At 69.1% G+C, this 57671-nt stretch carries 51 protein-coding genes and 1 pseudogene (1 of these 52 running past the window's edge); 27 read left to right on the forward strand and 25 right to left on the reverse strand.

The window, feature by feature from the left end:
* Positions 1-415, forward strand: a 415-nt coding sequence (locus tag I8N67_RS18575) for an NUDIX domain-containing protein (RefSeq protein ID WP_200304251.1), incomplete at its 5' end; no start/stop codon positions are given.
* Positions 416-1076: 661 nt separating this feature from the next.
* On the opposite strand, the gene I8N67_RS18580 is transcribed toward I8N67_RS18575, so the two are convergent.
* The 10 genes from I8N67_RS18580 to trhA form a co-directional block, all read right to left on the reverse strand.
* On the reverse strand, positions 1077-1493 hold the full coding sequence (locus tag I8N67_RS18580) for a hypothetical protein (RefSeq protein WP_200304252.1): 417 nt from the start codon (positions 1491-1493) through the stop codon (positions 1077-1079).
* Positions 1494-2111: 618 nt separating this feature from the next.
* Positions 2112-2903 carry a TIGR04255 family protein gene (locus tag I8N67_RS18585; RefSeq protein ID WP_200304253.1) on the reverse strand — a complete coding sequence of 264 codons (792 nt, stop codon included), beginning with the start codon at positions 2901-2903 and terminating at the stop codon, positions 2112-2114.
* Between the two features lie 962 nt (positions 2904-3865).
* A complete protein-coding gene (locus I8N67_RS18590; RefSeq protein ID WP_200304254.1) occupies positions 3866-4507 on the reverse strand; it encodes a hypothetical protein in 642 nt (213 codons plus the stop codon).
* 207 nt (positions 4508-4714) lie between these two features.
* Complete coding sequence (locus tag I8N67_RS18595) at positions 4715-4975, reverse strand: hypothetical protein (RefSeq protein WP_200304255.1); 261 nt, start codon at positions 4973-4975, stop codon at positions 4715-4717.
* A 327-nt stretch (positions 4976-5302) separates the two neighbouring features.
* The gene (locus I8N67_RS18600) at positions 5303-5983 is read right to left on the reverse strand and encodes a class I SAM-dependent methyltransferase (RefSeq protein ID WP_200304256.1); all 681 of its coding nucleotides are present in this window, start codon (positions 5981-5983) and stop codon (positions 5303-5305) included.
* 193 nt (positions 5984-6176) lie between these two features.
* A complete protein-coding gene (locus I8N67_RS18605) occupies positions 6177-6533 on the reverse strand; it encodes a hypothetical protein (protein ID WP_200304257.1) in 357 nt (118 codons plus the stop codon).
* Positions 6534-6606: 73 nt separating this feature from the next.
* Positions 6607-7332, reverse strand: coding sequence for a Mut7-C RNAse domain-containing protein (locus I8N67_RS18610; protein ID WP_200304258.1), 726 nt, complete (start codon positions 7330-7332; stop codon positions 6607-6609).
* A gap of 33 nt (positions 7333-7365) precedes the next feature.
* Complete coding sequence (locus I8N67_RS18615; protein ID WP_200304259.1) at positions 7366-8031, reverse strand: TetR/AcrR family transcriptional regulator; 666 nt, start codon at positions 8029-8031, stop codon at positions 7366-7368.
* A 4-nt stretch (positions 8032-8035) separates the two neighbouring features.
* A complete protein-coding gene (locus tag I8N67_RS18620; protein WP_200304260.1) occupies positions 8036-9676 on the reverse strand; it encodes a DHA2 family efflux MFS transporter permease subunit in 1641 nt (546 codons plus the stop codon).
* 139 nt (positions 9677-9815) lie between these two features.
* Positions 9816-10574, reverse strand: coding sequence for a PAQR family membrane homeostasis protein TrhA (gene trhA / locus I8N67_RS18625; protein WP_200304261.1), 759 nt, complete (start codon positions 10572-10574; stop codon positions 9816-9818).
* 352 nt (positions 10575-10926) lie between these two features.
* Between trhA and I8N67_RS18630 the strand changes: the two genes are divergently transcribed.
* The 7 genes from I8N67_RS18630 (at position 10927) to I8N67_RS18660 (ending at position 19468) form a co-directional block, all read left to right on the forward strand.
* Entirely contained in the window at positions 10927-12753 is a 1827-nt protein-coding gene (locus tag I8N67_RS18630) for a phosphoenolpyruvate carboxykinase (GTP) (protein ID WP_200304262.1), read from the forward strand.
* 709 nt (positions 12754-13462) lie between these two features.
* Complete coding sequence (locus tag I8N67_RS18635; protein WP_307835277.1) at positions 13463-14422, forward strand: serine/threonine-protein kinase; 960 nt, start codon at positions 13463-13465, stop codon at positions 14420-14422.
* The gene (locus I8N67_RS18640; RefSeq protein WP_200304264.1) at positions 14419-15000 is read left to right on the forward strand and encodes a hypothetical protein; all 582 of its coding nucleotides are present in this window, start codon (positions 14419-14421) and stop codon (positions 14998-15000) included. Before I8N67_RS18635 ends, I8N67_RS18640 begins: the two co-directional genes overlap by 4 nt.
* A gap of 148 nt (positions 15001-15148) precedes the next feature.
* Complete coding sequence (locus I8N67_RS18645; RefSeq protein ID WP_200304265.1) at positions 15149-16306, forward strand: hypothetical protein; 1158 nt, start codon at positions 15149-15151, stop codon at positions 16304-16306.
* A gap of 68 nt (positions 16307-16374) precedes the next feature.
* The gene (locus tag I8N67_RS18650; protein WP_200304266.1) at positions 16375-17136 is read left to right on the forward strand and encodes a vWA domain-containing protein; all 762 of its coding nucleotides are present in this window, start codon (positions 16375-16377) and stop codon (positions 17134-17136) included.
* A gap of 1 nt (position 17137) precedes the next feature.
* Positions 17138-17926, forward strand: coding sequence for a PP2C family serine/threonine-protein phosphatase (locus tag I8N67_RS18655; RefSeq protein ID WP_200304267.1), 789 nt, complete (start codon positions 17138-17140; stop codon positions 17924-17926).
* A gap of 381 nt (positions 17927-18307) precedes the next feature.
* Complete coding sequence (locus I8N67_RS18660) at positions 18308-19468, forward strand: hypothetical protein (RefSeq protein WP_200304268.1); 1161 nt, start codon at positions 18308-18310, stop codon at positions 19466-19468.
* A gap of 41 nt (positions 19469-19509) precedes the next feature.
* Here the strand turns inward: I8N67_RS18660 and I8N67_RS18665 are convergent, their stop codons facing one another.
* The 4 genes and pseudogenes from I8N67_RS18665 to I8N67_RS18680 all read right to left on the reverse strand — a co-directional run bounded on the left by I8N67_RS18665 (position 19510) and on the right by I8N67_RS18680 (position 22731).
* Positions 19510-20112: a hypothetical protein gene (locus I8N67_RS18665; protein WP_200304269.1), complete on the reverse strand. Its 603-nt coding sequence runs from the start codon at positions 20110-20112 to the stop codon at positions 19510-19512.
* A gap of 153 nt (positions 20113-20265) precedes the next feature.
* A pseudogene (locus I8N67_RS18670) lies at positions 20266-20604 on the reverse strand (hypothetical protein); the annotation flags it as partial.
* A 374-nt stretch (positions 20605-20978) separates the two neighbouring features.
* Positions 20979-21401: an SCO4983 family protein gene (locus I8N67_RS18675; protein ID WP_200304270.1), complete on the reverse strand. Its 423-nt coding sequence runs from the start codon at positions 21399-21401 to the stop codon at positions 20979-20981.
* A gap of 118 nt (positions 21402-21519) precedes the next feature.
* Positions 21520-22731 carry a pyridoxal phosphate-dependent aminotransferase gene (locus tag I8N67_RS18680; protein ID WP_200304271.1) on the reverse strand — a complete coding sequence of 404 codons (1212 nt, stop codon included), beginning with the start codon at positions 22729-22731 and terminating at the stop codon, positions 21520-21522.
* A 203-nt stretch (positions 22732-22934) separates the two neighbouring features.
* On the opposite strand from I8N67_RS18680, the gene I8N67_RS18685 reads away from it, so the two are divergent.
* Positions 22935-23783 (forward strand): hypothetical protein, encoded by an 849-nt coding sequence (locus I8N67_RS18685; RefSeq protein WP_200304272.1) that lies wholly within the window; start codon positions 22935-22937, stop codon positions 23781-23783.
* 226 nt (positions 23784-24009) lie between these two features.
* Complete coding sequence (locus tag I8N67_RS18690) at positions 24010-24933, forward strand: trypsin-like serine peptidase (RefSeq protein ID WP_200304273.1); 924 nt, start codon at positions 24010-24012, stop codon at positions 24931-24933.
* Between the two features lie 9 nt (positions 24934-24942).
* Here I8N67_RS18690 and I8N67_RS18695 read toward each other — a convergent pair whose 3' ends face one another.
* The gene (locus I8N67_RS18695; RefSeq protein WP_200304274.1) at positions 24943-26565 is read right to left on the reverse strand and encodes an N-acyl-D-amino-acid deacylase family protein; all 1623 of its coding nucleotides are present in this window, start codon (positions 26563-26565) and stop codon (positions 24943-24945) included.
* Between the two features lie 49 nt (positions 26566-26614).
* Complete coding sequence (locus tag I8N67_RS18700) at positions 26615-27934, reverse strand: alanine racemase (RefSeq protein ID WP_200304275.1); 1320 nt, start codon at positions 27932-27934, stop codon at positions 26615-26617.
* Positions 27935-28084: 150 nt separating this feature from the next.
* Here I8N67_RS18700 and I8N67_RS18705 point away from each other — a divergent pair, with 150 nt between their 5' ends.
* The 5 genes from I8N67_RS18705 (at position 28085) to I8N67_RS18725 (ending at position 33161) form a co-directional block, all read left to right on the forward strand.
* Positions 28085-29161, forward strand: a complete 1077-nt coding sequence (locus I8N67_RS18705; protein WP_372443740.1) for a sugar kinase — start codon at positions 28085-28087, stop codon at positions 29159-29161.
* Positions 29158-29919: an IclR family transcriptional regulator gene (locus tag I8N67_RS18710; protein WP_200304276.1), complete on the forward strand. Its 762-nt coding sequence runs from the start codon at positions 29158-29160 to the stop codon at positions 29917-29919. Before I8N67_RS18705 ends, I8N67_RS18710 begins: the two co-directional genes overlap by 4 nt.
* The gene (locus I8N67_RS18715) at positions 29916-30362 is read left to right on the forward strand and encodes a RidA family protein (RefSeq protein WP_200304277.1); all 447 of its coding nucleotides are present in this window, start codon (positions 29916-29918) and stop codon (positions 30360-30362) included. The genes I8N67_RS18710 and I8N67_RS18715 overlap by 4 nt, the downstream gene beginning before the upstream one ends.
* Positions 30363-30523: 161 nt before the next feature.
* The gene (locus I8N67_RS18720; protein ID WP_200304278.1) at positions 30524-32014 is read left to right on the forward strand and encodes a GntP family permease; all 1491 of its coding nucleotides are present in this window, start codon (positions 30524-30526) and stop codon (positions 32012-32014) included.
* A 376-nt stretch (positions 32015-32390) separates the two neighbouring features.
* Positions 32391-33161, forward strand: a complete 771-nt coding sequence (locus I8N67_RS18725) for a hypothetical protein (protein ID WP_307835278.1) — start codon at positions 32391-32393, stop codon at positions 33159-33161.
* A 116-nt stretch (positions 33162-33277) separates the two neighbouring features.
* Here I8N67_RS18725 and I8N67_RS18730 read toward each other — a convergent pair whose 3' ends face one another.
* Complete coding sequence (locus I8N67_RS18730; protein WP_200304280.1) at positions 33278-34657, reverse strand: M14 family metallopeptidase; 1380 nt, start codon at positions 34655-34657, stop codon at positions 33278-33280.
* A gap of 705 nt (positions 34658-35362) precedes the next feature.
* On the opposite strand from I8N67_RS18730, the gene I8N67_RS18735 reads away from it, so the two are divergent.
* The 5 genes from I8N67_RS18735 to I8N67_RS18755 all read left to right on the forward strand — a co-directional run bounded on the left by I8N67_RS18735 (position 35363) and on the right by I8N67_RS18755 (position 40147).
* Positions 35363-35773, forward strand: coding sequence for an ATP-binding protein (locus I8N67_RS18735; RefSeq protein WP_200304320.1), 411 nt, complete (start codon positions 35363-35365; stop codon positions 35771-35773).
* Positions 35774-35972: 199 nt separating this feature from the next.
* Positions 35973-37289: an Nramp family divalent metal transporter gene (locus I8N67_RS18740; RefSeq protein ID WP_200304281.1), complete on the forward strand. Its 1317-nt coding sequence runs from the start codon at positions 35973-35975 to the stop codon at positions 37287-37289.
* 517 nt (positions 37290-37806) lie between these two features.
* Positions 37807-38295, forward strand: a complete 489-nt coding sequence (locus tag I8N67_RS18745; protein WP_234045910.1) for a peptidase inhibitor family I36 protein — start codon at positions 37807-37809, stop codon at positions 38293-38295.
* A gap of 112 nt (positions 38296-38407) precedes the next feature.
* Positions 38408-39361, forward strand: a complete 954-nt coding sequence (locus I8N67_RS18750) for a hypothetical protein (RefSeq protein ID WP_200304282.1) — start codon at positions 38408-38410, stop codon at positions 39359-39361.
* A 291-nt stretch (positions 39362-39652) separates the two neighbouring features.
* Positions 39653-40147, forward strand: a complete 495-nt coding sequence (locus tag I8N67_RS18755) for a hypothetical protein (protein WP_200304283.1) — start codon at positions 39653-39655, stop codon at positions 40145-40147.
* 17 nt (positions 40148-40164) lie between these two features.
* Here the strand turns inward: I8N67_RS18755 and I8N67_RS18760 are convergent, their stop codons facing one another.
* Both I8N67_RS18760 and I8N67_RS18765 read right to left on the reverse strand, forming a co-directional pair.
* Positions 40165-40356: a hypothetical protein gene (locus I8N67_RS18760; protein WP_200304284.1), complete on the reverse strand. Its 192-nt coding sequence runs from the start codon at positions 40354-40356 to the stop codon at positions 40165-40167.
* A 10-nt stretch (positions 40357-40366) separates the two neighbouring features.
* A complete protein-coding gene (locus tag I8N67_RS18765) occupies positions 40367-41218 on the reverse strand; it encodes a helix-turn-helix domain-containing protein (RefSeq protein ID WP_200304285.1) in 852 nt (283 codons plus the stop codon).
* A gap of 140 nt (positions 41219-41358) precedes the next feature.
* Between I8N67_RS18765 and I8N67_RS18770 the strand changes: the two genes are divergently transcribed.
* On the forward strand, positions 41359-41820 hold the full coding sequence (locus I8N67_RS18770; protein ID WP_200304286.1) for an ATP-binding protein: 462 nt from the start codon (positions 41359-41361) through the stop codon (positions 41818-41820).
* Positions 41821-41991: 171 nt separating this feature from the next.
* On the opposite strand, the gene I8N67_RS18775 is transcribed toward I8N67_RS18770, so the two are convergent.
* The 6 genes from I8N67_RS18775 to I8N67_RS18800 all read right to left on the reverse strand — a co-directional run bounded on the left by I8N67_RS18775 (position 41992) and on the right by I8N67_RS18800 (position 50432).
* A complete protein-coding gene (locus tag I8N67_RS18775; RefSeq protein ID WP_200304287.1) occupies positions 41992-42465 on the reverse strand; it encodes a hypothetical protein in 474 nt (157 codons plus the stop codon).
* The gene (locus tag I8N67_RS18780; RefSeq protein ID WP_200304288.1) at positions 42462-47255 is read right to left on the reverse strand and encodes a putative T7SS-secreted protein; all 4794 of its coding nucleotides are present in this window, start codon (positions 47253-47255) and stop codon (positions 42462-42464) included. The genes I8N67_RS18775 and I8N67_RS18780 overlap by 4 nt, the downstream gene beginning before the upstream one ends.
* Positions 47255-47971 carry a hypothetical protein gene (locus I8N67_RS18785; protein WP_200304289.1) on the reverse strand — a complete coding sequence of 239 codons (717 nt, stop codon included), beginning with the start codon at positions 47969-47971 and terminating at the stop codon, positions 47255-47257. The genes I8N67_RS18780 and I8N67_RS18785 overlap by 1 nt, the downstream gene beginning before the upstream one ends.
* Positions 47968-48558 carry a hypothetical protein gene (locus I8N67_RS18790; RefSeq protein WP_200304290.1) on the reverse strand — a complete coding sequence of 197 codons (591 nt, stop codon included), beginning with the start codon at positions 48556-48558 and terminating at the stop codon, positions 47968-47970. The genes I8N67_RS18785 and I8N67_RS18790 overlap by 4 nt, the downstream gene beginning before the upstream one ends.
* A 189-nt stretch (positions 48559-48747) precedes the next feature.
* A complete protein-coding gene (locus I8N67_RS18795) occupies positions 48748-49749 on the reverse strand; it encodes a CU044_5270 family protein (protein ID WP_200304291.1) in 1002 nt (333 codons plus the stop codon).
* Entirely contained in the window at positions 49746-50432 is a 687-nt protein-coding gene (locus I8N67_RS18800) for an RNA polymerase sigma factor (RefSeq protein WP_200304292.1), read from the reverse strand. Before I8N67_RS18800 ends, I8N67_RS18795 begins: the two co-directional genes overlap by 4 nt.
* A gap of 365 nt (positions 50433-50797) precedes the next feature.
* Between I8N67_RS18800 and I8N67_RS18805 the strand changes: the two genes are divergently transcribed.
* The 6 genes from I8N67_RS18805 to I8N67_RS18830 all read left to right on the forward strand — a co-directional run.
* Complete coding sequence (locus I8N67_RS18805) at positions 50798-51736, forward strand: hypothetical protein (protein ID WP_307835279.1); 939 nt, start codon at positions 50798-50800, stop codon at positions 51734-51736.
* Between the two features lie 136 nt (positions 51737-51872).
* Complete coding sequence (cpaB, locus tag I8N67_RS18810; protein WP_200304293.1) at positions 51873-52589, forward strand: Flp pilus assembly protein CpaB; 717 nt, start codon at positions 51873-51875, stop codon at positions 52587-52589.
* Between the two features lie 208 nt (positions 52590-52797).
* Positions 52798-54417, forward strand: coding sequence for a CpaE/TadZ family protein (locus I8N67_RS18815; RefSeq protein WP_200304294.1), 1620 nt, complete (start codon positions 52798-52800; stop codon positions 54415-54417).
* A gap of 530 nt (positions 54418-54947) precedes the next feature.
* Entirely contained in the window at positions 54948-55379 is a 432-nt protein-coding gene (locus I8N67_RS18820; protein WP_307835280.1) for a TadE family protein, read from the forward strand.
* A 54-nt stretch (positions 55380-55433) separates the two neighbouring features.
* Complete coding sequence (locus I8N67_RS18825; RefSeq protein ID WP_200304295.1) at positions 55434-56774, forward strand: TadA family conjugal transfer-associated ATPase; 1341 nt, start codon at positions 55434-55436, stop codon at positions 56772-56774.
* A 31-nt stretch (positions 56775-56805) separates the two neighbouring features.
* Positions 56806-57671 carry the 5' portion of a type II secretion system F family protein gene (locus I8N67_RS18830; protein ID WP_372443743.1) on the forward strand. Its footprint extends 100 nt past the window's final position, so only the first 866 of its 966 coding nucleotides appear in the window; it begins with the start codon at positions 56806-56808; its stop codon lies beyond the right edge, outside the window.

The following is a 57671-nucleotide window of genomic DNA, read 5'->3' on the forward strand; positions in this document are numbered from 1 at the left end:
GGTCGCGGCCTCAGCTGTCGTCACGGACGAGCTGGGCCGCATCCTGCTCCAACGCCGACGGGACAACGACCTATGGGCACTGCCCGGCGGCGGCATGGACCTCACGGACTCACTACCCGGCACGGCCGTACGCGAGGTCAAGGAAGAGACCGGCCTGAATGTCGAGATCACCGGCCTGGTCGGCACCTACACCGACCCCAAACACATCATCGCCTACACCGACGGCGAAGTCCGCAGACAGTTCAACATCTGCTTCACCGCCCGCATCATCGGCGGCCACCTCGAAATCTCCGACGAGTCCACGGAACTACGCTTCGTACCGCCCGCAGAGCTGGACGAACTCCCCATGCACCACACCCAACAGCTCCGACTTCAACACTTCCTGGAGCATCGTGAGCGGCCCTATCTCGGTTGAGAGCGGGGAGGGTCATCGGAAGCGCCTACGGACGAGAGAACGGCACCGCCGGCGGAACCGTATCCGGTCCACGCCGTCTCGCTTGTTTCCAGGCCCAGCGCGATGGGGTCGCCAACTTAACTGCACTCGTGCGGAAGGGATTTCGTCGAGGCTGCCTTCGAGGCAGCGCAACGGGCACTGCCAACGCTGCAATGCGTGCTGCACAGGCCCCAGCGGACCGACTGAGTTACAAACTTTCTCTACTGGTTCAAGGCGGCTCGCTCCGCTCCCCGCGCGCGGCCCGGCCCCGGCCGGGCCTGCGCTCCAGTCTCCGCCCCGCTCCAACCCGGCCGACGCCCGTGCCGCGCGCACAGCAAACAGCCGCCTGATGCGAGAGAAGGGGTACATCGCGGCTGGGCAGCCGCCAGGCGTCGCTACGCCGCCTATGCGACTCCTGCAACCAGGTACCCCAGCGGAACGAGCAGGTCAAAAGACCACTCAGCTGCCACCAACAGCGCCCAAGTCGGAGCGAGGTTGCGGCCGTGACGAATCCGAAATGCGTGGCTGAGGCCGGCACGGGGTTGCTGGAGACACACGTGACGAGTGTGCGTTCGACCCACCCGCCGCCCTGGCTGACTTTCGGTGGCTCAGGTCAGAACAACGGTTGAAAGACTGATTGCGCTCAATAAACGCGCACTGACGCCTCCGCCAGCGCGTCACCAACCCGCGCCCTCAATGCCTTGTCATCGGGCCTAGGCTTCTCGCCTCTAATGAGCGCGTGGGCAAAGCCAGCCGGAGGATCATCTACGGGATCATAAATAATCCCGACACCATGAGATCGAGGAACAGCGGCAAGAAAAGAAAAGACCATCTGCCCAGGCTTCTTTATTACAGACTCAGGGCCCAGGCCGTTCTCATCTAGCAAGGATTTCCGGTGGACCGATATACCGTCACTGTCGAACTGGAAAGCAGCACGACTCGGCTTCCTATCTCCACTGATGAGGTCCGCAGTGAGGAAATTTGGAACATCCGGAACCCGGCGATAGATGACTTCCTCGTCCAGAATAGACGCGTCATCCCACGTGGACGAACTCTCCAAGGCCAGTATCCCCCCTCCCGCTCAGGCCACTTCAGACAAACAGTCTCTTCCACGCGGGATTGCTGGCCCAGACCCTGAGCGAAAGGTCCTTAAGTGCGCGTCGAGTGTCGACGGCGATCCCCTTTTCCCCTAGGTGACCGTCGATCCTAAGGTCACCGTCAACGTTGACTGCGTAGACATAGGGAGCCTCGCCAGGGGTAAATTCGATTTCCAGACGCTCTTTACCTGCGCGCCACTCAGCCAAAACACCACCCTCGGATGTAGGCGTCAGGAATGGGTAAACACTGCGACTGTCTGTCAAGTGGTCGAGGATGCGATAGACCTGGTGCGTTACACCTTGAGAGACAGAGTCAGCGTGTCCTCCATCCCAGCCCACCTCAAGCGAACGAAGTTCCTGGAGCTTAGAGCTGATGTACATCTGCAGCTCTAGTTTTGTAGATGCGCCGAGCGGCTGCAAGAAGTGGGAAGCGCTTTCACCAGCGAGATGAGAAGCAAATTTCCGGATAACCCACATCCCAGCAGGCGCAGAACGCCTAGAGGGTCGCGCAAAATCCTGCGGTAAGTCGAGAGACGATGTGCATCGCCCAACACCGGCAGCCGAAACACTCCAGACATTCATTACTTCTCCCCCCATTCGCGTCGCATGCGCTCGCTAGTCACCTTTCCAAAGACGCTAGTTACCACATCATGCGCCTCTTCAAGGGCACCCCAGAAGTCGGATCCAGATTCGACGTCCGCTTCTGCACTCAGTGTGAGGTTTGAGCTGTCGGGGATTTCCTCCTCGGCACTCTCCCCTACCGCCGAGTCGACCCCCACCAGCACCCCGATGTTAGGGTGATCTTCGTAATCACAGTAATGCACCCTGAACCCGGAATAGTCAGGCTTACCAAAGGGGAAAGAGCTTTCCCTATTCCATCCGGTCAGCACGCCGGCCATGGCCTCGTGTGCTGCGATCCCCAGCAAGTTATTGCTGTACTCAACCGAAATGCGCTTGACCTCTGGGATCTCGCCGACCGCTTCATGAGATAGCTTACTAAATCGCTCCAGCTTCTCACTTAGCTCAGACTTCAAGGTATCAAAACCTGGATATCCGTCACTTTCGGGCTCGAAAATCCAGGCCAGAATGAAGCGGTCATGCTGGAATCGGATCCGTCGATCACCGCTCTCTGTGGCGAATACACACAGCGGCATGGGCCACGAAAGCCCGGACTGCACAAACTGCACAGAGTCCGGCTCTTGCGGGCCCCACGACGGAAGCGGAGTCAACTCCTGAAGCTCGGGGTATTGGTGACGCCACTCAACGCGCAGCGGCGCCAGATCAAGCGTTCGAAGCTTCGCAAGTGGCTGCAGGAAAACACTCAGAACCACCGACCGCACTGGCGGTCGAGCAAAGCTCAGCTTCTTCGCCATCGCGACACCCCCTTGTCCAGGTTACCCACATCAACTACGCAACTAACAGCGTTTGTACTCAGCCCGTTACTGAGGGAGGTTAACTATGTCCACTGTTGCACAGTTTGACATAGTATGCAGTGGACTAGTCCACAAACCTCGGTCGCCGCGACCCTACTAAGCAAGCCTGTGTCACCGCTGGCGGTTGTTGAAGAGAGAAATGATCTCGCAACATGTAGCACCTGCGTGTACTTGTCGGGAAGACGTCAGCTTGGCCGACTTCGTACACGCAGCGTCACAGCACTGCAGGTCGAGAGAGCAAAGGGACAGCCCCCTTCACACACCAGAGCTCCGCACCAGCGTCAAACTCAGGTGGGACGAGGCACACGCCCGTTTGATTATTCGGCGCACTCGCCATCGTGGCTGGCTGTCGTCGGCTGAGGCTCAGGCCCTCACGTCGTGGCTACGCGCCCTGGATACCCCGCTTCAGGAGTTCGTCATCGACAGCGTGAAGCCGCTCACGCCATCCCCGTGCAGCCTTGGGGCTACGACCCATGCCACGCGCCGCAGCACCCTCAGCCCGCTGAGCGGCCAAGGCCCGGCCCTCCCGCAGCTGCTCGACAGAGAGGCCAGCCAGATCGGCGTACCAGTTGCCGTAGAGCTTCCAACGACTCATAGTCCTAGGGTGCCGAGAGCCACGACCCGGCCGCACACCAATTTCGGGCACCTGTGCTACATCCTCAAGATCTGAGGCTGTAGCACCTGCGGTGGCCTGTTGCCCGACCGCACCACAAGCGCACCAGATCGAGCGGGGAACAGCGGGGAATCACGGTGAAAGCACCCGAGCCTGACGAGGCCGCAGCCTAGCCGTTCGCCCAGGTCAGCGATGCAACGGGCCCCGAATGATCGCAGCTTCCCAAGCTGAGAGCGCGAGGCCATTGCTCGTTGCCCATCCTGGGGACCCATGGCCGCCGGAACTCACATCACCCGACTACGGGGGGAGGCAGCGTGCCGGCGCTGTTGCGCTCGGCGCGGCGCCGAAACCGGTCCTCCTCCTGGGCCTCCGCGATGGCCTCCCACTCGTCCCGCTTGGCCTGCATGGATTCCCGAGCCTCCCAGAAGGCGTGGTTCGGTTCGGGCAGTACCTCTTCCCTCTGCCACGCTCCTACGCACTCCACAGCATGGGCAATCACCCCGCGCAGCACTCCAGAACAGGAGCGGCCGTGGAAGGCATACACCAGCCCACTGTCCCACTCCTCCAGCAGGTTCATAGTCTCGTTGAGGCGGTGGCGCAGCTTCTTGTCCCGGATGACTCCGCTGGCCAACCGGGCTGGCGCAATGAAGTCTTGCAGTTTCTCATCCCACGCCTGTCGTGCCGCCGTGACGGCGGCGGTCGCCCCGGCGTCCATCCCCGGCTCCCATTCGCCTGGGATCTCCCGGACATGCTTCTGGAGATCACCAAAGGTCTCGGCCAATGTGGTTACGGCTTGGTCCTGCTTGGCCTGGAGGCGGGCCAAGCGGGCATCGGCCAGTGCCTTAGCCTGCGCCCGGTGTGTACCGAGGTATGACAATCCCGCACCCACCAGGGCGCCAACGAGTCCGGAGACGGGTGAGATCCAGTCCATGGCCGCCAGTCTGCTGGATGGTCTATTGCTCTGGCAGCGTGTCTCCCACAAACGAGGAGCAGTACCGGGTGAGTGTCTAACCGCGTGACAACGCCCACGAACAGCAGCGAACGCCTGCGAACCGTCAGAGCAGGTGAGAGGCGCACCAGCACAAGGCAGCGCCCCCGCCCAAGTTGCTTCGGGACGAAGAGGGCGTGGGTTCACGTATCAGCGTAGAGGCTTCCTGCGCAGCTTGGGGAGGGACTTGGCGGGACCGAACTGCCAGTCGAGACGGCTGCCAGGATTCTTTTCGATCTTCAGCATGACCGACTGGGAAGCGGAGAACTTGAGGACGAGTCCGGCGCGGAACCTTCCATCTGCTTGCCTGTCCCAGACAAGATCACTGTTTGTCCTGGCCCACACCGCCGCGTCCACGAACCGGGAGAGCAAGGGTGGTAGCTCGGCGTCCTTCTTCTTGTCCTCGTCCATCAACTCTTCCCCCACGCTTCTGAAAAATCGGCACCTTGACGATCTCAACGTTCGTACGTCTCTCGGCCTCCAGCTCACGCTTCCTGGTCTCGGCCGCCGCGCTCGCACTCTAGGACACGACGGACCGGACCCGCTGACGATTCGGGCAGTTCCGCTCCACCGTGGACTTATCCACGGTGCCGACGAGTTGGGCTGCCCTCCTGGTCGGCGAGCAGGAGCCTGATTGAACCGCCCCGGGTTCGGTAGAGATCTCAGATTGTGGTTGTGACCTGGGCCTTGGGGCCGCCCTTGCGGGTGCGCTCGGCCTGCCGCGAGCCGAGGAGTCTCTCAGCGCAGCCGGCGCGCGCGCAGCACCAGGTCGTCGGTATGGTGCGCGCCTGCGCCGCCGTCGGGTGCCAGGCGTGGCCGTTGTTCGTCCACTTCTACCTCCCAGTCGTCGTTGAGTAGATCGGCGACCATCGAGGGCCAGACGTAGTCAGCCGGGTCGAAGCCGCCCTCGTCCGCTTGCTGGGTGTCCATCCCCGCGTGGTGTACGAGCAGCAGCACGCCACTGGGCGCGACGGCCGCGAGCAGCGCTCGCTCGGCAGCGGCGTCGGGGGTGCGCAGCAAGGCCGGGTACTGGGCGGAAACCAGGTCGAAGGAGGCCGGTGGAAGCGCCGCTTCGGTGAGTTCGGCGTGCACCCAGTGCACGGTGAGGCCGGCGTCCCGCGCGTGCCCGGCCGCTCGCTCCAGCGCCACGCCCGAGACCTCGAGCGCGGTCACGTCCCAGCCGCCGCGCGCGAGCCAGACGGCGTCCGCGCCCTCGCCGCAGCCGACGTCGAGGACCCGCCCGGGTGTGAGCCCGGCGACCTCGGCCACGAGCGCACCGTTGGGCCGGCCGCTCCACAACTGTTGTCGGTCGGCGTACCGGTTGTCCCACTCCTCCCGCACCGCGGGGTCTCCGACGTATCCGTCGGCGGGCGAGGGGATGTCGGACGCGGGTGATCCTGCTGCGATGTTGTCGGTCACGGGCCCACCGTCGCCCACCGCGTCCCGGTCTGCCACTCCTGTTGCCGGTCCGGCAAAACGACGTCCAAAAGGAGTCCAAAGAGCGTCCAAAGGGCGTCGCGAAGTTGGTCGCTTCAGCGCCGTAGTTGACCCGGTTGAACACATGGCCGCGACTCCGCAGGACGACTGACCCGAGCGGAGTTCGGTCCGCCGCTCAGTAGCCGGGCGGGATTCGGTCCTGCGGTCCGTCGGTCACCTCTCCCGCGCCGTCGTCCATCTGTGCCCGCTTGGCCACGGCCGGGTCGGTCGAGTCCGAGACCAGCTCCGCGATGCGCAGGATGCACTCCCACTCCGTCAGCTTGCCTTTGATCACCACCAGGTACGACTCCTGGTCGGCGAAGCGGTACACATGGCGCCGCTTCTCGATGATGCTCTTGCTCGGCACATACGTGTGGAGGGCAGCACGGAGTGCCTCCAGTGCCTGGTCCTTCGTTTCCTGCCCACGGCAGATGAACTCGGTCCTGTACGCCTCGCCGTAGGAGTACTGCGCGATCACGACCCAGTTGCCCATGCCTGTCCCCCTCGACGCCGCCGCCAGTCAGCCACAGCTCAGCCTCCGGAGCAAGAGTGATGCAGCTCCCGACTCACCCCGTACGCATCCTCAACGCCTCCCGCACGATCGTCTCCAACTGCTCGTGGTGCGCGCCCTTCCAATACGCCCGCCCGCAGTCACGGCACTGTGCGAACACGTCGTACGACCGCTCTGTCCCGCCCTCCAACCGGTCGGCGACCTCCTCCTTCGTCGCCGCCTTCAGTAGCCCGTTGCACGCAGTGCACCGACTCCACGGCCGCAACTCAGGTGCGAAGCGGCTGAGTACGTCGCGGAGTTGTTCCTCCGGCTGGGTGCTGTACACGTACGCCCCCGCCCACAGCTCCCGCCGCCGCAGCAACCCCCGGTCGCGGCTGAGCATCACCCGCTGCTGGGCGGCGGACTGCGCGGCCAGCGCCGGGTCTCCGATGTCCGTCGACTCGTACGCCGTGTCCACGCCCAACAGCCGCAAGCGCCGCGCGAGCGTGCCGAGGTGGACGTCGAGGAGGAAGCGGAGCGGGGCGCCCGGGACGAGCTGGGGGCGGGTGACCGGGCGTACGGTCACCGACTCGCCGGCCGTCGGGACGTGTGAGACCGGTACCTCATGGCCGTCGACCACCAGCGCGCCCACCTCCGTGAGCGGCACGCCCAGGGACTCCACGACATGGCCGAGCGTGGAGACCCCGTCGGTGGTGAGGGGGGTCGCGCCGGTGCGCCGGCCGGGTGGGACGAACACGGTCAGTTCGGGGGCGACTTCGACGTGGATCTCGGGGCCGTTCACCTGGTCAGGATGGCATGGGGGAGGCGCCCGGGGTCAGGAGGTTTCCTTGGGGAGGCCGTGTTGGATGGTGGTCAGGGTGCGGTCGACGAGGTTGGCGAAGTCGTCCTGGTGGTCGTTCTCGGCCCAGTAGAGGGAGGTCTCCATCAGGCCGCCGATCAGGGACATCGCGTAGACCCGTACCTCCAGGCTGTTCGGGTCGCGGCCGGTGCGTTCGCCGATGGCGGTGCAGAGCATGCGGCCGGTGACCGACATGCTCTCCATCATCCGGGAGCGCACCGCCGGGACCTGGACCATCAGGTGGGTGCGTAGCTTTGCCACCGCCAGGTCCTCTTCGATGCCTGTGCGGACGGCCTCGCGCATCACATGGCGGATGCTGTCCGGCCAGGGTTCGTCCGCGGGGCGTGCGCGCAGTTCCTCCAGGAGGATCGGGTCGTACTCGTCGGTGAGGACGATGTCCTCCTTGGTCGGGAAGTAGCGGAAGACGGTCGACGGTGACACCTCCGCCCGGTCGGCGATCTGCTCGATCGTCGTCGCGTCGTAGCCCTGCTCCTCGACCAGGGCGTAGGTCGCGGCGCGGATCGCCTCGCGGGTCTTGATCTTCTTCCGCTCCCGGAGCCCGAGCGGGGGGCGGTCGGCGGGCGTGGAGGGGGTGGCGGGGGTGGAAGGGGTCGTGGGGGTGGTGGGGCGTGCGGCCGTCATTCCGTCATTGTCGGGCATCGGTCTTCGACGTGGCCAGGTCAGGGCCGGTGGCGGTGGCGATGGTCCGGTCGATCCCGCCGCTGCCTCCGTTCCCCCCGTTCCCGCCGTTCCCGCCGTTTCCGTCGTTGCCGTCGCTCGCCGGCGTCGGCGTGTTCGGCAGGAAGGCTGCCGCCAGCAGCGCGGCGAGCAGGGCCGCGCCGCCGCCCACCAGCAGGACCACACCCATGCCGTGGACGTACGAGGCGTTCGCGGATGTCAGGAGAGCCGGCGAGCCCGCCTGTTCGGCGATCGTGTGGGCCGCTACCACCGAGTCGCCGGCCGTGTCGGCCGCCGACGCGGGCAGTCCGGCGGTGTCGAGGCGGTCCCGGAAGACGCCCGCGAGCAGGCTGCCGAGCAGGGCGATGCCGATCGCGCCGCCCACCTGGCGCAGCGTCATCAGCAGGCCCGAGCCGCTGCCGGCGCGGTCGGTGGGCAGGGTGCCGAGGGCGCCGGACATCGCGGGCACGATCGAGAGCCCGAACCCGGCCCCGGCGAACGACAGCCACAGCGCCGTGAAGCCGTAGCCGGAGTCGACCGTCGTACGGCTGCCGAGGAGCGCGGCGAAGGCCAGTACCACCAGTCCCGCGCTGACCACGGCACGGGAACCGAAGCGGGCGACGACCGGCTGCGCGGCCCGCGCTGCCACGAGCAGGCCGCCCATCAGCGGCAGCAGACGTACGCCCGTGCCCAGGGCGTCATGGCCGAGGACGGCCTGGAGGTACGGCGGCAGGACGAACATCAGGCCGGACAGGACGAACATGACGAGGGTCGCGGCGAGTGCGTTGAAGAGGAAGCCGCGGTGGGCGAGCAGCCCCATGTCCAGCATGGGGCGTACGGCCCGCCGTTCGCGCAGTACCAGTGCGGTGATCAGTACGACGGACGCCGCGAGCATGGCCAGGATCAGCGGGTCGGCCCAGCCCCGGGTGGGGGCCTCGATGATCGCGTAGATGAGTGAGCCGAGGCCGGTCGCGGCGAGCGCGGTGGAGAGGGTGTCGACGCGCGGGGAGGCGGGGTCCCTGGTCTCGGGGAGCAGGAAGACGCAGGCGGCGATGCCGATCGCCGCCATCGGGATGTTGATGAGGAACACCGAGCCCCACCAGTAGTGATTCAGGAGCCAGCCGCCGATGATCGGGCCGAGCGGCAGGCCGAGCGTGGAGCCCGCCGAGACGATGCCGACGGCCTTGGTGCGCTCGTCGGGGGCGAAGAGCGAGGGCAGTACGGAAAGGGCAAGTGGGGTTACCAGCGCGGCCCCGACACCCATCACCGCTCGGGCGACGACGACCGCGTTCACGTCCTGGGCCAGAGAGCCCACCAATGACCCGGCCAGGAAAATGCCTAGCCCGACGATCAGCATCCGCCGTCGCCCGAACCGGTCGCCGAGCAGTCCGGCCGGGAGCATCAGCGCCGCGAAGACGACGATGTACGCGTCCGCCATCCATTGCTGCTGACCCGTGGTCGCGCCGAGCTGTTCGGCCATCGTGGGCAGTGCCACGTTGAGGATCGTCATGTCGAAGCCGAGCACCAGCATGCTCGCGACCAGGGCGCCTAGGGCCCACCAGCGGCGAGGGTCGGGCAGGGCGGGGGAGTGTGGAGTGACGGTAGCCATGAAATGAGAGTAGCTGTCAAAATCTAGGAACTGTCAATAGGTGGTGGCTCTTGGTCGACTCTGTCCGGGCATACGGAAATCCGGGCGTACGAAAATGGCCACGGCTCGGGAGCCGTGGCCAGGAAGGAGGAGGGGCGTGCTATCCGTGCTGGTACGCCACCATGGAGATCCCCACGTAGTGCACGACGAAGGCCGCGAGGGTGAAGGAGTGGAAGACCTCGTGGAAGCCGAACCAGCGCGGTGACGGGTCGGGGCGTTTGAGGCCGTAGATGACGCCGCCGGCGCTGTAGAGGAGGCCGCCGACGATCACCAGGACGAGGACGGCGATGCCGCCCGTGCGCATGAAGTCGGGCAGGAAGAAGACGGCCGCCCAGCCCATCGCGATGTAGCAGGGGGTGTAGAGCCAGCGCGGGGCGCCGACCCAGAAGACCCGGAAGGCGATGCCGGCGACCGCCGCGCCCCAGATGCCCCACAGCAGCCACTGGCCCTTGGCGCCGGGCAGCAGCAGCATGGTCAGGGGGGTGTAGGAGCCCGCGATGATCAGGAAGATGTTGGCGTGATCCAGGCGGCGCAGGATGCCGTCCATGCGGGGGCTCCACGTGCCCCGGTGGTACAGCGCGCTCACGCCGAAGAGCAGGCAGGCCGTGAGGGCGAAGATCCCGCAGGCGATGCGCCCTCTGGTGGAGTCCGCGAGGGCGGTGAGCACCAGGCCCGCGACGAGCACGGCCGGGAACATGCCGAGATGCAGCCAGCCCCGGAGCTTGGGCTTGATCTCGTCAGTGATCTGGTTGATCTCATCGCTGATCTGGTGGGCGATCTGATGCGGCAGAGAGCGCGCGTCGGAGTCGCGGCCGTCGTTCGGCTTCTCCGTGTGCGCGTCGGGGGCGGACGCTGTCATACCTCGCATCGTACCTACGGAACCGTAAGTTACGGGACCGAGCGGGCTGTTCGTGCTCCCCGAAGTGGCCATCGTCTCACGCGGGGCGCAGCATCGGGAGTACGCGGGTGAATTCATGGATACCCGGGGTGAAGGGGCGGTGACGCACGGAAACCTCTCGAGTGAAGGTCGTGGAGTGGCGATGCTCACGATGCTCACGTGTGAGGCCCTCTGGACAGATGGGCGCTCCCGTCGGATGATCAAATGAGTGCGGTCGGCACCGGATGAGCGCCCAGGGTTCCCCTCGTGAAGCATCCGGGTCGCAGCCCCCACGGGGCCTCCAACAAAAAATCCCTCATTTTTAGGAGCAATCGTGGCGCGCGACATCGCGGCTCCCCCCTCAACCGTCCCCACCACGCACCGAGAACTCGTGGCGTGGGTGAACGAGATCGCCGAACTGACGCAGCCGGACAACGTGGTCTGGTGTGACGGGTCCGAGGCCGAGTACGAGCGCCTGTGCGGGGAGCTCGTCGAGAAGGGCACCTTCAAGAAGCTCGACCCCATCAAGCGCCCGAACTCCTACTACGCGGCCTCCGACCCGACCGATGTCGCCCGGGTCGAGGACCGCACCTTCATCTGTTCGGAGAAGGAAGAGGACGCCGGCCCGACCAACCACTGGAAGGCCCCCGCCGAGATGCGGGAGATCTTCCAGGGGGAGAAGGGCCTGTTCCGCGGCTCGATGAGCGGCCGGACCATGTACGTGGTGCCCTTCTGCATGGGCCCGCTCGGCTCGCCGCTCTCCGCCATCGGCGTCGAGATCACAGACTCCGCGTACGTCGCCGTCTCCATGCGCACCATGACCCGCATGGGGCAGCCGGTGCTGGAGGAGCTCGGCTCCGAGGGCTTCTTCGTGAAGGCCGTGCACACCCTCGGCGCCCCGCTGGAGCCCGGCCAGGCCGACGTGCCGTGGCCCTGCAACAGCACCAAGTACATCTCCCACTTCCCCGAGGGCCGCGAGATCTGGTCGTACGGCTCCGGGTACGGCGGCAACGCGCTGCTCGGCAAGAAGTGCTACGCCCTGCGCATCGCGTCGGTCATGGCGCGTGACGAGGGCTGGCTCGCCGAGCACATGCTGATCCTCAAACTCACCCCGCCGCAGGGCGAGTCGAAGTACGTGGCCGCCGCGTTCCCGTCCGCCTGCGGCAAGACGAACCTGGCGATGCTGGAGCCGACGGTTCGTGGCTGGACCGTCGAGACGATCGGCGACGACATCGCCTGGATGCGGTTCGGGGAGGACGGGCGGCTCTACGCCATCAATCCCGAGGCCGGGTTCTTCGGTGTCGCGCCCGGTACCGGTGAGCACACCAACGCCAACGCGATGAAGACGCTGTGGGGCAACTCCGTCTTCACCAACGTGGCGCTGACGGACGACAACGACATCTGGTGGGAGGGGATGACGGAGGAGACTCCGGCGCACCTGACCGACTGGAAGGGCAACGACTGGACGCCGGCCGCCGAGGCGCCGGCCGCCCACCCGAACGCCCGCTTCACCGTGCCTGCCTCCCAGTGCCCGATCATCGCGCCCGAGTGGGAGGACCCCAAGGGCGTGCCGATCTCGGCGATCCTCTTCGGTGGGCGTCGCGCCACGGCCGTACCGCTGGTGACCGAGTCCTTCGACTGGAACCACGGGGTGTTCCTCGGCGCGAACGTGGCGAGTGAGAAGACGGCCGCGGCGGAGGGCAAGGTCGGCGAGCTGCGCCGCGATCCCTTCGCGATGCTTCCCTTCTGTGGCTACAACATGGGTGACTACATGGGGCACTGGGTCGATGTCGCCAAGGGCAGGGACCAGGCCGAGCTGCCGAAGATCTACTACGTCAACTGGTTCCGGAAGAACGACGAGGGCAAGTTCGTCTGGCCCGGCTTCGGTGAGAACAGCCGGGTTCTGAAGTGGATCGTGGATCGGCTCGACGGCAAGGCGGAGGGTGTGGAGACGCCGATCGGCATCCTTCCGACGGTCGACGCGCTCGACACGGAAGGGCTTGAGCTGTCCTCCTCCGACCTGGACTTCCTGCTCACGGTCGACAAGGAGGTGTGGCGGGAGGAGGCGGCGCTGGTGCCCGAGCACCTCAATACCTTCGGTGATCACACGCCGAAGGAGCTGTGGGACGAGTACCGGGCGCTGGTGGAGCGGCTGGGCTGACGCCCCCCTTTGCTCCGCGGCCGGCCGCGGATTTCTTTTGGGCGGGGGGAGCTTGGGGGGTCGGGTGTGATTTCGGGTGCGGGTGGGTGGGGGGGTGCTCGCGCCGTTCCCCGCGCCCCTTTAAAGCGGGGGGTGCTGGTGTGTTGACGGGTGCGGGTGGGTGGGGGCTTGTCGCGCAGTTCCCCGCGCCCCTGAAAACGTGCGGTTCGCGTGCGTTGGTGGGTGTGCGGGTTGTGTGGAGGTGCTCGCGCAGTTCCCCGCGCCCCTTAAAGCACGGGGGTTCGGTCGGTTGTTTGGGTGTCGGGCCGGTGGGGGCTTGTCGCGCAGTTCCCCGCGCCCCTGAAAACGTGCGGTTCGCGTGCGTTGGTGGGTGCGCGTTGTGTGTGGTTGGTCGCGCAGTTCCCCGCGCCCCTGAAAGGCGTGGGGGTGCGGGTGTTTTGGTGCGTGCGGGTTGTTGGGGGGTTGCTCGCGCCGTTCCCCGCGCCGCTAAAGGCGAAAAGCGTGGGGCCTAGCCCCTGCTTTTCAGGGGCGCGGGGAACTGCGCGAGCGACCACGACGCATCCGCACCCGCCAACGCACTTCAAGTCCTCCCAGCTCGACCGCGGGAGCGAAAAGCACTGCCGCGCGCCGGATTTCGGGGGACACTCGGGGCATCCGCACCGAACCCCGAAATGAGGTGAGCGGGGTGCGTACACCTGTAAGTGACCCCATGAAGATCGGGCCGTACAAGATAGTGGGCCGCCTCGGGTCGGGAGGGATGGGCTGGGTTTATCTGGGCCGCTCCCCGGCGGGGCGCGAGGTCGCGGTGAAAGTGGCCCGTGCCGAGCTGGCCGCGGAACCCGAGTTCCGGGAACGCTTCGCGAGGGAGGTGGCTGCCGCCAGGGTGGTGAGCGGCGCCTACACCGCCGCGGTGGTGGACGCGGATCCGGAGGCCGAACTCCCGTGGCTGGCCACGATGTACGTCCCCGGCCCCTCCCTCGCGGAGGCGGTCCGCGCGGACGGCCCGCTGCCCGAGACCCAGGTACGCCCCCTCGGCGCGGGGCTCGTCGAGGCGCTGCAGGCCATCCACGCCGCCCATGTCGTCCACCGCGACCTCAAGCCGGCGAACGTCCTGCTCGCCCACGACGGCCCCCGCGTCATCGACTTCGGCATCTCCCGCGTGGACGGCGCCCCCGGCCTCACCCGCGTCGGAGTGGTGGTCGGCACCCCGCCGTTCATGTCGCCCGAGCAGATCAGGGGGGCCCGGGTCGGCCCGGCGAGCGACGTGTTCTCGCTGGGCGGGGTCCTGGTGTACGCGCTCACCGGCCGCCCGCCGCACGGCAGCGGGGAAGGCGTGCGCGTGGAGGTCACGAGCGGGGAGCCCCGGCTCGACGGCGTACCGGCGGGACTGCGGCCCCTCGTCGCCCGCTGTCTGGCGAAGCGGCCCGAGGACCGGCCCCGGCTCGCGGACCTCCTGGCCGAGTTGATGGGGGACGCCGACGGGGCGGAGGTCTGGCCGCCGCCGCAGGTGGCCCGGACCATCGAGGTGCGGTACGAGGAACTGAAGGAACGCCACCTGCGCCGTACGACGAGTGAGTCCGTGCCCTCCTGTCTGCTGCTGCACGCGCAGGCGCTGCTCGACGCCGGGCTGACCGACGCCATGGTGGCCGAGGCGGTGGTCCGTCCGTGACACTGCCTGACTCCTATCCGGGCCGGGAGTCCTACCCCGGCCGGGATTCCTTCCCCGGGCGCGACTCGTACGCCGGGCGCGACTCGTACGCCGGGCGGGAGTCGTACGCCGGGCGGGACTCCAATCCCTCGACTCCGGGGCGCAACGCCGAGATCTACGACCTCGGCAGCCACTGGCGGCAGTTGGTGCAGAACTGGGTCGCGCGGCACAATTACCACACGGCTCACGACACCGTCTCCGTATCCCTGCAATTCGATCTCCAGGAAGCGGGGCGGATGGTCACGGTGAGATTCATGACCACCAAGAAACTCCTCGTCGCCTTCGCCACGGACGGCAACTTCCTGCGGCAGGACCAACTGGCCATCGCCGCCGCCGCTTCGAACGCATGGAATACCGAACAACTGAACCCCATGCTTTCCGTGTGGGACGTACGCGGGCCGCGGCCCTGTCTTGCCGGTGTCTGTGATCTCCCGCTGACATGCCGGATCACCCAGGCGGATTTCGACGCCCTGGCCAATGACTGGGTGGAACGGGCGAGACAGATGTTCAGTCGTTGCCATCAGGTGTTCAAGTTGTAGAAGTGACCGTCATATAAACGGAAGTCGCCGTAAGTCCACCGGCGGAATTCTCCAAACCCTTCCGGCCGCCCGGCCGCCTGCTCCACTATTGGAGGGGCTTTTTCAGGGCCACGGGGGCGTGCCTTTCAGGCCACGGGGGGTTGGTGCGATGGGTGCGATCGGGCGTTCGCCGTTCGTCGGTGTGCTGGTGGGACTGGTGGTCGCCCTGGTGCAGGTGACGGTGCCGGGCGGGACTGCGGTCGCGGCGGCAACCTCGACCGCCTCGACCGCCTCGTGCGACGACCGGCTCACCGAGCAACTGGAGTGCTGGGCCGAGGTGATCAAGGACGGCCCCGTCGTGATCACCTTGGACGCGCCACTGCCGTACGAGGAGGTCGGCGAGCGGCAGCGTCACGACATCGAGACGCTGCGCGCCGACCGCCACCCGCTCGTGGTCCAGGTGCGGAAGGGCAAGAACACCGGCGAGGGCGGTACGGCCCTGCTGGTCCTGGCAGAGGAACGGCTCGTACACCCTGGGGCCAGGATCGACCGGCTGTCACCCGGCCCGTTCGGCAAGTTGAAGGCGGCGGGTCTCTGCGCGGGCCAGGACCAGCTGTGCGAGCTGGTCAAGCGTGACGACGACGGGCCGGCGACCCTGACCGGCAAGGAACTGGTCGACGCGGGCTTCGCCGCCGACCAGTCCACGCACGTCGACGCCATCGCCCCCGTACCGGGCGCCAAGAACCCGCCCCGGTCCGGTCCCTCCACCTCCCCGTCCGAGAAGTCCCCGTCCGAGAAGGCCCGGTCGCAGGAGCCGGCCGGCGAGACCGTCGGCCAGGGGAACTCCGGGTACAGCGGCGCCACCTGGACGGTCCTGTGGATGGGCCTCCTCCTCGCCCTGCTGCTCCTCGCCTTCGTCATCGTGATCCGCCGCTCCCGGGGCCCGGTCGCCGTGGGGCGCCGGGCACTGCCCGGGCGTACCGGCGGCGGTACGCCCACGCGGGCGGCGCCCGCCCACGCGGCGCGCGGCGGGGACGAGAGCACCACCCGGCTGCGGGTCGCGGCCGCGCCCGCGCCACGGCACGGGCGGCAGGTCGGGGCGCGACCGGCCCACGCGCGGACCGCCGTCGTACGCACCGAACTCCACCCGCAGGGCTATGTCGAGCTCGACCGGGTGCTGCGCCGGGCGGTGTGGGCCGAGCCCGGACGGCCGCCGCCGGTGCCCGGTGGACTCGTCGACGTCGCCGACGCGCGGGAGCGCGACTGCGACGTCCTGTACGCCTTCCCGCCGACGGCCGCCCGGCACGCGAAGGGCACGCCCAGGTAGGGGCAATGGCCGGGGCCCACCGGACGACAGCACGAACCGGAACGTCAGAAGCACCAGGGGGACCAGCGATGCACAGCGAATACCCGCCCACCCTGCCGGCGGAGTACGCCGACATCGAGTTCGAGAACAACGCCCAGCGCATGCCGCTCGTGCTGTGCCTCGACACGTCCAGCTCGATGGCCGGCCAGCCGATCCAGGCCCTCAACAACGCGCTCGCCGAGTGGACCCGGGAACTCCACGACGACGTGAGCCTCAGCTACAGCGTGGAGGTCGCCGTCGTCACCTTCGGCGGTCAGGGCGTCGGCGCCTGGCGCGGGCCCCAACTCCTCGACCCGCGCGCCCGGATGAGCCCCTTCATACCCGCGCACGCCTTCCAGGCACCGCAGCTCATGGCCGCCGGGGTCACGCTGATGACCGAGGCGCTGGAGCTGGCGATGCACATCGTCGCCGCCCGGAAGTCGGAGCTGCGGGCCTCCGGGCTGCAGTACTACCGGCCGCAGATCTGCCTCGTCACGGACGGCCTGCCCACCGACCCGACCGGCCATCTCACCGACTCCTGGCACCGGCTGGTTCCCGTCCTCGCCGAGGAGCAGCGCGCACGCCGCTTCCGGTTGTACGCCATCGGGGTCGGCGGGATCACGGACATGGGGGAGCAGGTGCTGCGGGCGTTCGCCCCGAAGTTCAACGCCCGGTTGCAGGGGTTCCCGTTCCGGGAGCTGCTCCAGATGATGTCCGCCAGCGCCAACGCCGAGCAGAAGGGGGCGGGGGACGAGGTGTTCGAGAAGATCTTCAGCCAGTTCAAGACGCAACGCCCGGCCTGGGAGGCGTGAGTTGACCGCCGCCCAGCCCTGGCGGATCCACGGCCTCAGCGTCGAGGGCTACCGGCACCGGCGCCAGGGTCTGCCCTGCCAGGACGCCTGCGCCTACGCCACCACGTCCTCCGTCGCCGTGCTCGCCGTCGCCGACGGGGCCGGCAGCCGGCCCCGCTCGGAGGAGGGCGCCCGGCTCGCGGTGAAGCTCGCGGCGGAGCACTTCGCGCGGCGGGCCAAGGCGGCCGTGGAGGTGCAACCGGGCGAGGCCGTCCACGAGTTGCTGCGGGACGCCCTGCGCGACGTCAGCGAGGACTTCCTCGACCGGACCGGCGCCGACGCGCAGGACTTCGCCACGACGCTCACGGTGGTGGTGCTCGCGCCCGGCTGGATCGGGCACCTGACCGTGGGGGACGGCTTCGTCGTCGTACGGGCGGGGACGGAGGACGGGGAGCGGCAGTTCCATCTGCTGCCGCAGGCCGCGGCGGCCAGTGAGTACAGCAACGAGACGGTGTTCCTGACCTCGCCGGACGTGGCGCGCTGGACGCACACCGAGTGTGTGTCGGACGACGGGGTCGACGGGGTGCTGCTCTCCACGGACGGCCTCGCGCAGGCCATGCTCAACCGCCCGGCCGGCGGTGCCCAGTCCCCGAACACCTCCTTCGCCGACGCCGTCTTCCGCTCCCTCGACACCGCCACCGAGGACTCCCCGGACACCAACCTGGCCGCCCTCCTCCGCTCGGACCGCCTCACCGCGCTGAACGCGGACGACAAGACGCTGCTGCGAGCGGTACGCACGCATGTGAGATGAGCCGGCCCGGGAGCGGTGACGGCCGGCGAGTGTGGGGGAGGGCGCGATGGCGGACGTGGTCGGCCGGGGCTGGTGGGGGCGGCCATCGCGGGTCGGGACCGGTGGTGGGCGGGGGCAGCGGCTCGGGAGCCATGGCGGTCGGCGAGTGCGGTGGGTCGCGGCCGGCGGCGGTTCGCGGCGGCGGGCGGCGGCGGGCGGTCGCCGGTGACTGTCCGCCGCCACCCGCCACCCGCCCCCCGACCACCCGCCACCCACCGACCACCCGCCACCCACCGCCCACTCGCCACCCACCGACCACTCGCCACCCGCCGTGATCGGCCACGACCGGTGGCTTGCGACGACGCGTGACGATCGGCCCGACGAACACTCGGAGGTACGGCCATGAGCGGCCGGACGGTCTTTCTCGACGGCAGGCGGGTCACTCTGGCCGAGCTGCCCCTGAAGGGCGGCGGGCAGGCGGCCGTGTTCCCGGTGGAGGGGGACGCGGGGATCGTCGTGAAGATCTACCGGGATCAGCCAGGGTCGGACCAGGAGCGGCGGCTGGCCCGGATGCTCACCATGTCACCGCTGGCCGCCCGGCCGACGGACGCCAGCCAGCCGCCCGAGCTGGCCTGGCCGACCGCGATCGCCCGGGACACGAACGGGCGGTTCATCGGCTACGCCATGCGCCGCTTCGGCGAGCCCCAGCACGTCCAGCTGGTCGGTCTGTTCACCCGTGTCCAGCGGCTCAAGCTCTTCCCGGACCGGGCCGACTGGCGGTTCCTGCTGGGCGTCGCCTGGAACCTCGCCTTCATGACGGCCCGGATGCACTACGACAACCTCGTCATCGGCGACTTCTCCAGCAGCAATGTCGTCGTCGACGCCAACGGCTTCGTCACGTTCCTCGACTGCGACTCCATCGCCTTCACCGACCCGGTCACCGGCGAACTCTTCCCGTGCCTGATGCACACCACCGACTACTCGTCCCCCGAGCGCCAGGCCGGCGGCCCCGCCACCCGGCAGAGCGACGACTTCGCCCTCGCCGTCCTCGTCTACCAGCTGCTCACCGCCGGCAACCACCCCTTCGGCGGGGTCCCGCACCAGAGCGCCTCCGAGTCGACGGTCAAGGACAACATCGCCGCGAGCTGCAGTTACGTCGTCCGACCCGAGCGGGTCACCATCCCGCGCGGCACCATCGACCCGTCCGTGCTGCCGCACGAACTCCTCACCCTCGCCAAGGCCGCCTTCGGCCCGGGCGTCCAGGACCCCGCCGCCCGGCCGCGGGCCGAGGCCTGGCTGCGCGCCCTCGACAAGGAACGCGGCCAGGTGCGCGCCTGCACGGTACGGCCCCTGCACACCTTCGGCTCCCACCTGCCGACCTGCCCCTGGTGCACCCGGGCCGCCGTCACCGGCCACGACGTCTTCAACGGCCCCCGGCCCACCTCGCTCCCGATCCCACCACCCCCACCGGACCAGCCCCCGTCCCCGTACGCCGCGCTGAAGGTGCTCGCCGTGGTGATCGGGGTGGTGCTGCTCATCGTGATCCTGACGAGCGTGGGCTGAGCGGGAGGAGGGGCAGCCGGATTCGAGGTCGTCGCCCCCTCTCAGCCGGACCGGTCCTCCAGATACCGCGTGTGCGACTCCTGCCGGCGGGCCTCCGCGTCCCGCAGGGCCGCCGCGATGGACCCCAACTCATCCTGAAGCACCGTGAGTTGACGCTCCAGGTGGCGCTCGGGCGGTTCCGTGCCCGGGGTCAGCCGGGTCCACCAGCGGGTGCGTACGAAGGTGTCGACGGCCTCGGGGACGTCCTGGCGGACGGCCCGGGAGAGGGCGTGGACGCCTTCGGGGTCCCGGGTGAGTACCTCGGAGACCCAGCCGGGGTCGAGGAGGGCGGCGAGCAGTTCGGTCAGCTCGGTGAGGCGGCCGGCGGCGGCGGGCGGGAGGTCGATACCGGCCAGGTACTCGCGGAGGGTCCCGAAGTCGGTGCGCAACTCGTCGAGCTGGGCGGACGGGTCCGGGAAGTCCGGCAGCGAGGGCCGCTCAGGCGGGGCGATCAGGGCACCCGCCCCGTAGAGCCCGACGACCACGACCGGCCAGTACGGGCCCGCGACCCCCGCGAAGGTCAGCCCGAGCCCGGCCACTCCGAGGGCGCCACCGGTGAGGTTCTTACGGGACTCGACGTACGCCAGCAACCTATTGGTAGCCACGGATCTCCTCGAAGGCGCCGTCCAGGGAGCCCTGCTGGGCGTCGAAGAGGCGGCCGCCGGTCAGGTCGGCGATGTGTTCCAGTTCGTCCTGGTCGGAGTCGCCGAAGAGGATCGGGAAGACGGGGATCTGCCGCTGGGCGGCGGGCAGCCGACCGTGTAGAAGGGGCGGGGCAGTGGTTCGCGTACGTCGTACTTCTCGGCCAGCTCATCGGCGGGTGCCTTGCTGGACGGGAACGCGAAGTCGTAGCCCTTCAGGTCCAGTCCGTCCATGGCCCATGAGCCCGACGTCTCCGTCTTCACGGTGTAGCCCTCGGTGGCACGGGCCTTCACCACCTCGGGATCGGCGAAGAACTCCGCCTTCTCCGACCCGATCACTCCTCGCACGGTCTTCGTTGCCGTGCCCGTGTCCCCGGTGTCCCGGCCTGCCACGACGGCTGCCACCACGCCGCCGATCAGCAGGACCGCGAGGACGATTCCTGCGATTCGTCTCACAGGGGGAGGGTGCTCTGCGGAACCCAACGTTCCTGGTCACCGGCGGTAACGGGGGTGAAGGGGTGGTCCCGGAACGCAACGGTGCTTGTTTTCGGGCGCGGGTGCGTTTTCGGGTGCGGGTGGGTGGGGGTGTTCGCGCAGTTCCCCGCGCCCCTAACAGGGTGCGTTTTTGGGTGCGGGTTCGGTGGGGGTTCTTCGCGCAGTTCCTCGCGCCCCTGAGAGGGTGCGTTTTTGGGTGCGGGTTCGGTGGGGGCTGGTCGCGCGGTTCCTCGCGCCCCTGGAGGTGGAAAGCGTGGGGCGCAGCCCCCGCTTTCAGGGGCGCGGGGAACTGCGCGAGCAACCGCATGCGGGCCGCGGCCGAAAACGCACCCGGCTCAGTGGGCCGCCAGCTCGCGCGGCAGTGCCACCGCGTGGGCGTCCATGCGTTCGGCCGAGAGGATCGCGGCGGCCGTATCCGCGCGGGATGCCGCGACGACGAGCGCGCGGCCCGCGAGGGCGTGGGCGCGGAGGTGGAGCCCGGCGACGCCACGCTCACGACCGCCCGTCGCGCCGGACGAGGACCGTACGGGAGGGTGACCGCCCCGCAACCGCGTGACCTGCGCGGACAGCCGCTCCGCAGCCGCGTCGAGGTCGGCGGAGGGGGCCAGGGCGCGGAGTTCGTCGGTCACTGCCAGGAGTGCCGCGAGGTGTCCCGCGAGCTGGATGTCCAGTTCTTCCTCACGCGAACGGTGAGGGAAGTCGGAGGAGGCGGTGCCGGCCATCGTGTGGACCGACTTCGTGCGGATCGGCTCGTACATGGGATGGCCTCCAAGCTCGCGGAGAACCAGCCTACCTTAGATTCCGTCTAAAGTTGAGCGAAGTCCGAAAGGGGGGAGTCCCCGAGGGGCGCCTCCCCGGCCGCTCCGAAGGCCCGCGCTACGCCTGCGCGTACCCGTCCAGGAAGTTCCCGATCCGGGTGATCGCGGACCGCAGGTCCCCGACCGTCGGCAGGGTCACGACCCGGAAGTGGTCGGGCTCGGCCCAGTTGAAGCCGGTGCCCTGGACGACCATGATCTTCTCCTGCCGGAGCAGGTCGAGGACCATCCGCCGGTCGTCCTTGATCTTGAAGACGTTGGGGTCGAGCCGCGGGAAGAGATACAGCGCCCCCTTCGGCTTCACGCACGACACCCCCGGGATCTGGGTGAGCAGTTCGTACGCGAGGTCCCGCTGCTCCTTGAGCCGGCCGCCCGGCAGCACGAGGTCGTTGATCGTCTGGCGCCCGCTGAGCGCGGCGACCACCCCGTGCTGGCCCGGCATGTTGGCGCACAGCCGCATGTTCGCGAGGATCGTCAGGCCCTCGATGTAGGAGTCGGCGTGCGCGCGCGGCCCGGAGATCGCCATCCAGCCGACCCGGTAGCCGGCCACCCGGTACGCCTTCGACATGCCGTTGAAGGTGAGGGTCAGCAGGTCGGGGGCGATCGCGGCGGTCGGGGTGTGCGTGGCGCCGTCGTAGAGGATCTTGTCGTAGATCTCGTCCGAGCAGACGAGGAGGTTGTGGCGGCGCGCGATGTCCGTCAGGCCGCGCAGCATCGCCTCGTCGTACACCGCGCCCGTGGGGTTGTTGGGGTTGATGATGACGATCGCCTTGGTGCGGTCGGTGACCTTCCGCTCCACGTCCGCGAGGTCCGGCATCCAGTCGGACTGCTCGTCGCAGCGGTAGTGCACGGCCGTACCGCCGGAGAGCGACACGGCGGCCGTCCACAGCGGGTAGTCGGGCGACGGTACGAGGACCTCGTCGCCGTCGTCCAGCAGGCCCTGCATCGCCATCACGATCAGCTCGGAGGCGCCGTTGCCGATGAAGACGTGTTCGACGTCCGTCTCGATGCCGAGGGTCTGGTTGTGCATGACGACCGCGCGGCGGGCGGCGAGCAGACCCTTCGCGTCGCCATAGCCGTGCGACGTCGAGACGTTGCGGAGGATGTCCTCCAGGATCTCGGGCGGACACTCGAACCCGAAGGCCGCCGGATTGCCCGTGTTCAGCTTGAGGATGCGGTGCCCTGCCGCCTCCAGGCGCATCGCCTCTTCGAGAACCGGGCCCCGGATCTCGTAACAGACATTGGCGAGCTTCGTCGACTGGATCACCTGCATGTCCGTGAGCTTACGGCCCGGTAACGCGTTCCGGGCCGTGTTTTGCACCACGTGAGACGGTCGCTATGCCCCGAAATAGCTCTCGACTGTCCTCTCGACCCCACTCGTATCTAAAATCCCGCCCAGGTCCGGCCGCCCCCCCACATGGCCACCGGTCACACGGCACATGGTCACGAGCACGCGACGCGAGGACGGCGGACGGAATGAATGGGGTGGGCGGGGTGGGCGGGGAGCATGGCGGGCACGGTGGTTTCGACCGGCACGGCGGCGGCGTCCTGAGGCCGCCGAACGTGTACCACCCGCTCGGCGACCCCCACCACGCACCCGACTACGAGACCTTCAAGGACCCCGCCGCCGCCCATGGCTGGCAGAACGCCTATGACGACACCGTCCAGCTGGATCAGGTGGTGATGGATGGCGCGGGTGGTCTGGCTCTGGATGCGGATGTTGCTTCGGGGGCGCGTGCCGTTTCGGAGGCGCAGGCGGAGGCGGAGGCGGAGGCGGGGGCGGGGGCGGATGGGGATGCGGGTGCGGTCGAAGGCGGCGGCCCGGTCGGCCCGGTCGCCCTGGGTGCCCCGGACGCGTCCGGGCGTCGTGCGCGCCCCGCGGCCGGGCGGCGGCTCACGCTCGGGCGGCGCCGGGCCCGTCGGCGTGGCGCCCTGATCGCGGGTGGCATCGGCGTTGCCGTGCTCGTGGGTGCCGCGGTGGCGGGGCTCGCCGGTCTCGGCTCCTCGGGGCAGCAGGGGCCGAGCGGCCCGGCGCCCGTCGAGTCCGGCCCGGCCGACGCCCGCTCCGGCGACGCGGAAGCCGCCTCCCCGTCCGCCGGCGGCTCCTCCGATGCGGCGGCCACGGCATCCCCCGGCGGCTCTTCCCCCGACACGTCCACGAACGCGTCCCCGGCCGCCACCACCCCCGAGCCCTCGGGTCCCGCCTCACCCACCTCCGCTGCGACGACCTCCGCCTCGCCGTCCGCGACGACGACCTCCTCGTCCCGGGGCAACTCCGACGGCAACCGAGGTCGCGGCCAAGGCGCCACGAAGGGGCCCAAGTAGCCCGTCATCGGCGCGGACGAGGGCTCGTGGCACGCACCGCCCGCCCCCGCCCCCCTGGCCGAAGATCATGCGGCCGGAACCAACTCCTTGCTCGCACATCACACGGCCTTCACAATGCGCATGACAAACTGCGAGGGCAGAACGATCTTCCGTCACTCGCGCCACCCAACGCCACTCACATCACTCACGTAACTCACCCACTTACGTAGCAAGAGGGGACCCCCACATGAGAAAGCCTCTCGCAGCCGCGCTGTTCGCCCTGGTGATCACCGGGGCGGGCGCGGCACCCGCGGTCGCGGCGCCGGATGCCTCGGCCGCGTCGCCGGGGAAGTCGGCCCAGTCCGGGACCGCGGTGACGGATGTCGTCGACTCCGCGACCTCCCTGGTGAACGGCGTCCTGGCCGGCCCCAGCATCCAGGCCGTGAACTTCGCCGGCACCGTCTCGCTCAGCAACTGCTCCGGCTCGGTCGTCCGGATGCCCGACTCCGAGGACAATGACCCGGCGCTGGTCATGACCAACGGCCACTGTCTGGAGAGCGGCTTCCCGGAGCCGGGCGAGGTCGTCGTCGACCAGGCCTCCACCCGCACCTTCGGCCTGCTCAACTCCGCCGGCACCCGCGTCGGCACCCTCCGGGCCAGCAAGATCGCGTACGGCACGATGACCGACACGGACATGGCGCTGTACCAACTCACCACCACATACGCGCAGATCAAGAGCTCGTACGGCATCGACGCGCTCGTCTACGACACCGCCCACCCGACCGCCGGCACCCCCATAACCGTCGTCTCCGGGTACTGGAAGCGGACCTACAGCTGCAGCGTCGACGGGTTCGCGTACCGCCTGAAGGAGGGTGACTGGACCTGGAAGGACTCGATCCGGTACACCTCCGCCTGCAACACCATCGGCGGCACCTCGGGATCCCCGGTCCTCAACAACGCCACCGGCAAGGTCGTCGGCGTCAACAACACGGGCAACGAGGACGGCGAGAGCTGCACCGTCAACAACCCCTGCGAGGTCGACGCGAACGGCACGGTGACCGTCCGCCAGGGCATCAACTACGCCCAGGAGACCTGGCACGTCCCCTCCTGCTTCGGCGTGGACAACAAGCTCGACCTCGACGCCGACGGCTGCGTACTCCCCAAGCCGTAGCGAACCCCCTCAGGCGCCGCGCCGGATCGCCCGGCCCGCCAGCACGTCCGTCCGGCGGCCGTCCTCGATGACGAAGCGGCCGTCGACCAGGACGTACGGGATGCCGGTGGGCAGGGTGCGCGGTGCCTCGTATGTCGACCCGGCGGCCACGGTCGCCGGGTCGAAGAGGACCAGGTCGGCGCGGTAGCCCTCGCGGACGAGTCCGCGGTCGGGTAGCCGCAGCCGGGCGGCGGGGCGGGACGTGAGGTGGGCGACGCACTCCTCCAGGGAGAGCACGCCCAACTCCCGTACGTACCGGCCGAGATAGTGCGGGAACGTCCCGTACGCGCGCGGATGCGGCTTGTCGCCGCGCAGGATGCCGTCGGAGCCGCCGGTGTGCACGGGGTGGCGCATGATCGCGCGTACGTTCTCCTCGTGCCCGACGTGCTGGAGGATCGTCGACCCGAGCCGGTCCTCGACGAGCAGCCGGCGGGCGGTGACCCACGGTTCCTCGCCGTTCGCTTCGGCGGACCGGGCGATCGTCCTGCCGCCGTACGACGCCGCGAGCGCCGGATCGGCGACCCCGGAGATCTCGATCGTGTCCCACTCGATGGGCACCCCGTGGCAGCCGTCCGCGCCCACGACCTCCATGTCGTGCCGGATGCGTACGGCCGTGTCGTCGTCCTTCAGCCGCGCGAGGATCGCCTCGGGACCGCCCTCGCTCGCCCAACTGGGCAGCATCGCCACGAGCGTCGTACAGCCGGGGGTGTACGGGTAGGTGTCGAGGGTGATGTCCGCGCCGGTCGCGAGCGCGTCGTCGAGGAGGGCGAGAAGCTCCGGGGCCCGGCCCTTGTTCACGCCGAAGTTCATGGTGGCGTGGGCCAGATGGAGGGCGCAGCCGGCCTCACGGGTGAGGGCGACCATCTCCTCGTACGCCTGGAGGGCCCCCGCGCCGTACGAGCGGTGGTGCGGGCAGTAGTAGCCGCCGTGTTCCGCCACCACCCGGCACAGTTCGGTGAGTTCGGCGTCCTTGGCGTACATGCCGGGGGTGTAGGTGAGCCCCGACGACATGCCGACCGCGCCCTCCCGCAGTCCGGCGGTGACCAACTCCCGCATCCGGTCCAGCTCTTGAGGCGTCGCCTCCCGGTTCTCCCAGCCCACCGCGAGCATCCGTACGGTGCCTTGCGGGACGAGGTACGCGGCGTTCACGGCGATGCCCTCGCCGTCGAAGCCGTGGTCGAGGCGGTCCAGGTACTCGCCGACCGAGCGCCAGCTGAAGTCGATGTCCTCGCCGTAGCCGTTCCAGCCGGTGATCGCGCGGCGGACCTCTTCGAGAGTGCGGTCGTCGACCGGCGCGTACGACAGGCCGTCCTGGCCGAGGACCTCCAGGGTCACCCCCTGCGCCGCCTTCGCGGTGTGTTCCGGGTCCCGCAGGAGCGCGAGGTCGCTGTGGGCGTGCATGTCGATGAAACCGGGGGCCAGGACCAGGCCCTCGGCGTCCAGCTCCCGCTGGGCCCTGGGGCGCTGGCACCCCGCGGCGGCGGCCTCCTTGACGATGCCGGTGATCCTGCCGTCCGCCACGACCACGTCGGCGCGGTAGGAGGGCTCGCCGGAACCGTCCACGACCTCGGCGTCACGGATGACCAGGTCCATGTGCGTCACCTTTCAAGTAGGAGGTACGTGCCGCTGGGCTCAGATGGGCTCAGAAGAACGTCCGGACGTAGTCCACGACCGTCCCGTCCGCCTCCACCACCGGGATCAGCTTCCACTTGTCGAACGACGTGCACGGATGCGACAGCCCCAGCCCCACCCAGTCCCCGACCTCCAGCCTCGCCCCCGCCCCCGCCCCCGCCCCCGCCCCCGCCTCCGCCTCCGTACGCAGCCACGCGTGCTGGTCGGAGAGGCCCGTCACCGTGATCCCCGTGGCGTCCAGGACCGCGCCCGTGCCGGCGTCCCGCACGACCTCGGCGGCGGGCAGGTCCAGGTCGTACGCGGCGTCGCGCTTGCCGGCGTTGGCGAAGGCCTGGTCGGGGGAGGGGCGGGAGACGACCTGGGCCCAGAGCCGGAAGGCGGGCTCAAGGGCGCCCTCCTCGGGGACACGGTTGAACGGGGTGATCCGCAGGTAGTGCCCCGCGTCGTGCGAGACGTACGCGCCCGACCGCAGCAACTTCAGTACGGGCACGGAGAGTTCGGGCAGCTCGGCGAAGACGTCGGCGACCGCGTCGAACCACGCGCTGCCACCCGCGCTGACCATCACCTCGTCAAGACCCGCGAACCGTCCCGCCTTGTCGAATTCGACGGCCAGGGCGGTGAGCCGGCGCAGCCACGCCCGCACCCGCTCCGGGTCGGCCCGCGGCACCTCGCCCTCGTACCCGGCGACCCCGACCAGCCGCAGCGTGTCGACCCCGGCCACCGCGTCCGCCACCGCCGCGCACTCCTCCTCCGTACGGACCCCGGTACGCGCGCCCTCGCCCGCGCCGAGCTCCACGACGACGTCCACCGGCCGTGCCGGGCGCGCGGAACCGCGTAGCGCCGCGTCCATCAGTTCGACGCCGCGCACGGAGTCGACGTAGCAGACGAACCGGAAGGACGGGTCAACCGCGAGTTCGGCGGCGATCCAGCGCAGGGCCGTGGCGTCCACGACCTCGTTGGCGAGGAAGACCCGCTCGATCCCGAACTCCCTTGCCACGCGCACCTGATGGGGTACGGCGAGGGTGATGCCCCATGCACCGCGCTCGACCTGCCGCCAGAACAGCTGCGGCGCCATGGACGTCTTGCCGTGCGGCGCGAAGGCGAGGCCGTGGCGGGCGGAATAGGTCTCCATCAGCGCCAGATTGTGCTCAAGGCGCTCGGCGGACAGGGCGAGCACGGGTGTGGTGAAGCCGCCGGTGAACAGGTTCCGGCGCTGCGCGGCCAGCTCGGACACCGTCAGGCCGTCGGCGTCCGGCGGGAGGCCCTTGAAGCGGTGGTCGACGCGTTCGGCGGCCAGACGGGCGAGCGCCTCGACACTCACGACACTCATGGGAGCCTCCCTGATGAAGTGCGTTGCAGGATATGCAACGTTCATTGCGTATGTCGCTCACTGCTGTCTAACATCCCAGCCAGCACCGGGTCAACGGTGCCCGCCTCCCAGGCCGTGTCGGCCTAGCAGACCCGACGAGGAGCCCCCGTAGTGGATGTCGTGGACGTCGTGACGCTCGGCGAGTCCATGGTCACCTTCCTGCCCACCCGGCCGGGCCGCCTCGCCGACGTCCCCTCCTTCGACCGGACCATCGGCGGCGCCGAGTCCAACGTCGCGTGCGCCCTCGCGGCGGCCGGGCACCCGGTCCGGTGGGTGAGCCGGGTGGGAGCCGACGGGTTCGGGGACCACCTGGTCGAGACGATAGGGGGCTACGGCGTGGACGTGACGTCCGTACGACGGGACCCGGCGCGGCCGACGGGCGTGTACTTCCGTACGGCGGGGGACCGCGACACCGAAGCCCACGAGGTGGCCTACTACCGGGCCGGCTCGGCCGCCTCGGCGATGTCGACGGAGACGGTGGACCTGGCGGCGGTGCGCGCCGGGCGCGTACTGCACCTGTCCGGCATCACGGCGGCCCTCTCCGACGACTGCCTCGCACTCCTCCGGGAGCTGACCGAGCCACGCCCCGGACGGCCGCTCGTCTCCTTCGACGTCAACCACCGGCCGGGTCTCTGGCCCGACACCGACGGGCCGCGCGGTTCACACGGCCCGCGTGTCCTGCTCGACCTCGCCCGCCGCGCCGACGTCGTCTTCGTCGGCGCGGACGAGGCCCGCGCCGCCTGGGGGCTGCACGGAGCCCGCGCCATCCGGGACGCGCTCCCCGAACCGGACCTCGTGGTCGTCAAACAGGGCCGGCACGGGGCGGTCGCGTTCGCCGAGGGCACGGATGCGACGGATGCGGACGTCGATGTCGTCGTCCCCGCCCTCCACGTCGACGTCGTCGCCGCCGTCGGCGCGGGGGACGCCTTCGCCGCCGGGTTCCTCTCCGCCACGCTGCGCGGCCTGCCCGTACGCGACCGGCTGCGTCACGGCCACCTCATGGCCGCCGCCGCCCTCACCGTCCCCGGCGACCTCGGCACCCCGCCCTCCCGTGACCACGCCGATCGCCTGGCCGCCCTGGACGACGAGGCGTGGGGGACACTTCGACTCGGCCCCGGCTGGACGACCCAGACCGCGCGGACGACGCAGACCGCGCCCAGGGCCGAGGAGGAGGTACGCACCCCATGAGCCAGACCGTCGACCGAGCGCTGAGCATCCTGCCGCTGCTCGCCGAGGGCCCCGCCGACCTCGGCCGGGTCGCCGACCGCCTGGGCGTCCACAAGTCCACGGCCCTGCGCCTCCTGCGGACCCTCCACGAACACGGCCTGGTCTACCGCCAGTCCGACCAGCGCTACCGCCTCGGCGCCCGCCTCTTCGCCCTCGCGCAGGAGGCCGTCGAGAACCTCGACATCCGCGAGATCGCCCACCCCCACCTCGCACGCCTCAACGAACGGTGCGGCCACACCGTCCACCTCGCCGTCTACGAGGAGAACGAGGTCCTCTACATCGACAAGGTCGAGAGCCGCTACCCGGTCCGCATGTACTCCCGGATCGGCAAGCCGGTCGCCATCACCGTCGCCGCCGTCGCCAAGCTCTGCCTCGCCGACCTCCCCGAACCCGAGCGCCGCGCCTTCGCGGAGAAGCTCGACTACCCCATGTACACGTCCCGTTCGACCCCCAACGCCCCCGCCTTCCTCAAGGAGCTGGCGAGGGTGCGCGAACAGGGCTGGGCCACCGATCTCGGCGGCCACGAGGAGTCCATCAACTGCGTCGCCGCACCCATCCGCGGCGCCGACGGCCGGGTCGTCGCCGCGATGTCGGTCTCCGCCCCCAACGTCGTCGTCACCGCCGACGAACTCCTCACCCTGCTCCCCCTGGTACGCCGCACGGCGGACGCGATCAGCGGGGAGTACTCCGGCAGAACCTCAGTGAAGGACTCCGTATGACCGACAGCACAGACAGCGCCGACAAGGCAGGCCGGACCGGCAAGATCGCGCTCACCCCCAAGACGCACACCGCCCCGCCCGCGAAGTTCTCCCACGGCGTCAGGAAGGGCAACATCCTCCAGGTCGCCGGCCAGGTCGGCTTCCTTCCGGCCGTCGAGGGCGAGCCCCCGACCACCGCCGGCCCCACCCTGCGCGAACAGACCCTCCAGACCCTCGCCAACGTCCAGGCGATCCTGGAGGAGGGCGGCGCCACCTGGGACGACGTGATGATGATCCGCGTCTACCTGACCGACACGGCCCACTTCGCCGAGCTGAACGAGATCTACAACGCCTACTTCGAAGAGCACCTCACCGCGGTCCCCTCGGCCCGCACGACGGTCTACGTCGGCCTCCCGGCGGGCCTGCTGATCGAGATCGACGCGCTGGCAGTACTGGACGACTGAGGCCGCACACCCGCGCCCCGAAGGGGCGCGGGGAACTGCGCGAGCAGCCACGAACAACCCGCACCCGGCCGGTATGACGCACCACCCCCCACAATCCCCGCACCCCGTACGGCGATCCCCCCTGCCCGAAAACACCATGCCCCCACCCAGAGGACCCCCGAATGTCCGAAACCCCACCCCACACCGGCGGCCTGCTCCTCCTCATAGACGGCACGGCCGGCCTCCTCACCGTCGCCGTCCTCGGCATAGCCCTCCTGCTCTTCCTGATCATCAAGACGAGACTCCAGCCCTTCGTAGCCCTCCTCGCCGTCTCCATAGCCGTCGGCCTCCTCACCGGACTGTCGGTCACCGAACTCTTCGGCACGGTCCAGCGAAGCGACGCCGTCTCGACCATCGAGTCCGGCATGGGCGGCATCCTCGGGCACGTCACGATCATCATCGGCCTGGGCACGATGCTCGGCGCGATCCTCGAAGTCAGCGGTGGCGCCGAGGTGTTGGCGTCCCGCCTCCTGAACCTCTTCGGTGAGAAGCGAGCCCCACTCGCGATGGGTCTGACCGGCCTGATCTTCGGCATCCCGGTCTTCTTCGACGTCGGCATCTTCGTCCTCGCCCCGATCGTCTACGCGGCTGCCAAGCTCCCCCAAGACTCCGACGAGCTCCGTCCCGGGGGGACCCCCATGGGCAAGTCGATCCTCCTCTACTGCCTCCCGCTCCTCGCCGGCCTGTCGATGACCCACGCGTTCCTGCCCCCGCACCCCGGCCCGGTGGCCGCCGCGGGCCTGCTCCACGTGGACCTCGGCTGGGTGATCCTGATGGGCGTCGTCTGCGGCATCCCGGCCGTACTCGCCGCCTGGGCGTACGCCGCCTGGATCGGCCGCCGCATCTTCGTACCCGTACCGCAGGACATGCTGGAGGCGGCCGAGGAGTCCCGCCGGGCGGTCCTCGACGAACAGCGCGCGGACGGTGTGGAACCCCAGGAGAAGCCGGTCCCGCTCTCCACGGTCTTCCTCATCATCGGCACGCCCCTCCTGCTGATCCTCGCCGCGACCTTCTCCTCCATCGCCCTGGACCCCTCCACCCTCCGCTCGCTGATCGAGTTCTTCGGCCACCCCTTCGTCGCCCTGACGCTCGCCCTCCTCCTCGCGTACTACCTCCTCGGCATCCGCCGCGGCTGGTCCCGCAAGTCGCTGGAGACGGTGTCGACGTCGTCGCTGAAGCCGGTGGGCAACATCCTGCTGGTGGTGGGCGCGGGCGGGGTCTTCGGCGCCGTACTGAAGGCGAGCGGGGTGGCCCAGGCCCTCTCGGACACGTTCAACGACGTGGGCCTGCCGGTGATCGTCCTGTCCTACCTGCTCTCGGTGGCCCTGCGGGTCGCCCAGGGCTCGGCCACGGTCGCGATCGTCACCACGGCCGGCATCGTGGCCCCCCTCCTCGCCGAGGGCGACCACTCCCAGGCCTTCATCGCCCTCGTCATCATGGCCATCTCGGCCGGCTCGATCTTCGCCTCCCACGTCAACGACGGCGGCTTCTGGATCGTCGCCAAGTACTTCGGCATCAGCGAACGAGACACCCTCAAAACCTGGACAGTCCTGGAAACGGTCCTCTCGGTGGCAGGCTTCGCGGTGGCCGCGACCCTGAGCCTGTTCGTATAGCCGACAGACCACAGGCCGTCCGCCGCCCCCCGGACCGCCTGTCCAGCCTCCACATCCCGCACCCCTACGCCCCCAGCCGCGCACCCGCCCCGCGAACCGGTCGGTCGTGGACGCCGCGCTGGACGGGCCCCCGCCGCCAGTGACGGCGTACGGGCTTGGCCCACCCCTCGCCGGGGGCTGTCGGCCCGCGCGTGCACGACCGTGCTCGTCTCGTCACGTCTCGTCGAACACACCCGCCACACGGCCACCGGTCCGCCCCCGATGCCCGGTTCTCCGGAGGGAAGACCTCGGCTGGAGGCGTGTTGTGAAACCCAGATGCGGACATATGCCTGGCCCGACTGTTCCCGGCACAGCATCGTCGACCATACTGCCCGCTGTGGAGCAGCGCATTGGTTCGAACAGCCAGCCCCTGGCCGCCGCCGCGGTCGACCCGTCGCACATCCCCGGAATCACGGCACCGGTGTCCGTGAAGAAGGAGAAGCAGGAGGAGCCGGAGGACATCAAGCCGACGGAATCCGCGGAGCAGGCGGAGACCGTGGAACAGGCGGAGACCGTGGAGCCGGACGAGGCTGCCCCGGAGCAGGACGAGCCGTCCGACGAGGCGGAATCCGAGGACGAGGACGAGGCGGAGGAAGAGGAGACCGACGACGGTCCCGTCTTCGAGGCCTCCGACCGCCGCGCGAAGATCGTCGCCGACAGCCGTGGCGTACGGCTGCACCTGGACGACCAGGAGTGCGAGTTCCGCTGGGACGAGATCGGCGCGATCGAGACGGAGTCCCCGCGCTTCGGCAAGCGTTTCACCGTGACCGTCCACACTCCCGACCGCCGCTGGTACCCCCTCGAGATCGAGGCCACGGCCAAGTCCCAGCACGCCGAGTGGGAGACCCGGATCGACGAGGTCATGGACGCCTACTTCGACGACGGCGAGGCCGAGGACGCGGTCGAGGGTGAGACTGAGGTCGAGGTCGAGGTCGAGGGTGAGACTGAGGTCGAGGTCGAGGTCGAGGGTGAGACTGAGGTCGAGGTCGAGGTCGAGGTCGAGGGTGAGACTGAGCCCGAGTCCAAGTCCGAGGTTGAGACTGAGGCCGAGGACGCGGCCGAGGGCAACGACGCGGCCAAGGACGCGGCCAAGGCCAAGGACGAGTAGAGCGCCCCGTCAGGGGCGCGGGGAACTGCGCGACCAGCCACGACCGGCCCGCAGTTCCCCACTCACAGAAGCCCCCGAGCTCTCATCGGCTCAAGCGGCGCAGCTAAGCGGCGCAGCTAAGCGGCGCAGTACTGCGACTCCTTGCCGATCGACCGGTACATACAGTCCGAGTTCTCCAGCAACTGCAACACCGCGTCCCGGTTCCGCGCCGTCTCCCGGGCGATGACCTCGTCGGGCGGGTAGAACCCACCGCCCGAAGCCGACGACGGATACATCTCGAATGTATAGGCGAAAATCTTCTGGTTGCCCCACAGCCAGTCGTCGATCGACCCGTCCGTGATGTACAGGTCACTGGACTGCTCGGGCGTGTACCCGTTGCTCGCGGCCATCTTCCCGCCGACCGTCGCGAACGCGTTGCGGTCGTCCGCCGTCATCCCCGTCGTCGTATCGGCGGTCGTGTACCCGAACGGCCACAGCACCAGCTCGCTGTACGTGTGGAAGTCGACGCCGGTCTTGATCTGCTGGACCCCGCCGACGACCCGGCTGCGCACGAAGTTCGCGACGACCTTCACCTCGGGCGCCGACTCGGCGGCGGCACCCCGGTAGGTGTCCGACGACGTGGACCCGGACGAACCGCCACAGCAGCCCCAGCGGTAGTTCCAGTTCCGGTTGAGGTCCGTGCCGACGCTCGACGAACCGCTGTTGGGCTGCCGGTTCTTGCGCCACGAGCGGTACGAGCCGGTGGCGACGTCGTACTCGCCGCCGTCCGGGTTGAGGTCCGGGACGATCCAGATCTCGCGGTTGTTCACCATGTTGGTGACCCGGGAGTCGGTGCCGTAGTCGGAGGTCAGCTCGTTGACCAGATAGAGCGCCATCTCGACGGTCATGTGCTCACGGGCGTGCTGATGGTGGGTGAACAGCACCTCGGGCTCGGCCTCGTCCGTGCCGACGTTGTCGCTGATCTTGATGGCGACGATGTTCCGGCCCTGGTACGAGGTGCCGATGACCCGCTGGCTGACGATGGAACTGTTCGCCGAGACCACGGAGTTGATCTCGCTCGTCATCTCCGCGTAGTTGTGATAGAGCGAGTCGGCGGACGGGAAGTCGAAGAGCCGTACGTCGTCCTCGCCGTTCGACCGGTCCGGCGCCGCGCCCAACGACGTGATCTCGTAGCCCTGTCGGCTCAGCTTCTTGATCTGGTCGGCGCGCCCGGAGATGAACACCGAGTGGTCGTCGGCGTCGTCCACCGTCACGCCGGCCTGCTGCAGCGCCGTACGGGACTTGGTGTCCGAGTGCATGTGGACCTCGTACTGGCGGATGTCGTCCGCCGAGGCCTCGGGCCGCTCGGCGCTGGTCGCCGTCGCGTCCGTGGTGGTCGCGGCGACCGGCGCCGCGAGGGCCAGCGCCAGCAGGGTGGCGAGGGCGGCGGTACGGCGGCCTGATCTCCTGCCCGTGCCGCCGGGCGTCGCCGAACTGCCGCGTATGCGGAGTCGCATGAAGTCTCCTATTTCTCCAGGGATTCCGGGGTCTCCGGAAGGTGGGGAGTGGAGCGGGGGGTGGATCCTTGCGACGTGCCTCGGGCCTGCCGGTGACCGTGGGGTGCCCGACAGGCCCTGGTGCGGGTGTGGCGCTCATGGTGCGGGCATGGCATGCCCAGGTCAAGAGTGACCGTGGAGAGCGCGCCGTCGGCGTGGCCGGAAACGGGCAGGGAAATGGCCGAGGTGAGCCGGGAAACGGCCGGCGCCGGCGCGCGGCGGCGCAGTGCGTTCGCCGCGACGAGCCGCGACCACCTCCCCGTCGACACCACCACCTTCGTCGACCGCCACCCCGAACCCGCCGAAGGCCGCCGCCTGTTGACCAGAACCCGGCTGGTCATCCCCACCGGCCCCGGCCCCGGCCCCGGCGGCGTCGGCGTCGGCGCGTCGGCAAGACCCGCCTCGCCACCCGCCTCGCCCCGCCGCACCCGCAGCGCGCCCCCAGGCAGGCGTAAGCCATACACGTCCACGTACATGACCATCAGCCCCGAACGTGAGCATTTCCGGACGTACCCGGGCGGAAAACAGGTATATGCACAGCTGGAAACGGGTATTCCTCCCCGTGTGCCGGGTACGTGCGGGGGCAACCCTGGAAGCATGCTGCAACTCTCCGGGGGACTCCTTCCGGAATCCGGCCCCCATTTCGCCTCGTACCCCCAACCGCCCATGGGTGCGGGCCACTTGAGCGTCGAGTACGACCCCCGTCCCACCGCTGCCGCGCAGGCACGCGCGCAGGTGCGCAGGCAGCTGGAGGGATGGGGGCTGCTCGACCAGACCGACACGGCGGAGCTGCTGGTGAGCGAGCTGGTCACCAATGCGCTGGTGCACGCGGAGAGCCGACTGAAGCTGACGTTGTCGGCCGCGCACGGAGTACTGCGCTGTGAGGTGTCGGACGCCGACGGCCGCGAACCCAGGGTGCGCCGGACGACGGAGATATCGGAGAGCGGCAGAGGGATGTTCCTGGTGGACGCGCTCGCCGGGCGCTGGGGGTGCCATCAGGACGGGCCGGGCAAGACCGTGTGGTTCGAGCTCGGCACGTGCGGGTCCGACGGCTGTGGCCGGCGACAGCTGACGTGACCCGCGGAGTTCCGGAGCGCGGAGCCACTCGACCCGCCCCGGAACCACAGCCCGGGCCCCGGCGGCACGCCCAGCCGCCGGGGCCCGCCCCCACCACCGCCCCCACCACTCCGCCGCCCCCGACCATCAAGATCACTCCCCGTTTCCTTCACCGCATGCCCTCTTGTGCCCGCGCCGGCTTTGCGCTTTCTTGATCGACATGGCTGACACCACGGACAACACAGCTGCCGGGGAAGCGACTTCGGCCCCTCGCAAGTCCAGCTGGAAGTACATAGGCCCCGGCATCGTCGTCGCCGCCACCGGCGTCGGCGCCGGCGACCTGGTGGCGACCCTGATCGCGGGAAGCAACTTCGGCTACACCCTGCTGTGGGCGGCCGTCCTCGGCTGTCTCGTCAAGATCTCCCTCGCCGAGGCGGCCGGCCGCTGGCATCTGTCCACCGGCCGCACCCTCTTCGACGGCTGGGCGAGCCTCGGCCGCTGGACGACGTGGTTCTTCGTCGTGTACGTCGTGATCTGGGGCTTCGTGTACGGCGCCGCCGCGATGTCCTCCAGCGCACTGCCCCTGCAGGCACTGTTCCCGGACGTCATGGACCTCAAGTGGTGGGCCATCGCCTGCGGTCTGACCGGTCTGGTCTTCGTCTGGTTCAACAAGTACGAGGTCTTCGAGAAGGTCATGACGGTCCTCGTGGGCGTCATGTTCGTGGTGACGGTCTACCTGGCGATCCGTGTCACCCCGAACCTCCCCGACGCCTTCGCCGGCCTCCTGCCCGTCCTCCCCGACGAGAAGGACTCCGTCCTCAACACCCTCGGCCTGATCGGCGGCGTCGGCGGCACGATCACGCTGGCCGCGTACGGCTACTGGGTCAACGCCAAGGGCTGGACGAACACCGGCTGGATGAAGGTCATGCGCCTCGACAACCGGGTCGCGTACATCACGACCGGCATCTTCGTGATCGCGATGCTCTTCGTCGGCGCCGAGCTGCTGCACTCCGCGAACATCGCCATGGCCAGCGGCGACAAGGGCCTGATCCAGCTCAGCGACATCCTGGCCGACGAGTACGGCACGGCCACCGCCAAGTTCTTCCTGATCGGCTTCTTCGCCGCCTCGTACACCTCCCTCATCGGCGTCTGGCACGGCGTGAGCCTGATGTTCGCGGACTTCGTGGAGCGCTTCCGCAGGAAGGGGGAGGGGAAGGTGACAGGCGAGGAGGTCGCCTCCGGCCGACGCGAGAAGTCCTGGCCGTTCCGCGCGTACCTGCTCTGGCTGACCTTCCCGCCCATCGTCCTGCTCTTCCAGGGCCAGCCCTTCCGCCTGATCATCCTCTACGGCGTCCTCGGCGCGGCCTTCCTCCCCTTCCTCGCCGGCACCCTCCTCTGGCTCCTCAACACCTCCCGTACGCCACGGGAATGGCGCAACGGATACGTCAGCAACGGGATGCTGGTGACCGCGGGTCTGCTGTTCCTGGTCCTGGCGGTGAAGCAGATCTGGGACCAGCCGTGGGCGAACTTCTTCTGACTCCCGAAGGGGCGGGGAGACGGAGGGCGCAGGGGCGGCTAGTCGAGCGTCTTCCACTTCTCGCCGGTGGCCTGAAGTGCCGGTCCTCATCGTGCGGGGCGGCCCCGGTCGAGGAGGCGTCCCCACGCGGCTCCACCCTGTGCACCACGGCTTACGGCGCCGACGCGGCCCGCGCCGACAGGCGCTCCGGGCCGGCGGCGAACTCCTTGTCACCGTAGGAGTCGTCTTCCTGCCTTGGTAGCGCGCCAACCGTGGTGGACCAACCGGGGGCGAGGGAAGACAGGCCGGGTGGCGACTCCGGCACGGTCGCCGACTCGGGCACAGCGGTCGGCGCTGCACCCGCGCCCTGCACCAGCCCTCGACTCACCGCCAACCCACCCCCCCCCGCTGACCCTCACCACCCACCCGCATCCGGGATACACGTCCGGGTACCGCCTGGTGGTCTGGGCCAAGCTGAGCTCCATGCGGCCTCGCCAGGAGTAGACGCTGAGTCAAATTCTCTGTGGACGCATTGCTGATGACCTCACAGGATTTCCACTGCATCCTGATCAGGCCCTTCGGAATCGACCGCAAGGAATATGGAGAGCCCATGATCAAGTCCCGTATAGGTGCCCTTGCTCTGACTGCCGCTTCAGCCGGCATTCTCAGCATTATCCCGACCCAGGCCCATGCCGCGGGCGGTGCGAATGGCTGCATTGCCAATGCCGCCACCCCGAGTCAGGCGTTCTGTTTCTTCTACAACTCCAACCTGGAGGGGTCCTTCGCCGGGATGGCCACGAGACAGGCAAGCCTCGCCGGCCACAAGTTCAGTTACGCGGGCACCACTAACGCCGGCCTCGGGCAGGCCGTGATGAACAACTCCGCCAGCGTGTACAACAACAATTCCACCTGCGTTCGTATCTACTACAACACCAACTTCGCCGGCCCTTCGGACACGGTGTCGGCCAGGAGTGGCAGGAACCTTGTGAACACCTACAACGACAACGCCTCCTCTCTGCCTTGCTGAAGCAGGCGTAAAGGGGCTCGCGGCCGTCTCTTTCGGGCGGAGGCCGCGAGCCCGTTCGGCTTCCTCGCGCTCCCTGTACCGGCCAACCCCATCCCTGAGGCAAGAGCAGATCATGCGTACTCCGGCCAGGACCCTCACCGCTGCCCTCATCCTCACCGCCGTCGTCGGATGCTCGGCCGAACAGGAGGCCGGCTCGGCGGGATCACGTACCTCCGGACCTCCCACAGCCGCGGCGACGAAGAACGCGGCGGAGAAGTACAGGCCGCAGCGGCTCCCGCTCCCCATCTATGACTACAAGTTCACCCCCGAGGAGAACGCAGTCGTCGATCGGGCCACCGACATCGCCATGTCCTCGTGCATGAGCCGGTACGGCTACTCCCTGAAGACCACGGAGCCCACGATCACCCTGGGCGACCGGCGATACGGCGTGATCGACCTCTACGCCGCCCGGCAGTACGGGTACCACGTGGTGACACGAGGAGCGTCATCGGATGTCCAGAACCGGAGGTTCAGCGAGGACGAGGCCTCGGCGATGACCGGGGGGCTGTTCCTCGACGCCGTCACGGGTGAATTCCATGCGATACCCGGTTACTCCGGCCCAGTCACCGAGCTGAATGGCGAACGGGTTCCGAAGGGGGGATGCTCCGCCGAGGCGCGTCGGGAACTGCTGGGACGCGAATCCTTGCGCACGCATGCGGACATCGTGAGCGATATCGACACGACGTCCTTCGCTCGGTCGCAGAAGGTCCCCGTGGTCGCCAAGGCGCTCGCGGAATGGTCGGTGTGCATGAAGAGCGAGGGATACTCCTACGCCACCCCGCTCGAAAGCATCAGTGCTGTAAACCTGGACGAACCCGGTGCGGACAAGAGCGAGGTGAGACTGGCGACCGCTGACGTCGAATGCAAGAAGAAGGTCGGGCTGGTGAAAATCTGGAGCGCGGCCGAAGCCGAGATCCAGGGTGAAATGATTTTGGCTTCCCGTCAGCCCCTCCAGCAGCAGAAGCAGGACAACGACACCACTCTACGGAACGCCCGGTCACTCATCGCCGCGCACCCGGACTCGTAGCGTTCGGGGCAGGGCAGGCTGAGCCGTCGGCGGGCGTGCACGAGCTGGGCGGCGGCGGAGAACAGGCGCGTGCCGTCGGCGTCGGCACTACGAATGAACCCCGGCAGCGCAGGACGACCACGGGGAGGTCGTAGCCGCGCCCGGCGGGCACGTCCCCGATCGCGCCGGAGGCACGTTCCGCTTCTCGTCTCTCACTTCATCGATGCCTTGACACCCGGGGAATGTTTCATGGGCGGGGGCGGGATACGGTGCGGTACGAGTCACCACGACGGGGCAGAGGGACGATCAGTCATGGACCAGCCGGAGCAGGGCCACCAGCCGCCACCACCGTCACAGCCGTGGACGCCGCCGGGAGGTCAGCCCGGCTTCGGCCCCCCGCCCCCGCCGTACGCACCCCCGGGCACGCCTCCACAGCCGTACGGGCAACCGCCGCAGCCGCCCTATGGGATGACGGCACCGTCCCCCCACTCGTACCCCCAGCCGCAGGCGGGCGCCGCCCCGGCCCAGGGCCCGGAGTTCCTGGCCGTCGACCGCCGCAACTCCGTCGTCATCGACGCCACCGGCGTCGCCTTCGAGGACCACGGCGTCGCCGTCGACTTCCCCTGGCCCGAGATCCGCAGCGTCCACTACAAGGCGAGCGGCAACGGCAAGGCCCTCATGGTCGCCGCCATCCACCTCGACGGCAGCTTCTACGAGTGCACGGTCGAGGCCAAGCCGCGCGAGCGCCTCCACCAGTGGTTCGCCCACCTGGCCCAGGTGCTGGGGTACTACCGCCCGATGGGCTAGCAACGGCGTACGGCGCCTCAGAGCAGGTGATCCGCCTTACCGGCCTTGATGTCGAGGATGAGCGTGCGGAGCGCTTCACGGGTGTCGGTGAGGTAGGCGTTCTCGGCACCGGCTATGGCGATGTAGGCGTTGCCGGTGGGGTCGGTGCCGAGGCGGAAGCAGGCCGATCCCTCGGCGCAGAAGGCGTCTTCCCACGTGATGTCGGCCATGGTCGTCTCCTCAGAGTTTGCTGGCGATGTCCTGGATGAAGGAGCGCGACTCCTCGGGGGACAGTGCGCGCTGCTCCATCCAGTCCAGTTGGGTTCGGTACTTGGACAACTGGGCCTCCAGGTACAGGAATTCCGGCCCGTGGGTGCTGTCGATCTGTACGGTGTCGAGCTGCGGCACGGGCCCTTCCACGTAGATCACGGTCTGCCCTGCGCCGGGGAACGAGCCTGCGTCGAACGGGAAGACCCGCAGCGAGACGTTGGCCCACTGCGACACGGTCAGAAGATGATCGAGCTGCCCTCGTGCGACCCGGCGGCCGCCGAACTGCATGCGCAACGCCGCCTCGTGAAGTATCCCGACGTACTCGGTGGGGTTGTCGCTCTGCAGAACCCGCTGACGCTCCAGGCGGTGCGCGAGGCGCAGGGCGATCTCGTGCTCCGGCAACGGCGGCAGTCCGGCCTTGAACACAGCCTGGGCGTGGTCGCTGGACTGGAGTAGGCCAGGCATGTGGATCAGGTGAACGCTGCGCATCCGCACCGCGTGGTGCTCCAACTCGGCGATGTCGAGGAGCCCGGAGGGAAGACTGCCTCGGTACCGCTCCCACCAGCCCCGCTCGGCGAGTTGGGCCATGGCGACCAAGGCGTTGACGTACGCCTCGTCGCCGCAGTCGCAGTTGCAGGCCAACGTGCGCAGCCGCTCGGCGCTGATGGCGCGGGTGCCTGACTCGATGTTGGAGATCTTCCCCCGGTCCACACCGAGCAGTCCGGCGGCGTACTCCCCGGTCATGCCGGCGGCGGTGCGCATCCTGCGTACCTCCGCCCCGAGCCTCTTCTGCCGCTCCGTAGGGGATGTCCTCGCGGCCATGCCGTTCCTTCCTCGAAGTTCAGCCTCACCCTATGAGGTGCTTGGGTTCCCCTGAGTGCAGGGCAACATAACCCCGCATGCCCTACAGTCAGTGATGCACAAGCTACACACGGCAGTTGCTGCTCCCGAAGGGAACCCCCATGCCCGAAGCGACCTCGGCCTGCCCCGTCCCGCCCGTCCCCTCAGCCTCGACAACTTCCCGCCCCTGGAACTGCCGCCTGGACCTCCCCAACGACCCCCGGTCCGCGCACGTCGCCCGCCACACGGTCCGCGCGGCCCTGCTCGGCCACGCCTGCCCCCAGGCCCTCACCGACACGGCGGCGCTGCTGACCTCGGAACTGATCTCGAACGCGGTGAAGCACTCCGACGGCCCCATCACCGCCACCCTCCGCACCCGCCCCGACCACATCCACGTCGCCGTCCTGGACAACCACCCCGAACTCCCGAACCCCCTCCCGCCCACCTCCGACCAGGACTTCGGCCGAGGCCTGTACCTCGTCGAGACCTTGGCGGACGTCTGGGGCCGCTACCCCGTCCTCGGAGACTTCCGGAAGCGGGGCTGGAAGGTGGTGTGGTTCGAGCTGTCGACCGTGCGCAGTTGACTATGTGTAAGCCTGGGTCGGGCGGGAGGGTGAATTGCCCTTCCGCCCGGGTTGTCCGGCGTGGGGTACCGCTCGCGCGTGTGGTCGGCATTCGTGAATTTGGGGCTGTCGGTCCGGATCTCCTGGATGGCCACCCGTGGTTCTGGGTCGGTCAATTCTCCTGAATTGATGTTATTGCCACTTCGGCTTTCCTCGAGACGCCGTGAGGAAATAGAGCCACCAGACAGGATTGATGAAGTTCAGCCAATTCCTTCTATTTTTGAGGTGGCGCTCCCAATATGCATCCTGTTCTTCGATGGAGGCAATCATACTGGGTGGTGCATAATTGAAGGTTGGAACGAGGTCGCGTACTGTCGCGGGGCGCCACATGTGGAGAACGTAGACCATCCAAGCGCCATGAGATGCGGACAGTCCGGATGGTCTGACATTAGCTCGTGCCCCGTTGCAGCAGATTGCAATTCCTCTAGGGGAAAGTTGCGCTCGTACGGACCGTAGTGCTTGAAACACGTTGTCGCCGTTTGCCGATGCTTCAATGCCGCGAGGTGATTCCAGACGCAGGTGCCATGGGCCGTCCCCTTCGACCAGCATCCTCCACTGGACTTCCTGGCCGTCAAACTGGACACGGATCGGGATTTCTTCGTTCATTCTGCATATCCTGGGTTCTCGATGATTTCACCCGTTGGTCTTCCGTAGCGCCAATATTCCGCTCGTACGATGTTGTTTGGATCGATGTTCCTGAAAATTACTTCTCGTTCGGATGGGAAGCCTGTTCCATTTATCCAAGATCGAATCGCGCCACCTAGTGAGCGGTTGACATCTACGCCATATCCGGCGCCGCGGATCTCATATACCCAGGTGCCGCGACCTTTAGCTGACTGCGGAAAATTACCTGCCTCGCTGACACTCTTGCTGGTGCCGACCCAGTTTGAGGGGGTGTCGTAGAGTGAATATTTTCCGATGTCCTCGTTGGTTCCCTTCGGTGAAAAGCCATTTTCAAAAACTGTTTCAGGCAGGCGGGTATCCCCTCGATAGACTACTTTAGGTTCGATTACTGCCTTGCGTGCGACGCCAAAGTCATCTGCGACGGCTTGGCGGCAGGGGGAGAGTCCCTCCGGATCTACTGCCTCCAGTGGGTTATGGACGTATGCAGCGGGATTGGGTGCAGGAGTGAGGCCGAGGGGGTCAGGAGTGATGTAGCGGGCCGTTTCGGGATCGTAATGGCGGAAGTAGTTGTAGTGGAGGCCCGTTTCAGGGTCGAAGTACTGGCCGGGGAAACGTAGAGGTGTGTAGGCGATGCTGTTGGTGGCCCAGGCTGTGGTGCCCCACAGGGTGCTGCGGGTGCGCCAGGCGATCTCGCCTTGTTCGTCGACGAGTTCGGTAGGGGTGCCGACAAGGTCGGTGATGACGGCGAAGAAACGGGAGTCGATCGCCTGTTGGGGAGCCCCCGCAGGGGTGATGCGTTCGGTCTGGGAGATGGGCCGCAGGCCTTGGTAGTCCCAGGTCAGGGTGACCGCGTTCGGCAGAGCCGGGGACGTGGTGGTCTGTTCGCAGAGGGTCGTGCCGTCCCAGGTGAAGTCGACCCGCTCGATGACTGTTTTGCCGTCGTCCGCCAGACGGTGCTTCGCGGTACGGCGGCCCAGTGGGTCGTACGTGTAGCGCCAGCGTGTGCCGTCCGGCGTGGTCACCGATGTCAGCTGGTCCTCGGCGTCCCACTCGTACTGCCAGGAGTCCGGTTTGCGGGACAGGCGGGTTTTCTGGCGGAGCGCGATGCGGCCGAGGGTGTCGTGTTCATATCGGACACCTCCCGCACGGGTGATGCGGGTGCCCGCGTAGGCGCGGGGGCCGGTCGCCTCCTGGCCAGGGTGGTCGGTCGGCCATGACGCTGACGTCTGGTTGCCCGCCTTGTCGTAGGCGTATGTCTCCGTCCAGTTCGCGGCGTGCACTGCTGTTACGCGGCCTGTCGCGTCCAGATCAAAGTGGCGGGAGCCGGCGAGTTGGTCGTCGATGCCGATCAGGTTGCCGTCGGCGCGATAGGTGTACGTGCGGTGCTGGACCGAGCGGTTGCTTGCTCCCCGTACGGACTGGGTTGTCAAGCGGCTCAGGGAATCGAAGGTGTGCTCCAGGGTGACTGTCTCGCCGATGCGGCGGGTGACTTCGCGACCTGCCTCGTCGTAGGTAAAGTTGATGGTGTGGCCCGAGGCCGTCATTCCCGTGCGGCGACCGGTCGCGTCGTATGTCCACGTCGTCGTTGCGCCCGTCGGCGTGGTGCGGGATGACTGTCGGCCGAACTCGTCGTACTTATACGTCAGGTTGCGTCCGTCGACGTTTTCCGAGCGCACGAGGCCGAAGCGGTCGCGCAAGATTGTCAGAGCCGTACCATCCGGGCCCGTCGCATGGGCGAGCTGGTCCGTCATGTCGTATGCGTACGTCGTGACTTGTCCCGCTGTGTCCTTTCGGGTCACTTGCCCCAACGCGTTGCGGGTGAATGACACCACCTGGCCGAGCGTGTTCATACGGGATGTCAGGCGGCCTGCCCTGTCGTGGGTGTAGGTGAGGATGCGGTCGTCGAAGTCCGTCTCCGCCATGAGGCGACCCGTCGCGTCGTACTCGTAACTCCATGTCAGGCCCTGCGGGTTGGTTACCCGCGTCAGGCGCAACTCTTCGTCGTGGTCGAACTCGTAGCGCACGCCGTCCGGGCCCGTCCGGGCAGTCAGCAGGTCGAAATGGGTGTACTCGAAGCGAGAGACGGCGCCCATCGAATCCGTGTGGGTGGTGCAGTTGCCCTCACCGTCGTACGTCCACGACTCCATGGTGCCGTCGGCGGCCGTGCGGCGGACGAGGTGGCCCTCGATCGTCCACTCCAACTGGGTCACCGCACCCATTGGGTCCGTGATGGCGACGGGTCTGCCGAAGGGATCACGTTTGTATCGGCTTGTGGCGCCGAGGGAATCCGTGATCTCCAGGGGGAGACCGGCACGGTCACAGCGGACCGTTGCCGTGTGGCCGAGGGGATCGGTGACGGTGGTGAGGTGGCCTGAGTCGTTGTACGTGAAGTGGGTGGTGAGACCCGTTGGGGCCGTCACCGATGTGCGGTTGCCCCGTTCGTCGTACGCCTGGCGGACGACCGTGCCGTCCGGGTTCACCACTCGCACCGGCAGGCCGAGTTCGTTGTACTCGGCCCTCGCCTCGCGGCCGTCCGGGCGTATGACGACGGTCGGGTTGCCGGCCTTGTCGTAGCGGAACGTGGTCGTGTGGCCGAGCGGATCCGTGCGGGAGAGGAGGCGGTGGTAGCGGTCCCGTTCGAAGTGGGTGGCCGCGCCGAGGGGGTCGATCTCGGTGACGACCTGGCAGGCGTCGTTGATCACGAAGCGGCGGGTGTGGCCCTCGCCGGTCGTCGTGGTCGTCACGCGGTGCCCAGTTGCCGCATCCCGTTCGCCGTACGTGAAGAGGAGGCTCATGTGGCCGTGTGTGCCGCCCTCGGCGGTGCAGCGGTCCCGGTCGTCGTACTCGTACGCGTAGCCGCGGTCGTTCGTGTCCGTCCAGGATGTGACGCGGCCGACCTCGTCGTACGTGAAACGGAGCGGCAGACCGGAGGAGTTGATGACCTCGGTCAGGTCGCCGTCGGTGTAGCTGTAGCGCTTCAGTTCCTGGTCGCCGGAGGCCAGACGGAGTGCCGTGACCCTGTCTGCCTCGGTGGTGATACGCACGTCGTATCCGGCGCTGGAGACGATGCCGAGCGGGGCGCCCTCGGCGTCGTACTCGAAGGTGAGCCAGTTGCCGTTGCGGTCGTCGATCTGCTCGATGACGGCCAGGTCGTCCCGGCGGTCGGTGAAGTGCCAGACGCGGTGCGTCTGCGGGTCGGTGACGGTGTAGCCGCCATCCTCGCGGTCCAGGGGCCAGCGGGGGCCGTGGCTGGGGAGGGTCGGGACGCCCGGCGCCGGATGGGGATAGGCGAGGAGCAGGCCGTCCTCGGTGACGAAGATGACGCCCTCGGAATCGATCTCCAGGCGCTGGTCGACCGTCGAGGACCACGACGGGCCGAACCAGCGGCCGAAGTGGTAGCCGGACTCCACCCGCCGTCTGAAGACGAGAGGGAGAGCGCCCGGAAGCACCACGTCCGTCTGAGGCAGGTACATCTTGCCCGTGGTGAGGTCGACCGGGTCGGTCGGGTCCTTGTCGACCTTCTGGTTGGGGTTGTCGTGCTCACGGGGCCCCTCGCTGACGGTGTCCCTCAGCTCTCGTTTGGCTCCCGCCTCGGCCGCGTCATCGAGTGTCCGCTTGAGCGCGCCCTTGATGCCGCCCGTCGCCACTCCACGTGCCGCCCCCGCGCCCTTGGTTCCGAGGAGGTCGAGGATGAAGCGGCCCGTGAATTCGGATGGGTCCTTCCTGGCGGACTGCCAGGCGTCCTTGAGGGCCCGGTCCGGATGCGCCACCGTCGAGGTGACCCCGGCCAGCGTCATGTTGACGTTCTGGTAGTACTCGGCGGGGTGGGCGATGTTGTACGGGTCGAGGGCGTTCATGCCGCGGGCGAAGGTGATGATGCCGGCGCCGCCCTTGACGACGCCGCCGGCGACGTGGAGGAGTTCCGTGCTCCTCGACGCCCCGTAGTCGGTGATTTCGGCCGCGAGGCGGAGGGCGGGGGGTAGTTCGGCGGGGGCGTGCTCCAAGGCGGCCTTGACCGAGGTAGCGGCGGTGCGGGCGGCCTCGTTGCGTTGGCGGCGGGCCTCTTTGAGGAGGTCGTGGGCGCGGGCGATGTCCGACTTGCCGGGGTCGTCGAACCCGGCCGGCTTGGGCCCGGGGTCCTCACCGGACTTCACCTTGGCGTTGTAGGTGTCGACCTTGGCGTTGTACGCGTCCACCGCCGCGTTGGACGCCTTCACACCGGCCTTGTAGGCGTCGACGGCGTCCTGCGCCTGGCCCTGGGCCCACTTGACCGTGTCCGCGTAGGAATCGAGGGCCTTGGCGGCCTGGTCGCAGGCGTCGGACGCGTAGCGCCACTTCTTGGGGTGCATGGCGAACTTCTCGCGGAAGGTGTCGGCCGCCAGGCCCTTCCAGCGGGAGGAGTCCAGCTTGCCCATGCCGTCGGCGACCTTGTCGAAGGCCGTGTGGAAGTCCTTGAGGTGTTTGGCGCTCTCCTGGATGCGGCCGACGTTGCCGTGGATGAGTTCGTTGGCCTGTTCGGTTTCGCCGAGTTGCTGTTCGCCGGGGGTGGCGCCCAGGGCGGAGGCGGCGCCGTCGCCCCAGTCCTCCACCTTGTCCGCCACGCCGTGGAGGCCCATGTCCTCCAAGCGCTCGCCGGCGAAGTCGGTGCCCTTGTCGATGCCTTCGCCGACGAGCTTCTTGCCGTCGTCGTAGACCTCTTCGGCCTTGCCGACGACCGTGTTGGCGGCACCCTTGAGCTTGTCGCCCACGCCGTCCGGAATCCAGCCACCCATCAGCGGTCGCCCCCGCCCTGCCGCTGTCCCTCTCCCTGGGCTTCTTGGGCTCCCTGGGCCGCCTGCTCGCGCTCCTCGGGCGACGGGCCGTACTGCTGGTCCAGCCACGCCTCGTACTGCTGGTCCGTCATGCCCATCGACTCCTGCGGGTCGACCGGCCCGTGCTGGAGAAGGGGGGAGGTCAGTGCGTCACGCCGAGCGTCGTTCCAGGCCTGGTCGGTGTTCTCCTGGGCCCCCTTCCAGGACTCCGCGCTCCAGCCGGAGGTGGCGAACATGTGGTTGTCACCGATCTCGCCCCACGTCATCCGCGCGACATCGTCCTCGGTGAGATGCGGGTTGCCCATCACGGAGTTCGCCGCGATCTTGAAGGTGCCGTCGATGTACTGCTCGGTCTCGTAGAACGTGCCGGCTGCCAGACCCACGGCGTCCGCGAACGCACTGCCCTCCAGGATCAGCGCGCGCACACCCCACTCCCAGCGTTCGCAGAACGAGTCGAGCGCCGACGTCAGTCCGCCGTGGCCCAACTCCAGGCCGGACAGCGCCAGTTCGGAGAAGCCTCGGCCCGCACTCGCCTCGCCGATCATGCCGAGTTCGCGAAGCTCCGACATAGCCAGGTTGATGCCCTCGGTGATCAGGGACAGGGCTTCCACCTGCAGGTCCTGTCCACCACCGCCGGGGCCTCCGCCGGTACTACCGCCGCCGCCGCCGTCGTTCATCGCGTCAACTCCCCGTTTCCGCCGACCCCGTTCATCTCGCCTTCGTCCGTGTCCACGTCCGTGTCCACGTCCGTGTCCACGGCAGCCGCGTCCGGCACGATCCCCCGCACCGGCGGGAACAGCGCGCCCTGGCCCTCGCTGCCGGCGTCCAGCGCCACCCCGTACGGCACCGGCATCGCCGGGATCGCCACGTCCAGCAGCCGGGCGCCCAGGACACGGTCGTACGTCCACTCCCATGCGCCTTCGCCCCTTGCGATGGCGAACCGGGCCAGGGAGGGTTCGTCGGAGAAGGCGTAGATCCACCGGATGCCGCCATGCTCCGCGGTCAGGGGCGAGCCGTCGTCCGAGAGGGGCACCAGGACCGCCGTACGCCGGAACTCACCGAGCAGGGCGGCGGCTTCGCGCCGGCGGCGGGTGAGGGCGAGATCGTCTGCCGCCGGGGGAGGGGCGTGCTCTTCGGGCGGCACGGGTGGTTGTTCGGGCGTGGTTTCGTTCGGCTCTGCCGGTGAGGCCATTTCCACGTAGTCGAAGATCCTGGACCGGCGCGTCCCCTCCGCCACCCCGCTGCCTCCCCCGTGATCAGACATGCGTGCGATCATCGCACCGGCGTGCTACAGGCTGCAACGCCTTCGCCTTTGCCACCGTGTAGAGCGTCTCGCAGACGGAGAAGAAGGAGAGGTGAGGGGGAGAGAGGGGAGAGGCGAGGTGGGGAGAGGAGCGAAGAGGGGTACATGTCGCCGTGGCGACAGCGGTCCCCCTCCGGCTCCTGTGGCGTCCTACGCCCCCGGCCGCTCGCGGTACCTGTCCACCACCCCCCGCTTCAGTACGGCGTTCTCGCTCATGATCATGCCCTTCTTCCCCATCTCCCCGTCCGCCGTCAGGTAGCTGCGCTCGCCCAGGTACGTGAGGGTGTCACGGTCGAAGATCCACTCGGTTGCCCAGGCGGCGCGCTCGTCGACCCGGCGGATGCCGACGCCGTGCCGCCCGGCGGGGTCGACGGCGTCCTCGATCAGGGTCACCCCGGGGATCTTCGCCGCGGCCTCGTACAGTGCGGCGGCGGTCGCCGGCGGCATGATCGTCTCGCCCAGCAGTTCGCCGATCCTGTCGAAGACGGCCTGGGCCTTCTCCTGGCCCTCCACCTTGCCGGTCAGGCGGTAGAGCTCGGTGAGGAGTTCGTCGGGGTCGGTGGGCAGGGCGGCCAGCCACTTGTACGTGGGGCGGTCGATGCCCGCCGGGGTGCCCGGTGAGCCCGGCGGCAGCAGTTCCCTGACCGGGGAGTAGCCGCCCGCCTCGTAGTGCAGGGCCAACTGCTTCACCGGGCCGGGCTCCTGCGACACCCACACCTCCCGCTGGTGCAACTCTTCGGGCTTGAACGGGCCGTCCTCGAAGGCCTCCGCCCCGGCGGTCAGACTCTTGACGTAGACCAGCTGGTCGTCGTGGACGGGCGTGACCTCCGTCTGGGCGGCGACGTCGGCGATACGGTCGAGGAAGAGGGCGGCTGTCTCGGTGTCGGACGGTTCCAGCCCGTAGCCGGAGTCCATGTTCGTGACGAGGCCGACGGTCAGCGCACCGGCCAGCGCGAGGGCGGCGGCGGGCATCCAGAGCGCCGGGCGAAGCGCCTGGACGCGTGGCTGCCGGGCCGTGGTGGGGGCGTGGGGCGCGGGTATCCGGTCGTCGTCGATGAGCTGCATCAAACGGTCCTTGTGGTGGGCGAGGCGACCAGGCGGAACGTCCCGTTCGGGCGGGGGCGGCAGCACTCGGGCCAGCTCCTCGTTCATCGGGATCCCTCCTGAATCTCCTTGAGCGGAAGGGCCGCGAACGCGGCCTCGCCCTCTACCTCTCCGCGACGACGCCCCGGTTCCATGCCATTTGTGCTGGTTTCTGACCGCTGCCCGTCCGGTCCCTCGCTCCGCCGCTCGCTCAGACGTTCGTCCGTGAGCCGGCGGAGCCGTGCCCGCGCCCGCGACAGCCGCGACCGCACGGTCCCCACCGAGACACCCAGGGCCTGGGCCGCCTGCGGATAGTCGAGGCCGCCCCACACGCACAGCGCCAGCACCTCCCGCTCCCCGCGCCGCAGTCGCCCGTACACCTGGCGTACGGCGGCGAGCCGGCGCGCGTCGTCGAGGCGCCCGGCGGTCTCGTCGGCGAAGTCGGCCACCGGGTCCGGGGCCGGGCGGCGGGCCAGGAAGGCCAGGCGGCGGCCGAGGCCCCGGTTGGCGTTGCGGGCCTTGTTGGTCGCGATGCCCAGCAGCCACGGCTTCAACGTGCCCCCGTCCGACTCCAGTTGCGCCCGCGTGCGCCAGGCGTCCAGGAAGGTGTCCGCCATCACCTCCTCGGCCGTCGACCAGTCGCCGGTCAGCCGGTAGGCATGGTTGTAGACGGCGCGCGCGTACGCGTCGTAGACCTCCGCGAAGGCCTCCCGGTCCCCGGCCCGTATCCGCGCCCGCAACGGGTCACTCATCTCGCATGCACCTCTTACACCTCACACCCCGTGTCTCTCCGCGAGACGGGGGAGGTTCCGGTGACCTGCGCCACAGCGGCAGTGTGGCGCGTAGGGCGCGAACGGGCGGCAGTCCATCCGCCGAGGGTCGTCAATTCTCCCCGCACGAGACCCGGTCACCCGTCCGGGTGCCCTCAACGCCCGTGCTGGCGTGCCGAGTTGGGGCATATGCGTCTTACTCTGTGTGGATACGGCCCGTACCTTCGGTGAGTTGATCAAGAAGATTCGGTGTTGATCGGGGCATGCCGTGGATATGGTGCTGATGCAAGACGATGCAGGAGGGGCGTCGAGGCCGGCGTCGAACCTCACAGGGGCCATCTGGGGCGGTGGACGACCATCCCGCCGCCGCAGTGAACGGGGTGGTGTGCAGCGTGCCGACCGCGATAGCCGTCACCAGTTCCGACCTGGTGCTCCCACCGCATGACCGGCAGACCCCGCTCGCAGTCGTACAGCCGCAGGAGACCCTCGAAAGCTCCCTGCTCGGCATGCACGCGCTCATCGAACAGCACGGCTACGTCATCGCCCTCCACTCGGTCTCCGACGCGTCCGCCGTCACCCGGCGGCTGCACACCGTCCGCTCCGTGCTGGAGAGCGACCGCATCGCGCTGCTCGGCGTCGACCTGCCGCCGCTCGGACTCGCCCTGCTCGCCCAGCAGTTGCGGCAGCTGTCCGTCTGCGACTTCAGCCCGGGCGTGCTCGCCTCCTCCGTACGCCTCCTCGCGCACTACATCTACGCCGGCGCCCTCCTCGGCTCCGTCGCCAAGCTGGACCGGGTGCCGGTCACACTGAAGTCGCACGCCAAGTCCTGGGTGCCGGGCGCCCAGTTCGCCGTACTGGCCAACCCCCGGCCCCAGCTCGTCCGGCTGAACGTCGCCGACCAGGAACCCCTCGCGGGGCCCGAGTTCGGCACCCGGCTGCTCGTCGCGCAGGGGCCGCAGCCGCCGTCGGACTGGGTGACCGGGACGCTCGCGCCGGCCTGGCAGGTGCAGGGCGTCGCGACGGTGCCGCTGCCGGCGGGGTCCGCGCGCTGGTGGGGGACCGGGAAGCTCGTCGAGTTCGCCGCCGGCCTCTCCGACGTCTCCGTGCTCTACCAGCTCGTGTCGTCCGTACGCCGCGAGACCTGCCACTGGTGCGGCCTCGAACTCATCGGCGACCGCTGCGGGTTCTGCGCGGCACCCTTACGTGAACCGGAACCCGCCCCCACCTCGGTCGGCGTGGCCGGACCGTCCGGCCCCGTCCGGGCCCTGCCGCGAGGGGCCCCATGACGGACGAACGACAACTTCACAGCCGGCGATGCAGCCCGCGAGCCGACTCGCGATGCAGCCCGCGAGCCGACTGGCAAGACAGCCCGCAAGGCCGTACGACCCGTCCGTCCTCACCCCGATCGAGGTTGTCCGCGTCATGAACTCACGCCAGCGCCGCGGCGTCGTCCTGCTGGTCCTCTCGGCCCTGTGCGCCCTGGCCGCCTTCGCCGGAGTGCTCTCGGTGATCCGTGACGTGAACGCGAAGGTCGGACCCGAGGTGACGGCGTACCGGCTGAAGAACGACATAGCACCCTACAAGGAGCTGTCGGCAAGCCAGTTCGAGAAGATCACGATGCCGGAGCGGTGGCTGTCCGGTACGGCGGTCACCGATCTGGCGCAGATCCGCGGGAAGATCGCCGTCACCCAGCTGGAGAAGGGCTCACTGCTCCAGTCCGACATGATCGTGGACCGGCCCGAACTCGAAGCGGGGCAGCAGGAGATCGCGATCCTGATCGACGCGTCCACCGGTGTGGCGGGGAAGATCAACCCGGGGTCGCGGGTCAACATCTACGCCACGTTCGAGGAGAAGGACAGCGACTCGGGCAAGGACACGTCCAAGCTGATGGTCGCCGACGCCCGCGTCATCGACGTCGGCAAGCTCACCCCCCTCGAAGCCGGCCAGTCCAGCAGCGAACGCCGCCGTACGGCCACCGAGGCGGTCCCGATCACCTTCGCGCTCGACACCGCCGACGCCCAGCGCGTCGCGTTCGCCGAGTCGTTCGCCGAGCACGTCCGACTCGCCCTCGTCGGGGGCGGGGAGGCCACCGTCGTCGTACCGGACGACCGTTCGTACACCCTCGACGAGGACAAGTAGGAGGCCGCGCGATGAGGTCGGTCCGGAATGTCCGTACGAGGATGCCTGGAGCAGAGGTGCGGTGGGTGGGCATGCTGAGGAGGGCGCGGCGCGTGGGCGTGCCGTGGCGGCCGAGTGCGCCCCGGGAGCCGTGGGGGCCGTGGGAGCCCTTGTGGTGTGAGGCGGCCGCGCCCCACCCGTCCTCCGTGCCCGGAACGGGGACGCGCCGATGACCATCCGCATCCTCCCCGCCGTCGGGGACGCCGACTCGGCCCGCGCTCTCACCACCCTGCTCGGTCAGCTGTCCGACGCCGAACCGGCGCCGCATGTCGCCGACTCCACCGCCCTGCTCGACACCCTCGCGCGGCTGGCCGCCGAGTCGCTGGACGAGCTGCCGGAGGTGGTGCTCGTCCACGAACGGATCGGCCCGGTACCGGCGTTGGACCTGGTCCGCGACCTCGTCCTGCGGTTCCCGGCGGTCGGCGTCGTCCTCATCACCTCCGACACGAGCACCGGCGTCCTCACCGCCGCCATGGACTCCGGCGCCCGCGGCATCGTCAACCTCCCCCTCTCCTACGACGCCCTCGCCGAGCGCGTCCAGGCCGCCGCCGCCTGGTCCGCCGGCATGCGCCGTCACCTCGGCAGCAGCAGCACTCCGGAGCTGTACTCGGGCCCCGGCGGCACCGTCGTCACGGTCAGCGGAGCCAAGGGCGGGGTCGGCGCCACCGTCACCGCCGTGCAACTCGCCCTGGCGGCCCGCGCGTCCGGCCGTACGGTGGCGCTGGTCGACCTCGACCTGCAGTCCGGGGACGTGGCGTCCTACCTGGACGTGCAGTTCCGCCGCTCGGTCGTCGACCTGGCCGGCATCGCGGACATCAACCCCCGCGTCCTCCAGGAGGCGATCTTCGCCCACGACACCGGTATCGCTCTCCTCCTCGCCCCCGCCGAGGGCGAGCGCGGCGAGGAGGTGACGGACCGCGTCACCCGCCAGATCCTGGCCGCCCTCCGCTCCCGGCACGACGTGGTGGTCGTCGACTGCGGTTCACAGATGAACGCGGCCACCGCGGCGGCCGTCGAGATGGCCGACCAGGCGCTGCTGCTGGTGACGCCCGACGTCGTCGCCATCCGCGCCGCCAAACGCATGGTCCGCCTCTGGGACCGCCTCCAGATCCGCAAGGCCGAGGAGACGCTGACAGTCGTCAACCGTCACTCGCGCGGTACGGAGATCCAGCCGTCGCTAGTCGAGAAGGTCACCGGCACGAAGGTGGCCCGCGCCGCCGTCCCCGCCGCCTTCAAGGAACTCCAGTCCGTCGTCGACGCGGGCCGCCTCCAGGACCTCGACGCCCGCTCGGTCGTCAAACAGGCACTGTGGGCGCTGGCGGGGGAACTGGAACTCGTCGCCCCTCCGGAGAGCGGGAGCGGTGGCCGCCGCCGCAGGGCCTCCGGCGACCGGGGCGCCCTCGTCCTCCGCCGCAAGGGGGGCGACCGGGGCTCAGTGACCCTCGAATTCGCCGGGATGTTCCCCCTCATCCTCGTCGTCATGACCATCCTCTGGCAGGCCGCCCTCTACGGCTACACCTTCACCCTCGTCGGCAACGCCGCCGACGAGGCCGCCCGCGCCGCCACGGCCGCCTACGCGGTCGACGGCGACGTCGCCGGCGCCTGCCAGGCCGCCGGCACCCAGAACCTTCCGGGCGCCTGGAGCGACACCTCCATCGACTGCGCCCCGGTCGGCACGATCATGCGCGCCGAGGTCCAGGCCAACGTCCCCCTCTTCTTCCCCGGTTTCGACGCGGGCTGGACCGTCAACGGCGAGGCAGGGGCGGCACTGGAGGGGGACGCGGGATGAACGCGCCCAGCGAGGGGTGGGGGAGCGGGGGCCGGAGCGGCCGGAGTGGCGGGAGTGGCGGGAGTGGCCTGGGCGGCTTGGGCGGCCTCAGCCTGCTGAGCCGCCCGGCGGCCGCCCACCCTCGCGCGGCCGAGGGCGCGGGGTTGCCGGGGGCGCTGGACCGGGAGGGTTGGCGTACGGCGCGGTTGCTGGACCGGGAGGGTTGGCGTACGGCGCGGGCTTTGGGCCTGGACGTTTCGCGCCCGGCGCGGTTGCTGGACCGGGAGGGTTGGCGTACGGCGCGGGCTTTGGGCCCGGACGGTTCGCGCCCGGCAGGTTCCGCGCCCGCCCGCCCTCAGCGGACTCGGCCTGGGGCACACGTGTTTTTCCCGCTGGGCTCTTCGCCCGTTGTTCCTGGCTCGCCCCGGTCCGGGGTCGCCGTCTCCCTCCCGCCCGGCTCGGCGCCCGCCGCTCCACGCGCGCCCCGCACCGAGAACCCGCCACGACGGGGATCAACCACGACGGCCCACCCCGGCGGTGCCGAACAGACCGTGCCCCCGGCGACCCCCGCCGCACGTACGAACGCGGCGCCCCCCACACCCCCCGCGAAGCCGCCGCAGGCGCCCCCCCAACCCCGCCGCTGGAACGACCAGGGCTCCTCCATCCTGGAGTTCGCCGGATTCCTCCCGATCCTCCTCCTCGTCGGCATGGCGGCGATCCAGCTCGGCCTGGTCGGCTACGGCATCAGCCAGGCCGGTTCGGCGGCGCGGGCGGCGGCCAGGGCCGAGTCGCTGGAGATCGGCGCGGGCGAAGCCGCCGGCGCCGCGGCGGCGAGCGCGTGGCTGGACCCGACCCCCGACGCGGACCGAGGCACGGACACCACCACGGCCACGGTCACCGTCACCGTCCCCTCGGTGATCCCCCTCTTCGACCCGGTCACCGTGGAACGCACCGCCACCATGCCCAACGACGACGACAGCTGACCCACCCACGGCACCCACCCCCAACACGCCTTTCGAGAGGAGTTGACGAAGAAGATGAGCCTGCGATCCCGTATCGCCGCCCCCGACGAAGGCGGCACCGGACGCGAGGACGGACACCTCGTGGCCGTCTACCGTGCCAAGCTCCTCGAAGAGATCGACCTGGCCGAGATGTCGACCCTGACGGCAGCCGACCGCAGGGCCCGCCTGGAACGCGTACTCGGCCACATCATCAGCCGAGAGGGCCCGGTCCTCTCCTCCGCCGAACGCTCCCAGCTGATCCGCAGGGTCGTGGACGAGGCCCTCGGCCTCGGTGTCCTCGAACCGCTCCTCGCCGACGCGTCGGTCACGGAGATCATGGTCAACGGCCCCGACTCGATCTTCGTGGAGCGAGCCGGCCGCGTCGAACAGCTCCCCCTCCGCTTCGCCTCCACCGACCAGCTCATGCAGACGATCGAACGCATCGTCTCGACCGTCAACCGCCGCGTGGACGAGTCGAACCCCATGGTCGACGCCCGCCTCCCCACCGGCGAACGCGTCAACGTCATCATCCCGCCGCTCGCCCTCACCGGCCCGACCCTCACGATCCGCCGCTTCCCCCGCGCGTACACGCTCCCGGAACTGATCGGCCTCGGCTCCCTGGACGAGCAGATGCTGATGCTCCTCGCCGCCTTCGTACGCGCCCGCTTCAACGTCATCGTCAGCGGCGGTACGGGCACCGGGAAGACCACCCTCCTCAACGCCCTCTCCGGCCTGATCCCGTCCCACGAGCGCATCATCACCATCGAGGACTCCGCCGAGCTCCAGCTCCAGCAGGAGCACGTGATCCGCCTGGAGTCCCGCCCCCCGAACATCGAGGGCAAGGGCCAGGTCACCATCCGCGACCTGGTCCGCAACTCCCTGCGGATGCGCCCCGACCGCATCATCGTCGGCGAGGTCCGCGGCGGCGAGACCCTCGACATGCTCCAGGCCATGTCGACGGGCCACGACGGCTCCCTCGCCACCGTCCACGCCAACTCCGCCGAGGACGCCCTGATGCGGCTCCAGACCCTGGGCTCCATGTCCGAGGTCCTCATCCCCTTCGAGGCCCTCAAGGACCAGATCAACTCGGCGGTGGACGTGGTCGTCCAGCTCACCCGCTTCGCCGACGGCTCCCGCAAGGTCACCGAGATCGCACTCCTCGTCTCGCACGGCCGCGAGCAGTTCCGCATCGCCCCGGTCACCCGCTACGTCCCGAGCCCCCTCGGCGCCGACCGCGTCGTCCAGGGCCGCTTCGAACACCTGCCGATACCCCGCACCGTCGCGGAGAAGCTGTACGTGGCCAACGAGCCGCTGCCACCCGCGTACGGAGTGGCCGAGGCCATCGACGTACTGAACACCCGCCAGGCCATCGGATAGCCCGAGAGCCCCGAGGAGGTAGGACCCGAACATGGCGACACCCCTGGACCTGGACAACTCCACCCTGCTGGCCCTCGGCGCCACCGTCCTCTGCGGCACCCTCGCCGTCGCGGGCGCGCACACCTACGCCTCCGGGCGCGCCCAGCGCCAGGCCCTGGTCGACCGCCTCGCGGGCAGCCCCGGCGGCCCGCTGCGCACGGCGGCGGGACGCGTACGACGCTTCACGGCCGTCGACCGCCGCCTGCGCCGCACCCGCCTCGGCCGCGCGATCCATCTGCGCCTGACGACGACGGGACTCGACCTGACGGCGGGCGAGTTCGCCACCTACGTCACCATGGCCGTCGTCGCCCTGTGGCTGATCGCCGCCGCCACCCTCGCCCCGTTCTTCGGCCCGATCGCCGGCGCCGTAGGGATCTGGAGCGCGGCCATCTTCCTCAACTGGCAGCGCCAGAAACGCATCGAGGCCTTCATCAACCAACTCCCCGACGTGGCCCGCCTCCTCGCCAACGCCACCGCCGCCGGCCTCGCCCTCCGTACGGCCCTGGCGATGGCGGCGGAGGAACTGGAGGCCCCGGCGGGCGAGGAACTGGCCCGAGTCGCCGACCAGCTCGCCCTCGGCCGCTCCGTGGACGACGCCCTCGGCGAACTCGCCGAACGCCTCCCCTCCCGCGAACTGATCGTCCTCGTCACCACCCTCGTCCTGTCCAACAAGGCGGGCGGCACCGTGGTCAGCTCCCTGCGCAACCTCACCCAGACCCTGGAGGACAGGAAGGAGACCCGCCGCGAGGTCCGCACGATGCTCTCCGAGGTCAACGCGACCGCCTTCACGGTCCCCCTCCTGGGCCTCGGCTCCCTCCTCCTGATCAACTCCTCGAACGACGGCGCCCTGGCCCGCGT

The sequence above is a fragment of the Streptomyces adelaidensis genome (genome assembly GCF_016598475.1).
Lineage (GTDB): Bacteria > Actinomycetota > Actinomycetes > Streptomycetales > Streptomycetaceae > Streptomyces > Streptomyces adelaidensis.

What these genes read in the sequence shown, in the direction of transcription:
- I8N67_RS18660 (WP_200304268.1), top strand. Translation starts at nt 18,308, where the DNA reads ATGAGCGGCCGGACGGTCTTTCTCGACGGCAGGCGGGTCACTCTGGCC.
- I8N67_RS18760 (WP_200304284.1), bottom strand. Translation starts at nt 40,356, where the DNA reads ATGGCCGACATCACGTGGGAAGACGCCTTCTGCGCCGAGGGATCGGCC.
- I8N67_RS18775 (WP_200304287.1), bottom strand. Translation starts at nt 42,465, where the DNA reads ATGAACGAAGAAATCCCGATCCGTGTCCAGTTTGACGGCCAGGAAGTC.
- I8N67_RS18605 (WP_200304257.1), bottom strand. Translation starts at nt 6,533, where the DNA reads ATGGGCAACTGGGTCGTGATCGCGCAGTACTCCTACGGCGAGGCGTAC.
- I8N67_RS18700 (WP_200304275.1), bottom strand. Translation starts at nt 27,934, where the DNA reads ATGAGTGTCGTGAGTGTCGAGGCGCTCGCCCGTCTGGCCGCCGAACGC.
- I8N67_RS18645 (WP_200304265.1), top strand. Translation starts at nt 15,149, where the DNA reads ATGGGTGCGATCGGGCGTTCGCCGTTCGTCGGTGTGCTGGTGGGACTG.
- I8N67_RS18770 (WP_200304286.1), top strand. Translation starts at nt 41,359, where the DNA reads ATGCCCGAAGCGACCTCGGCCTGCCCCGTCCCGCCCGTCCCCTCAGCC.
- I8N67_RS18825 (WP_200304295.1), top strand. Translation starts at nt 55,434, where the DNA reads ATGAGCCTGCGATCCCGTATCGCCGCCCCCGACGAAGGCGGCACCGGA.
- I8N67_RS18710 (WP_200304276.1), top strand. Translation starts at nt 29,158, where the DNA reads ATGAGCCAGACCGTCGACCGAGCGCTGAGCATCCTGCCGCTGCTCGCC.
- I8N67_RS18720 (WP_200304278.1), top strand. Translation starts at nt 30,524, where the DNA reads ATGTCCGAAACCCCACCCCACACCGGCGGCCTGCTCCTCCTCATAGAC.
- I8N67_RS18755 (WP_200304283.1), top strand. Translation starts at nt 39,653, where the DNA reads ATGGACCAGCCGGAGCAGGGCCACCAGCCGCCACCACCGTCACAGCCG.
- I8N67_RS18685 (WP_200304272.1), top strand. Translation starts at nt 22,935, where the DNA reads ATGAATGGGGTGGGCGGGGTGGGCGGGGAGCATGGCGGGCACGGTGGT.
- I8N67_RS18815 (WP_200304294.1), top strand. Translation starts at nt 52,798, where the DNA reads ATGACCATCCGCATCCTCCCCGCCGTCGGGGACGCCGACTCGGCCCGC.
- I8N67_RS18750 (WP_200304282.1), top strand. Translation starts at nt 38,408, where the DNA reads ATGCGTACTCCGGCCAGGACCCTCACCGCTGCCCTCATCCTCACCGCC.
- I8N67_RS18735 (WP_200304320.1), top strand. Translation starts at nt 35,363, where the DNA reads ATGGGTGCGGGCCACTTGAGCGTCGAGTACGACCCCCGTCCCACCGCT.
- I8N67_RS18745 (WP_234045910.1), top strand. Translation starts at nt 37,807, where the DNA reads ATGACCTCACAGGATTTCCACTGCATCCTGATCAGGCCCTTCGGAATC.
- I8N67_RS18615 (WP_200304259.1), bottom strand. Translation starts at nt 8,031, where the DNA reads ATGACGGCCGCACGCCCCACCACCCCCACGACCCCTTCCACCCCCGCC.
- I8N67_RS18595 (WP_200304255.1), bottom strand. Translation starts at nt 4,975, where the DNA reads ATGGACGAGGACAAGAAGAAGGACGCCGAGCTACCACCCTTGCTCTCC.
- I8N67_RS18730 (WP_200304280.1), bottom strand. Translation starts at nt 34,657, where the DNA reads ATGCGACTCCGCATACGCGGCAGTTCGGCGACGCCCGGCGGCACGGGC.
- I8N67_RS18795 (WP_200304291.1), bottom strand. Translation starts at nt 49,749, where the DNA reads ATGAACGAGGAGCTGGCCCGAGTGCTGCCGCCCCCGCCCGAACGGGAC.
- I8N67_RS18790 (WP_200304290.1), bottom strand. Translation starts at nt 48,558, where the DNA reads ATGTCTGATCACGGGGGAGGCAGCGGGGTGGCGGAGGGGACGCGCCGG.
- I8N67_RS18675 (WP_200304270.1), bottom strand. Translation starts at nt 21,401, where the DNA reads ATGTACGAGCCGATCCGCACGAAGTCGGTCCACACGATGGCCGGCACC.
- trhA (WP_200304261.1), bottom strand. Translation starts at nt 10,574, where the DNA reads ATGACAGCGTCCGCCCCCGACGCGCACACGGAGAAGCCGAACGACGGC.
- I8N67_RS18635 (WP_307835277.1), top strand. Translation starts at nt 13,463, where the DNA reads ATGAAGATCGGGCCGTACAAGATAGTGGGCCGCCTCGGGTCGGGAGGG.
- I8N67_RS18650 (WP_200304266.1), top strand. Translation starts at nt 16,375, where the DNA reads ATGCACAGCGAATACCCGCCCACCCTGCCGGCGGAGTACGCCGACATC.
- I8N67_RS18690 (WP_200304273.1), top strand. Translation starts at nt 24,010, where the DNA reads ATGAGAAAGCCTCTCGCAGCCGCGCTGTTCGCCCTGGTGATCACCGGG.
- I8N67_RS18740 (WP_200304281.1), top strand. Translation starts at nt 35,973, where the DNA reads ATGGCTGACACCACGGACAACACAGCTGCCGGGGAAGCGACTTCGGCC.
- I8N67_RS18585 (WP_200304253.1), bottom strand. Translation starts at nt 2,903, where the DNA reads ATGGCGAAGAAGCTGAGCTTTGCTCGACCGCCAGTGCGGTCGGTGGTT.
- I8N67_RS18680 (WP_200304271.1), bottom strand. Translation starts at nt 22,731, where the DNA reads ATGCAGGTGATCCAGTCGACGAAGCTCGCCAATGTCTGTTACGAGATC.
- I8N67_RS18800 (WP_200304292.1), bottom strand. Translation starts at nt 50,432, where the DNA reads ATGAGTGACCCGTTGCGGGCGCGGATACGGGCCGGGGACCGGGAGGCC.
- I8N67_RS18765 (WP_200304285.1), bottom strand. Translation starts at nt 41,218, where the DNA reads ATGGCCGCGAGGACATCCCCTACGGAGCGGCAGAAGAGGCTCGGGGCG.
- I8N67_RS18620 (WP_200304260.1), bottom strand. Translation starts at nt 9,676, where the DNA reads ATGGCTACCGTCACTCCACACTCCCCCGCCCTGCCCGACCCTCGCCGC.
- I8N67_RS18785 (WP_200304289.1), bottom strand. Translation starts at nt 47,971, where the DNA reads ATGAACGACGGCGGCGGCGGCGGTAGTACCGGCGGAGGCCCCGGCGGT.
- cpaB (WP_200304293.1), top strand. Translation starts at nt 51,873, where the DNA reads ATGAACTCACGCCAGCGCCGCGGCGTCGTCCTGCTGGTCCTCTCGGCC.
- I8N67_RS18695 (WP_200304274.1), bottom strand. Translation starts at nt 26,565, where the DNA reads ATGGACCTGGTCATCCGTGACGCCGAGGTCGTGGACGGTTCCGGCGAG.
- I8N67_RS18780 (WP_200304288.1), bottom strand. Translation starts at nt 47,255, where the DNA reads ATGGGTGGCTGGATTCCGGACGGCGTGGGCGACAAGCTCAAGGGTGCC.
- I8N67_RS18715 (WP_200304277.1), top strand. Translation starts at nt 29,916, where the DNA reads ATGACCGACAGCACAGACAGCGCCGACAAGGCAGGCCGGACCGGCAAG.
- I8N67_RS18590 (WP_200304254.1), bottom strand. Translation starts at nt 4,507, where the DNA reads ATGGACTGGATCTCACCCGTCTCCGGACTCGTTGGCGCCCTGGTGGGT.